The 43,375-nt window shown below is 45.8% G+C and carries 40 protein-coding genes, 2 tRNA genes, 5 pseudogenes and 1 riboswitch; of the genes and pseudogenes, 22 read left to right on the forward strand and 25 right to left on the reverse strand.

The features are described from left to right. Positions 1 to 244 precede the first annotated feature (244 nt). On the forward strand, positions 245 to 1,006 hold the full coding sequence (locus JO375_RS22300; protein WP_229526513.1) for a DeoR/GlpR family DNA-binding transcription regulator: 762 nt from the start codon (positions 245 to 247) through the stop codon (positions 1,004 to 1,006). Between the two features lie 65 nt (positions 1,007 to 1,071). Further along, a complete protein-coding gene (locus JO375_RS22305; protein WP_229526514.1) occupies positions 1,072 to 1,947 on the forward strand; it encodes a Cof-type HAD-IIB family hydrolase in 876 nt (291 codons plus the stop codon). A gap of 180 nt (positions 1,948 to 2,127) precedes the next feature. Here the strand turns inward: JO375_RS22305 and JO375_RS22310 are convergent. The 3 genes from JO375_RS22310 to JO375_RS22320 all read right to left on the reverse strand — a co-directional run bounded on the left by JO375_RS22310 (position 2,128) and on the right by JO375_RS22320 (position 2,850). Continuing rightward, positions 2,128 to 2,216 (reverse strand) — tRNA-Ser (locus JO375_RS22310). Between the two features lies 1 nt (position 2,217). Beyond that, positions 2,218 to 2,293: transfer RNA gene (locus JO375_RS22315), tRNA-Asn, on the reverse strand. A gap of 44 nt (positions 2,294 to 2,337) precedes the next feature. Then, positions 2,338 to 2,850 (reverse strand): SprT family protein, encoded by a 513-nt coding sequence (locus JO375_RS22320; protein ID WP_229526515.1) that lies wholly within the window; start codon positions 2,848 to 2,850, stop codon positions 2,338 to 2,340. Between the two features lie 141 nt (positions 2,851 to 2,991). On the opposite strand from JO375_RS22320, the gene cmpA reads away from it, so the two are divergent. Beyond that, positions 2,992 to 3,126: a cortex morphogenetic protein CmpA gene (gene cmpA, locus JO375_RS22325; RefSeq protein WP_229526516.1), complete on the forward strand. Its 135-nt coding sequence runs from the start codon at positions 2,992 to 2,994 to the stop codon at positions 3,124 to 3,126. A 104-nt stretch (positions 3,127 to 3,230) separates the two neighbouring features. On the opposite strand, the gene JO375_RS22330 is transcribed toward cmpA, so the two are convergent. From JO375_RS22330 to JO375_RS22365, 8 genes and pseudogenes are all read right to left on the reverse strand, one after another. After that, positions 3,231 to 5,453, reverse strand: coding sequence for a Tex family protein (locus JO375_RS22330; protein WP_322098771.1), 2,223 nt, complete (start codon positions 5,451 to 5,453; stop codon positions 3,231 to 3,233). A gap of 182 nt (positions 5,454 to 5,635) precedes the next feature. Continuing rightward, positions 5,636 to 5,986, reverse strand: coding sequence for a type II toxin-antitoxin system PemK/MazF family toxin (locus JO375_RS22335; RefSeq protein WP_007429335.1), 351 nt, complete (start codon positions 5,984 to 5,986; stop codon positions 5,636 to 5,638). Between the two features lie 6 nt (positions 5,987 to 5,992). Continuing rightward, positions 5,993 to 6,274 carry a CopG family ribbon-helix-helix protein gene (locus JO375_RS22340; RefSeq protein ID WP_007429334.1) on the reverse strand — a complete coding sequence of 94 codons (282 nt, stop codon included), beginning with the start codon at positions 6,272 to 6,274 and terminating at the stop codon, positions 5,993 to 5,995. Between the two features lie 294 nt (positions 6,275 to 6,568). Continuing rightward, positions 6,569 to 7,765: an alanine racemase gene (gene alr / locus JO375_RS22345; RefSeq protein ID WP_229526517.1), complete on the reverse strand. Its 1,197-nt coding sequence runs from the start codon at positions 7,763 to 7,765 to the stop codon at positions 6,569 to 6,571. Between the two features lie 259 nt (positions 7,766 to 8,024). Next, positions 8,025 to 9,293: an outer membrane lipoprotein-sorting protein gene (locus JO375_RS22350; protein ID WP_229526518.1), complete on the reverse strand. Its 1,269-nt coding sequence runs from the start codon at positions 9,291 to 9,293 to the stop codon at positions 8,025 to 8,027. A 313-nt stretch (positions 9,294 to 9,606) separates the two neighbouring features. After that, a pseudogene (locus JO375_RS22355) lies at positions 9,607 to 11,239 on the reverse strand (formate--tetrahydrofolate ligase). A 353-nt stretch (positions 11,240 to 11,592) separates the two neighbouring features. Then, positions 11,593 to 11,894 (reverse strand): annotated as a pseudogene (locus JO375_RS22360) (DUF6933 domain-containing protein). A 68-nt stretch (positions 11,895 to 11,962) separates the two neighbouring features. Next, entirely contained in the window at positions 11,963 to 12,115 is a 153-nt protein-coding gene (locus JO375_RS22365) for a hypothetical protein (protein WP_229526520.1), read from the reverse strand. Between the two features lie 110 nt (positions 12,116 to 12,225). Between JO375_RS22365 and JO375_RS22370 the strand changes: the two genes are divergently transcribed. The 6 genes from JO375_RS22370 to JO375_RS22395 all read left to right on the forward strand — a co-directional run bounded on the left by JO375_RS22370 (position 12,226) and on the right by JO375_RS22395 (position 19,282). Continuing rightward, entirely contained in the window at positions 12,226 to 12,933 is a 708-nt protein-coding gene (locus tag JO375_RS22370; protein WP_229526521.1) for a response regulator transcription factor, read from the forward strand. A 1-nt stretch (position 12,934) separates the two neighbouring features. Continuing rightward, complete coding sequence (locus JO375_RS22375) at positions 12,935 to 13,879, forward strand: sensor histidine kinase (RefSeq protein ID WP_229526522.1); 945 nt, start codon at positions 12,935 to 12,937, stop codon at positions 13,877 to 13,879. A gap of 101 nt (positions 13,880 to 13,980) precedes the next feature. Then, positions 13,981 to 14,904, forward strand: a complete 924-nt coding sequence (locus tag JO375_RS22380) for an ABC transporter ATP-binding protein (RefSeq protein WP_229526523.1) — start codon at positions 13,981 to 13,983, stop codon at positions 14,902 to 14,904. Continuing rightward, positions 14,897 to 15,592: an ABC transporter permease gene (locus JO375_RS22385; protein WP_229526524.1), complete on the forward strand. Its 696-nt coding sequence runs from the start codon at positions 14,897 to 14,899 to the stop codon at positions 15,590 to 15,592. The genes JO375_RS22380 and JO375_RS22385 overlap by 8 nt, the downstream gene beginning before the upstream one ends. A 122-nt stretch (positions 15,593 to 15,714) precedes the next feature. Beyond that, positions 15,715 to 15,859, forward strand: a riboswitch (FMN riboswitch). A 170-nt stretch (positions 15,860 to 16,029) separates the two neighbouring features. Then, on the forward strand, positions 16,030 to 16,977 hold the full coding sequence (locus JO375_RS22390) for a DMT family transporter (protein WP_229526525.1): 948 nt from the start codon (positions 16,030 to 16,032) through the stop codon (positions 16,975 to 16,977). A 274-nt stretch (positions 16,978 to 17,251) separates the two neighbouring features. Beyond that, a complete protein-coding gene (locus tag JO375_RS22395) occupies positions 17,252 to 19,282 on the forward strand; it encodes a methyl-accepting chemotaxis protein (RefSeq protein ID WP_229526526.1) in 2,031 nt (676 codons plus the stop codon). A 107-nt stretch (positions 19,283 to 19,389) separates the two neighbouring features. Here JO375_RS22395 and JO375_RS22400 read toward each other — a convergent pair whose 3' ends face one another. Further along, positions 19,390 to 20,871 carry a carboxylesterase/lipase family protein gene (locus tag JO375_RS22400; protein ID WP_229526527.1) on the reverse strand — a complete coding sequence of 494 codons (1,482 nt, stop codon included), beginning with the start codon at positions 20,869 to 20,871 and terminating at the stop codon, positions 19,390 to 19,392. Between the two features lie 198 nt (positions 20,872 to 21,069). Next, positions 21,070 to 21,633, reverse strand: coding sequence for a GbsR/MarR family transcriptional regulator (locus tag JO375_RS22405; RefSeq protein WP_229526528.1), 564 nt, complete (start codon positions 21,631 to 21,633; stop codon positions 21,070 to 21,072). A gap of 512 nt (positions 21,634 to 22,145) precedes the next feature. Here JO375_RS22405 and JO375_RS22410 point away from each other — a divergent pair. Next, on the forward strand, positions 22,146 to 23,369 hold the full coding sequence (locus JO375_RS22410) for a quaternary amine ABC transporter ATP-binding protein (RefSeq protein WP_229526529.1): 1,224 nt from the start codon (positions 22,146 to 22,148) through the stop codon (positions 23,367 to 23,369). Continuing rightward, positions 23,344 to 25,155, forward strand: a complete 1,812-nt coding sequence (locus tag JO375_RS22415) for a glycine betaine ABC transporter substrate-binding protein (protein ID WP_229526530.1) — start codon at positions 23,344 to 23,346, stop codon at positions 25,153 to 25,155. Before JO375_RS22410 ends, JO375_RS22415 begins: the two co-directional genes overlap by 26 nt. A 105-nt stretch (positions 25,156 to 25,260) precedes the next feature. Here the strand turns inward: JO375_RS22415 and JO375_RS22420 are convergent, their stop codons facing one another. The 4 genes and pseudogenes from JO375_RS22420 to JO375_RS22435 all read right to left on the reverse strand — a co-directional run. Further along, the gene (locus JO375_RS22420; RefSeq protein ID WP_229526531.1) at positions 25,261 to 26,484 is read right to left on the reverse strand and encodes an ABC transporter permease; all 1,224 of its coding nucleotides are present in this window, start codon (positions 26,482 to 26,484) and stop codon (positions 25,261 to 25,263) included. Between the two features lie 5 nt (positions 26,485 to 26,489). Then, positions 26,490 to 27,851, reverse strand: a complete 1,362-nt coding sequence (locus tag JO375_RS22425) for an HlyD family secretion protein (RefSeq protein WP_229526532.1) — start codon at positions 27,849 to 27,851, stop codon at positions 26,490 to 26,492. Positions 27,852 to 27,874: 23 nt separating this feature from the next. Then, positions 27,875 to 28,459 carry a TetR/AcrR family transcriptional regulator gene (locus tag JO375_RS22430; RefSeq protein WP_229526533.1) on the reverse strand — a complete coding sequence of 195 codons (585 nt, stop codon included), beginning with the start codon at positions 28,457 to 28,459 and terminating at the stop codon, positions 27,875 to 27,877. Positions 28,460 to 28,651: 192 nt separating this feature from the next. Beyond that, positions 28,652 to 28,900 (reverse strand): annotated as a pseudogene (locus tag JO375_RS22435) (carbohydrate ABC transporter permease); the annotation flags it as partial. Positions 28,901 to 28,957: 57 nt separating this feature from the next. Between JO375_RS22435 and JO375_RS22440 the strand changes: the two are divergent. The 6 genes from JO375_RS22440 to JO375_RS22465 all read left to right on the forward strand — a co-directional run bounded on the left by JO375_RS22440 (position 28,958) and on the right by JO375_RS22465 (position 34,059). Next, positions 28,958 to 29,278 carry a hypothetical protein gene (locus JO375_RS22440; RefSeq protein WP_229526534.1) on the forward strand — a complete coding sequence of 107 codons (321 nt, stop codon included), beginning with the start codon at positions 28,958 to 28,960 and terminating at the stop codon, positions 29,276 to 29,278. A 132-nt stretch (positions 29,279 to 29,410) separates the two neighbouring features. Beyond that, positions 29,411 to 30,187, forward strand: coding sequence for a polysaccharide deacetylase family protein (locus JO375_RS22445; protein ID WP_229526535.1), 777 nt, complete (start codon positions 29,411 to 29,413; stop codon positions 30,185 to 30,187). 120 nt (positions 30,188 to 30,307) lie between these two features. Then, positions 30,308 to 30,610 (forward strand): hypothetical protein, encoded by a 303-nt coding sequence (locus JO375_RS22450; RefSeq protein WP_229526536.1) that lies wholly within the window; start codon positions 30,308 to 30,310, stop codon positions 30,608 to 30,610. 48 nt (positions 30,611 to 30,658) lie between these two features. Then, on the forward strand, positions 30,659 to 31,327 hold the full coding sequence (locus tag JO375_RS22455; protein WP_229526537.1) for a class F sortase: 669 nt from the start codon (positions 30,659 to 30,661) through the stop codon (positions 31,325 to 31,327). 30 nt (positions 31,328 to 31,357) lie between these two features. Then, on the forward strand, positions 31,358 to 32,482 hold the full coding sequence (locus tag JO375_RS22460; protein ID WP_229526538.1) for an amidase domain-containing protein: 1,125 nt from the start codon (positions 31,358 to 31,360) through the stop codon (positions 32,480 to 32,482). Between the two features lie 116 nt (positions 32,483 to 32,598). Continuing rightward, on the forward strand, positions 32,599 to 34,059 hold the full coding sequence (locus JO375_RS22465) for an oligosaccharide flippase family protein (protein WP_229526539.1): 1,461 nt from the start codon (positions 32,599 to 32,601) through the stop codon (positions 34,057 to 34,059). A 329-nt stretch (positions 34,060 to 34,388) separates the two neighbouring features. Here JO375_RS22465 and JO375_RS22470 read toward each other — a convergent pair whose 3' ends face one another. From JO375_RS22470 to JO375_RS24670, 4 genes and pseudogenes are all read right to left on the reverse strand, one after another. Beyond that, positions 34,389 to 34,799, reverse strand: coding sequence for a YmaF family protein (locus JO375_RS22470; RefSeq protein WP_229526540.1), 411 nt, complete (start codon positions 34,797 to 34,799; stop codon positions 34,389 to 34,391). A gap of 214 nt (positions 34,800 to 35,013) precedes the next feature. Next, positions 35,014 to 35,213 (reverse strand): annotated as a pseudogene (locus tag JO375_RS24880) (prolyl oligopeptidase family serine peptidase); the annotation flags it as partial. Between the two features lie 232 nt (positions 35,214 to 35,445). Beyond that, the gene (locus tag JO375_RS22480; protein ID WP_229526542.1) at positions 35,446 to 36,429 is read right to left on the reverse strand and encodes a fibronectin type III domain-containing protein; all 984 of its coding nucleotides are present in this window, start codon (positions 36,427 to 36,429) and stop codon (positions 35,446 to 35,448) included. Positions 36,430 to 36,552: 123 nt separating this feature from the next. Then, entirely contained in the window at positions 36,553 to 36,717 is a 165-nt protein-coding gene (locus tag JO375_RS24670) for a phage holin family protein (protein WP_322098779.1), read from the reverse strand. A 617-nt stretch (positions 36,718 to 37,334) separates the two neighbouring features. On the opposite strand from JO375_RS24670, the gene JO375_RS22485 reads away from it, so the two are divergent. The 4 genes from JO375_RS22485 to JO375_RS22500 are packed head-to-tail and all read left to right on the forward strand — an operon-like array spanning position 37,335 to position 39,134. Beyond that, positions 37,335 to 37,784, forward strand: coding sequence for a hypothetical protein (locus tag JO375_RS22485; protein WP_229526543.1), 450 nt, complete (start codon positions 37,335 to 37,337; stop codon positions 37,782 to 37,784). An 8-nt stretch (positions 37,785 to 37,792) separates the two neighbouring features. Continuing rightward, positions 37,793 to 38,404 (forward strand): hypothetical protein, encoded by a 612-nt coding sequence (locus JO375_RS22490; RefSeq protein ID WP_229526544.1) that lies wholly within the window; start codon positions 37,793 to 37,795, stop codon positions 38,402 to 38,404. Between the two features lie 2 nt (positions 38,405 to 38,406). Then, positions 38,407 to 38,643 (forward strand): hypothetical protein, encoded by a 237-nt coding sequence (locus JO375_RS22495; RefSeq protein ID WP_229526545.1) that lies wholly within the window; start codon positions 38,407 to 38,409, stop codon positions 38,641 to 38,643. Further along, on the forward strand, positions 38,640 to 39,134 hold the full coding sequence (locus tag JO375_RS22500) for a protein kinase domain-containing protein (protein WP_229526546.1): 495 nt from the start codon (positions 38,640 to 38,642) through the stop codon (positions 39,132 to 39,134). Before JO375_RS22495 ends, JO375_RS22500 begins: the two co-directional genes overlap by 4 nt. A 546-nt stretch (positions 39,135 to 39,680) precedes the next feature. On the opposite strand, the gene JO375_RS22505 is transcribed toward JO375_RS22500, so the two are convergent. Both JO375_RS22505 and JO375_RS22510 read right to left on the reverse strand, forming a co-directional pair. Continuing rightward, the gene (locus JO375_RS22505; RefSeq protein WP_229526547.1) at positions 39,681 to 39,794 is read right to left on the reverse strand and encodes a YjcZ family sporulation protein; all 114 of its coding nucleotides are present in this window, start codon (positions 39,792 to 39,794) and stop codon (positions 39,681 to 39,683) included. Positions 39,795 to 40,130: 336 nt separating this feature from the next. Continuing rightward, entirely contained in the window at positions 40,131 to 40,544 is a 414-nt protein-coding gene (locus tag JO375_RS22510) for a DUF1259 domain-containing protein (RefSeq protein WP_322098772.1), read from the reverse strand. 1,393 nt (positions 40,545 to 41,937) lie between these two features. On the opposite strand from JO375_RS22510, the gene JO375_RS22520 reads away from it, so the two are divergent. Continuing rightward, positions 41,938 to 42,297, forward strand: a complete 360-nt coding sequence (locus JO375_RS22520) for a winged helix-turn-helix transcriptional regulator (protein ID WP_229526548.1) — start codon at positions 41,938 to 41,940, stop codon at positions 42,295 to 42,297. Positions 42,298 to 42,357: 60 nt separating this feature from the next. Here the strand turns inward: JO375_RS22520 and JO375_RS22525 are convergent, their stop codons facing one another. Then, on the reverse strand, positions 42,358 to 42,885 hold the full coding sequence (locus tag JO375_RS22525) for an NAD(P)H-dependent oxidoreductase (protein ID WP_229526549.1): 528 nt from the start codon (positions 42,883 to 42,885) through the stop codon (positions 42,358 to 42,360). 134 nt (positions 42,886 to 43,019) lie between these two features. Beyond that, positions 43,020 to 43,375 (reverse strand): annotated as a pseudogene (locus JO375_RS22530) (IS3 family transposase); the annotation flags it as partial.

The raw sequence follows: 43,375 nt of genomic DNA on the forward strand, positions 1-43,375 counted from the left end.
ATTTATGTAGTACCAACTTGGCGACAAGAAAGAGTATATCAAATAGATGATAGAATGGCAATACTTAATTTTAATTTTTTAAAATGAAGCTGTTTGCTGCAATTATAAAACGCATGTTCACTTATGATTTGTAGCTAATGTATTCAAAACCAGAATGTTCATGCATATTTTATTGCAAACTAACTTACATTTACTTATAATAACTTACAAAATCGAAATTACTTTATACCAAGGGAGCTTACTTATGTACCAGGAAGAACGAATGCTACAGATCCTTCATTACTTGCGGCTTCACAAACGCATTTCGGTAGACGATATTTGCGAAATTTTTAATGTATCCCGGGATACGGCTCGTCGGGACTTGGTTAAGCTGGAGGAGCATCAAAAGATTATTCGCACCCGCGGCGGCGCTCTACTCCCTTCACTCGATCACGATTCTATTAGAAGCTATAATGAAAGACTACTCACTCTATCCACGGAAAAGCAAGTGATCGGACAACTGGCCGCCAGCATGATACGAAATAAGGATCGCATCATTTTGGATTCCTCTACTACCGTGCAGGCGTGTGCAGAAAAGCTAAATGTGCAGGAATGCTCGGTCATCACCAATTCTATTAATCAGGCTGACGTACTCTCTGGCAAAGACGGTGTCTCCATTCATCTCTTGGGCGGCCGCCTACAAAAAGAACACCGCTATGTATACGGCTCCTCCGTCATCGCCACCTTGTCCCACTATTTTGTAGACAAAGCTTTTATCGGGGTTGGAGGTATAACAGCCCATGGACTGAGCGTTGTTCATGAAGAGGACGGTATGCTGATGCATCAGATGATGAAGCAGGCCGATCAGGTCATTGTCCTTGCCGACCATTCCAAATTCGGACAAAATTTTCCTTACCGCTTTGCCGACCTGTCCGAAGTCAATATTGTGATCACCGACCGCTTGCCAGACCCGGATATGCTGGAACTTCTCCAGCGTCATGATATTGAAGTTATTGTCCCCTCATAAAACGAAGATCGCCAGTTCTAGTTCAAGCCCCATACAAGAGTATAAAAAAGACAGGAGATGGAGAAATGAAACTGTTTGCAATTGATCTGGATGGAACGCTGCTGAATGAGGAAGGAAAAATAAGCAAAGTGAACGCGAAGGCCATACGCCAGGCACAGCAGCAAGGCGTACAGGTGGCAATTGCTACCGGCAGAGCATCTTATGATGCCTGGGTCAAACTGGAGGAAGCTGGACTCGCAGCCCCCGTCATTGGAGCAAACGGGGCAACTGTGCATGATATACACCGCCGTCAGCTTGCCTCTATCCCTATGGATCGGGAAGAGACCTTTGATGTGCTGAGCTGGCTGCGCGAACATGATTTTTACTATGAGGTCATGACAGATCGGGCTATTTATTCTCCGCAAAACGGACATCAGCTGCTTGCGGTGGAAATGGATCGCCTGTTAAGCACGAATCCCGATATTCCATTGGATACTCTATTGCAGGCAGCCGAAAAGCAATATGACCAGACAGGACTTACTCACATCGCCTCATACGAGGATATTCCACAGGATACGCAGATCTATAACGTACTATGCTTCTCCTTTGATCAGGCCAAGCTGGAGCGGGGACGTGAGCGTTACCGGAATTTCGGCAGCCTGAATATGGTCATTTCTTCTGACCATAACTTTGAAGTCGAGCACAAGGATGCCTCCAAAGGTAACGCTTTGCGTTATCTGGCGAATCACCTGAGCATTCCCATGCAGGAGGCCGTAGCGATCGGAGATAGCTATAACGATATTTCCATGCTGACGATGGCAGGAAAAGGCATCGCCATGGGCAATGCCAAGGACGACATCAAGGCGGCCTGCGCCGAAGTGACCCTGACCAATGCGGAGGATGGTGTCGCTCATGCTCTGTTGAACATACTCAAAACCGTCGAGGCTGACACTGTGAATTAGAAGTCATTGGCTGCGTGCAGCTCAGGCCACATGGTTCCTCATACTGTACGCTGCACGTCGTCTTTTTATATGAACGGGTTCAATCTACCACTATTTTTTCAAAACAGGTATAGAGCAAAAAAAGACGCTCACAAGCATCATTCCGATGCATACAAGCGTCCTTTTTCTGTGTAAAACCAACGGAGAGAGAGGGATTCGAACCCTCGCACCGCTTTCGCAGCCTAACCCCTTAGCAGAGGGTCCCCTTATAGCCACTTGGGTACCTCTCCATGGCTCCCCGAACAGGACTCGAACCTGTGACAACTCGATTAACAGTCGAGTGCTCTACCAACTGAGCTATCAGGGAACATTACTGTAAATGTTCATACAGTATAGTTACTTTACCATGATTCAAAAGGTGCTGTCAAGCGCTAACAAACGAAGCTTATTTCCACATGCACCACATCGGTAACGCTGTGGATTCATTTTACGCTTCCGCAAGTATTCTTGTCCACAGGAGACGCATACCAGCTTGTAACGATAAGGCTGCGGCTTTCGTTCCAATCTTTCCGGCAGAGTCTGGCAATGTCTGCTTCCTCCTACACGGGCCAGCCATGCTTTGAAATCGGCATCCCGATGCCGGTAACCCATTCCACGCAAATGCAAATGATAGTGGCACAGCTCATGCTTAATAATTTTTTCAACCTCAGAACGTCCGTAAGCAGCAAGCTGATGTGGGTTGATTTCAATATGATGACTTTTCATAAAATACCGGCCACCTGTTGAAGACAGGCGCGCATTGAAGCTGGCTTGATGGCGAAACGGCACGCCAAAGCTCTCCAGTGAAATATGCTCCACCCACTCCTGAAGCTCTTGATTGCTCATGGCAGGCTTCATTGAATTGTTCATGGACCTGGACTCCATCCTTCTCCAATCTCCTCCTTTACTCCGTACTGACAAGCATATTACAAAATTACAAGCAAAGTCTAACCCGATCCATAAGCACACTTTAGGTATCCATCCCATATGCTAGACATACAGAAACACACGGAGGGGGAGATTGACTTGCCTCAATGGCTTAGCAACCAGCTCATGCGGGCCTTTTACAAAAAGGACCTTCGCCAAATCAAGCTGCTGAATGACTGTTGGTTTTTTTATCATAAAGCGCCTGGTGTGGAGTTTGATGCCAACAACGGCTAAACGAGAGGAACTTCAACAATGAAAGCCGGAGCCTCCGAAAAAGTTCGGAGATCCCGGCTTTTGTTATTTCCTCATAAGAAGTATATGCGGCTTCTTATAAAATATTATGCCTGAGATTGCACCTCTGCTGGGGGTTTCATCGTCAGACCTACTCTTCCTTTTTTCAAATCGACATTCAGCACCCATACCGTTACATTATCACCGACAGATACGACATCCATCGGATGCTTCACAAAGCCGCTGCGCAGCTGTGAAATATGCACCAGTCCGTCGCTTTTAATACCGATATCGACAAACGCGCCAAAATCAATGACGTTGCGAACGGTTCCCTGAAGCTCCATGCCAGGTGCCAAATCCTCGATCTTCAGCACATCCTTGCGGAATACCGGCAACGGCAGTTCATCACGCGGATCACGTCCCGGACGCTGGAGACTCTCCAAAATATCGCGCAGCGTCGGTACACCGACTTCCAGCTTCGCAGCCAAGGACTCAATATTGGACACGTTCAGGGCTTCGGCCGCAGCCTGGGTACCCAGATCATGAGCATTGATCCCCAGCTCGGCCAACAAGCGGTCTACGACCATATACGATTCAGGGTGAATCGGCGTGCGGTCCAACGGATTTTCGCCACCGGGGATACGGATAAAGCCAACCGATTGCTCGTAGGTTTTGGCACCCAGACGAGGAACCTTTTGCAACTGCCGGCGGTTGGTAAATTTACCGTTTTCCTCACGGTATTTAACGATGTTTTTGGCGATCGTCGCGTTAATTCCTGCTACATAGGACAGAAGCGCCGGAGAAGCGGTGTTCACATCCACACCGACATGGTTCACGGCCGATTCTACAACGTCCTTCAAGCTTTCGTCCAGATGCTTCTGCGACACATCATGCTGGTACTGGCCTACCCCAATGGCTTTGGGTTCAATTTTGACCAGCTCAGCCAGCGGGTCCTGCACGCGGCGCGCGATAGAAGCCGCACTGCGCTCGGCCACGTCCAAATCCGGAAACTCCTCCTGCGCCAGCTTGGAGGCGGAATAGACGCTCGCGCCTGCCTCGTTGACAATCAGATACGCCAAGTTGTTGTCGCCAATCTCCGCGATCACTTCAGCTACGAATTGCTCTGTCTCACGTGAAGCGGTTCCGTTGCCAATAACGATCAATTCAATGCCGTATTGGGCAATCAGCTGCTTGAACTTCTCGGCAGCCTCACGCTTCTTATTGTTCGGCGGTGTCGGATAGGTCACCGCCACTTCCAGCAGCTTGCCCGTGTCGTCGACGACCGCCAGCTTACAGCCTGTCCGATAAGCCGGATCGACACCGAGTACACGGCGGCCTTTGATCGGAGCCTGCAGCAGCAGGCTGCGCAAATTGCCTGCAAAGATGGAGATGGCCTGCTGCTCGCCCTTCTCCGTCATTTCAGCACGCACCTCACGCTCAATCGATGGCGCGATTAATCTTTTATACGCATCCTCAATGACGCTGCGCAGCAGCTCTTCCACAGCGGACGGGCCTTTAATCACTTGGCCTGCCACGTAATTGTAAATCGAATCTGGCGCTACCTCCAGTCCGACTTTCAGGATGCCCTCACGCTCCCCGCGATTAATCGCCAGAATGCGGTGCGGCGGCATTTTCTTCGCCAGCTCACGATAGCTGTAATAGTTTTCATACACAGACTCTTGCTCGGCATCCTTCGCTTCGGAGGTCAACATGCCATGATCGAGCGTATATCGACGCACCCATTGGCGAATCGTCGCATCGTCTGCAATATTTTCCGCTAAAATGTCCAAAGCTCCCTGAATCGCTGCCTCGGCACTTTCGACTCCCAGCTCTGCATTCACATAGCTCTCAGCTTCTTTCAAAGCGTCTCCCTGCTTCGGCTGGCTCCAGATCCAGGCGGACAGCGGTTCAAGTCCCCGTTCCTTCGCCACGCTGGCGCGGGTTTTGCGCTTTTGCCGATACGGACGATACAAATCCTCCACTTCCTGAAGCTTGACCGCAGAGGTGATAGCAGCCTGAAGCTCTTCTGTCAGCTTGCCCTGCTCCTCAATGATGCGGATGACCTCTACCTTGCGATCCTCTAGGTTACGCAAATACAGCGCCCGGTCTTCAATTTCACGCAGTTGGTTTTCGTCCAGCTCTCCTGTCATTTCCTTACGGTATCGTGCGATAAAAGGAATCGTATTCCCTTCATCCAGCAAGCTGATCGTAGTCCGGATTTGCTTGATCGCCAGCGACAGCTCTTTCGCCACTTGTTTGACAATCCGCTCCTGGCGTTCTGCTTCGTTCGGCTCCTGTCCGATTGCCATCTTCGTTTCCTCGTTAGACAAACCTATCCCTTCTTCCTTACAGCTCTTGTCATACACTATGTCTTTCATTATCACAAAAAAAGATTCAAAGCGCCAGCAGGTGACGCGAAAGCCAGGCCCTGCCTGCATTTTTCCCCGAACATGCAAAAAAGGACAGCGCCCAAGCGCTGCCCTTTTCCCGTTTCACTCATCGTTCCAGTATGCTAAAAATCAATCAAGCCAAGACTGATTTGTAGCGAATCGCTCACTTTGCGCATGGTTTCTTCATCCAAATGGGTGATTTTATCGGTAAGCCTTTGCTTGTCAATCGTCCGGATTTGCTCCAGTAGAACGACAGAATCGCGATCAAAGCCATGCGTCGCCGCGTCGATTTCCACGTGTGTGGGCAGCTTCGCCTTCTGAATCTGGGCGGTGATGGCTGCCACGATCACGGTGGGACTAAACCGGTTGCCGATATCATTTTGAATGATCAGCACAGGTCTGACGCCACCTTGCTCGGAACCGACTACGGGTGAAAGATCTGCAAAAAAAACGTCGCCGCGCTTTACGATCAATATGGATTACACCCCGCTAACTGTACGGCCCAAGGTGCTGTTTGCATCTTCCTCCGCGTGAAAGGCTTCGGATGCCATGGTCAAGTTAATTTTAGCCATTTCCATGTATCCACGCTGCATCGCTTCACGAATGTAACGTTTTTTACGTTCGCCTACATACAGCTTCATGGCCTGCCTAATAAATTCACTACGGTTGGAATTTTCCATCGCTACGATCCCGTCCACTTCCTGCAAGAGATGATCTGGCAAGCTGATCATTATTCTTTTGGTGTTCTGCAAATTGGCCAACTTCTCTTCCACCCCCAAAACCTTGTCGCCATTGTACCATTATTACGTTATTCCCGGTAATTTATTCAAACGGAACACAAAAGAATGTATATGACATTTGTATATCAACTATGCTGCATTCCATTATAAACTACGCTGTTCGCTTTCGTACAGGCGTTGGATCCCCGAAATACAAGTGTCAGCGGAGCCTAGTTCGTCTTTTGACAATTATAGCCCTTTTTTCTTTCCTTCTGTACATATTTCGAGATGTTCTGCGAAAACTCCTGCTTATGTCAGGGAATTTGCGTGATGAAATTAATTCCAGCGAGTTGGAAGGAGCGAATTTACTCGACTGACAGGAACATTGTCGCGTGTATATATACGCGGGACCCTGTCTGCGATCATGCAGATCACCTCATAGTGGATCGTACCAAGCTTGGATGCCAGCTCATCCGCCGCAATCGCTTCACCGGACTGCTGGCCGATGAGAACAACCTCTTCGCCGATTTGAATTTCTTCCGCATCCTCTGCGAAAGATTGTAAGGATACCATACACTGGTCCATGCATATTGTGCCGAGTACCGGGACGCGGCTACCGCGTATCAACACTTCAACCTTTCCACTCAGCATACGGGAATATCCGTCTGCATAGCCGATCGGCAGGGTACCAATGTGCTCCTCCGTGGAAGTCACATACCGGGTGCCGTAGCTGACTCCCCAGCCTGAAGGAAGCGTCTTGGTATAAACCAGCGCCGTCTTCAAGGACAACACAGGCAACAGTTGAATAGCTTGCCGGTTCACCTCATCAGACGGATACAGACCGTAAATACCGATGCCAATCCGTACCAGATTAGGGGAAAAGGAAGGGGTATCAATGGTGGTCGCGCTGTTGCCTGTATGTACAATGGGAATGGCAATGCCCTGTTCCCTTAGCGCTTCCACCACGCCCCGAAACCGATCATATTGCAGCAGTGTATAGCTTTTGTCTTCTTCATCCGCACGGGCAAAATGGGTATACAAGCCCTCCAGCAGCACTTGCTCCAACTGCTCAGCCTGCCGGACAAAGGCAACAGCCGTTTCTCCGGGCAGCAGCCCCAGTCTTCCCATGCCGCTGTCTATTTTGATGTGCACCTTCAGCTTGCGCTCGCTTCCTTTGCGGTCCAGTCGGCGGATACCCTCCAGCACATCCTCACTGAACACAGTCAGTGAAATGTCATGCTCCCATGCCGTTTGTACGCCTTCCGGCGAGGTATAGCCGAGTACAAGGATTGGCAGTTCAATCCCCGCATGACGAAGCTCCAAAGCCTCATCCAAAAAAGCGACGCTCAAATAATCCGCACCAAGACGTTCCAATTCCTTTGAAATTTCTACGGCACCGTGTCCGTAGGCGTTAGCCTTGACACAGACCAGCAACAGCTTATCCGCCGGCAACGCCTTGCGAAAAGCTTCATAGTTGGCGCCAAGGTGATCCAGGTTGATTTCGGCCCGGGTCGATCTGTATTGTGCTTGCAAAATCCAGTCACCTTCTTCAATTGTTAACCTGTAACAAAACCTATTATCATTTGGAATGTTGGAAAATCCATACTTCCAAAGGTTAATGGTAATGTTCAGAAACGTGGCTGTCAATAGCTGGGGACGTTTGCCAGCATCCTCTGCCATGAACGGGCTACAAGCGATGCACACCACTTAGACCGCGAATGGGCAAAAGACGGATACGGGCGGTAGCAGAGCTTTTTACACTCTAAACCGTCTGCATCCGTCCTATAGGGTTTTATTTACCCGATTGATCCTGCATAGAAGCGGCAATTTGTATCATTTCGCTCACAGGTAAGTCAGCACTGGTGATTCGGAACTCGATGCCGTCATTCATCCAGGTCAGGGTTTGCTGCTCGCTGCCTGTCAGAACGGCAAAGCTTCCACCAATATCAATCAGCTCACCGGCTGTCAGCGCGACTGCCCGATCTATCGGACGCGCCTCCACAATCGTGTAGTTATACGTTCCGCTATACCGCAGCATTACCGCATGTGTACCGTTATCCTCCAGCTCCGGCGTATCCTTGATCTGCACGCCGGCTGGCGTATAGGACGGTTCGATCAACCCGAATTCACCCGTCATGGCTTCTGCAGCATCCGGGTCCGCCGATGTTCCGGCCGCTGCATCATCTGCTTCCGTATCTTGCTGCTCTGTGTTGGCTGTTGTATCTGGTTTTGAAGTATCGCCTGTGGCAGCTCCGCCCACCTTCGCTTCGCCTGACGGCTGCTGGGCCGCATTTTCTGCTGCTTTCTGCTGCTGTTCGGGCTCACCGGACGTCACACCCGTCACACCATCCATTGTACCGGAATCGAGCTGACTGTTGGAATCCACCACGCCGGAAGATGGCGCCCCCTTGCTGCCCGTATTCTTTTTATCCGAAGCCATATTGCGCTCCATATCAAAAGAGTCCTTGTCGAACTTTGCATCAAAATCAAATTGATCAAATTTCAGGTCGACCACCACCTTGGCGTTCGCATTCGAAACCTGAACTTGAGTGGGGGCATAGTTGCTTTTGGACAGCCATATCTTTTGTCTTACCAGCGCATGACTGTTGTAATTGGCCGCCACATCAAACACATAGGCTTTATCATCGGTTGCCAGTTGACGAGAGGCATCACCGATAATGCTGCGAATCAGCGTTTCATACAAATAAACCTGGCCCTGATTGTTCGGCCAGTCGCTTTTGAAGCGGAAGCTCTTGTTCAGGCTGGGTGTCAGTACAAATACACCCTCATCATTGCGCAGCACGATCTGCGTAATATCTTTTTTCTCGTTCGTCATGGCAATTCGATAATAGGATGGCTTGCGGTAGGAAATATCCACCTTGTACTCCTGCGGCGTGTCGCCGGTATGCAGCGTCATCAAAGCTGTACCGTGGTAGCTGTTCAGGTCGCTCACCACGTCACTCAAATCCTTAACCACATCGTCTGCGCTTTTTTTGCCGCACCCGGCCAGCAGCAGCGTTACACACATGACCATGGCAAGCATCCATGAAATCCGGCGCATGTCATCAACCCCTTCAGCACATGTTTTAAATGAATTAGTACATGTCTATGAAGGACTTGTTCGATTTATGCAGACTGGCATGACAAGCCTGATCATCAAGCCTAAATCATGGATAAAGATGCCAAACAAAATGCCCAAACCAACAATCAAGAACTGACTTGTATTTGACCGATCAAATGAACTTGCCACTGCATTCCCTCACTGAGCTGCGCTTGAATCATACCAAGCGGCGGCGGCTGGAATGCAAACGGCCTTTACACGAAACCGCCCGTCAGGCTGGTTTCTCTTACGAATGAGGACTGATTGTAAAATACTACATCATTCCCCTTATACTTCCATCATCCTCCAGCAACATGTGCTCGGCAGCCGGGGATTTAGGCAGTCCAGGCATCGTCATCGTATTACCCGTCTCTACGACCACAAAGCCTGCGCCTGCGGATAAAGAAACGCGGGACACGTGAATCGTAAAGCCCTCCGGTGAGCCCAGCAAAAGATGGCTGATCTGAAAAGGAGTATGGTGTTTTGGCCATACATACAGGCAACTGCCCGAAACCAAGCTGCTCCATACCGGACAACTCCCGTTTGGCCTCAGGAGCATACACTACATCTGCTGCGCCGTAAAGTTCTTTGGCGATGACGCCAATTTTCGTCTGTAAGTCAAGCGCGTGATCATACAAAGGTGCAAAACGAGCTTTGCCCTCCTGAAGCGTGTGCAGCAGACTTTGAGCCAAGCGTTCTCCCCCGCGGCTACCCTGTGCCCATACCTGGGACAACTCGACAGGTACACCCAGCTTGCGGCATTCGGCCCGAATGAGCTCCAGTTCGGCCTCACGATCTGTTGCAAAATGGTTAATGGCGACCAGTACAGGCACACCAAACTTTTGCAAATTCCGTACATGTCGGTTCATATTAGCCAAACCAAGCTTTAGCTTCTCCAGGTTCTCCGCATCCAGCTCATGTTTAGAGACACCGCCGTTATATTTCAGCGCTTTGGCGGTGACGACCAATATAGCCGCATCCGGCTGCAATCCGGACTGGCGGCACTTAATGTCAAAAAACTTTTCCGCTCCCAGTTCGGCCCCGAATCCGGCCTCTGTGAGAACCACCTCTCCCAGCTTCAAAGCCAGCTTCGTACCGATCAAGCTGCTGCATCCATGAGCAATATTCGCAAAAGGTCCGCCATGTACGATGACCGGCGTCCCCTCCAGCGTTTGTACGAGATTGGGTTTCAAGGCATCCCGAAGCAGCACAGCCATGCCTTCCACCGCGTTCAGTTCCTCGGCGGTTACCGCTTCACCCGCTTCGTTATATCCAATCACCATCCGGCCCAATCGCGCTTTAAGATCGTTCATATTTTCACTTAAACATAATATCGCCATCACTTCCGAGGCTGAGGTGATCAAAAAGCCGCTTTCTCTCACTGTTCCATTACCTGTTCCCAGTCCGGTTACGATACTTCGCAAGCTTCGGTCGTTCATGTCTACAGCCCGTTTCCACACAATCTGTTCCGGCTTCAACCGCAAAGCATTCCCATGAAACAAGTGGTTATCAATCATCGCTGCCAGCAAATTATGCGCGGCCGAAATCGCATGAATATCACCTGTGAAATGCAGGTTAATGTCTTCTGCCGGAACAATCTGGGCCAATCCTCCTCCGGTTGCCCCGCCCTTCATACCAAAGCAAGGACCAAGGGATGGCTCACGCAGCGCAGCAACGGTTTTGTGCCCCAGCGCATTCAGCGCCTGGGCTAGCCCAATGGTCGTTAGCGTTTTCCCTTCACCCGCCGGTGTCGGATTTATTGCCGTAACCAGCACCAGCTTTCCATTCGTGCGATCCTTCAACTGCTCCCATAAGGACGGATTCAGCTTCGCTTTATATTTTCCATACGTCTCCAGATGCTCTTCTTCAATACCTGCTTCTTTGGCTATATCAATAATCCTCTTCATTCTTCGTTGTGTACCCCCCGTTTTTGAACCTGACAATGATGTCAAACACTTCGTATTTCATTTTACCAAAGTACGCCGCCAAATGTGCTATGATTCATTTCATCGGGAGCGTGATCATGTGAGTTATTAAAAAAAGAGCATCCCCTGTCCGCAAGGACTTTTGATGCACACTCTGGCAGTTCTTGTTTAACGCAAACTTTTACATTAACCTGTCGCGTTAGTAGCGAATTTTAATATGTAATTGTATATGAAGCAAAATACAAAGTTGGACGCCCCTACTTATTTTCTCAAACATTTTGTAAGCTATAGTGCTTTTCTAACGCTTCTTTAAAAGTATCAACAGGATACTGGTATTAATCCGTTTTAAACACGATCCGGTTGTTACACTGATTTTTTTCCAGCTCACACCCACGCTCCATATCCAATTCTTTCATTATAAAAATAATCTCATTCAAGGTTTTCATCACACTATAGTTGTTCGTCGTGCTGGCCAGCATCTGCTCGCCCTCGTGCGTGTATGCCTTGATAATCTGTTCATCAAATCCTTCGCTGATCATCAATTTCTTCAAGGCTTGGACAAAAAGAACCGGCAGTTTTTTATACTGCGCTTTCTGATCCTAAACAGCGTAATGCTAAAACGGGTTACATCATGCATAAACACAATACTTTTTCTCCGATTCAGTAAAAACAAGCTGGCATGCCAACTATTTAAAGGCGGATAAACTATAAATGTTCTACTAATTCATTATATTCCAAAACAATTCCTCTACTTTTTATTATCTCTTTTAAATACTCCGCCTTCTTGCCATTAGCTCTTCCATTCTCAACTGCTGCCATGGGATAATCATAGTCCCGTTCTTTATCAGGCAGCAACATCCCCAGGTTATGTGTTGGGATATTTTTATGGAATTCCCCTTCAATTCTCTATATAATTCAGTACAGTTCATCACACGAGCTTAATCCATAATTAGGGGTGTTACACACCTATGTTACAGCATATTTTACTTATTGAAGACGATACAGCTATTGCCGAAATGCTGCTCAAGGCACTTACCAAGGAAGGCTACAAGCTCACCACCGCTTCTGACGGTGAAGAAGGATTGCTTGCCTTTGCTCGTCACACCTACGATCTGGTTCTGGTGGATTTGATGATGCCGAAGGTGGATGGCATGGAGGTCATCCGGCGAATTCGCACCAGCAGCGCTGTGCCGATTTTGATTATGTCTGCCAAAGATAGCGACGTAGATAAAGCGCTCGGATTGGGGTTTGGTGCGGACGATTATGTCGCCAAGCCCTTTTCGATGCTGGAAATGACCGCACGTATTCAATCCGCGATCCGTAGATCCACTACTTATGCCCGTCAACAGCGGCAGGAGGAGCAGCCGAAAGCACAGATTTTGAGCTACGGCAATCTGCATATTGATTTTGATCATTTTACGGTCATACGCAATAAAAATGAAATCCAGCTAACAGCCAAAGAGTCCGATATTCTTAAGCTGTTTGTAACTAATCCGAACCGTGTATTTACGAAAGCTCAACTATACGGATTTATCTGGAAAGAGGACTATATGGGCGACGAGAACGTGATTAACGTCCACATTCGCCGCCTGCGCGAGAAAATTGAAGAAGATCCGTCCCACCCTATCCACATTAAGACGCTATGGGGTATCGGTTACAAATGGGAGAACGGTTGATATGAATATCGGAAACCTTTCTGAATGGATTGTGGTCGTCATCCTGACCGTCATTATTTTATGGCTTTGGCGGGAGCGTATGGCCTATAAGCGCAATATAAAGGATATCCGAACCCTGCTGGAACGGATTGTGACGGTAAACCATGCGGAAAAGCTGCTATATGTCACGAGGGACACTGAGCTGCAAAGGCTCTTGACGGAAATCAACCGTCTGCTGGACTTGAATCTGAGAGTATCTGCGGATTATAACCGAAGCCAAATCGCCATTCGTAAAATGATTTCAAACATTTCACACGATCTCAAAACCCCGCTTACGGTAGTGCTCGGATATGCCGAGATGCTGGATGGTGATCCGACTATTTTACCGGAAGAACGTGCTAAGCTGCTATCCAAAGTTCATCAAAAAACAAGCGAAGCGATTGAACTGATCGGCAGTTTTTTTAGCCTGGCGAAGCTGGAGGCCAATGATACGGACATTCCACTGACACGGCTGGAGGTGGGAGAACTGTGCAGACGCAGCATTTTGGAGTTTTATGATCTGCTGACCGCACAGGGATTTGCTGTGCATATTGATATCCTGGAGCATCCTGTTCATGCCTTGGGGAACGAAGAAGCGATTGGGCGGGTACTGAACAATCTGATTTCTAATGCGATTCGCTACGGGGCTGACGGTCGAACGTTGGGACTGACTCTAACGGAACAGCAGGACACAGTGCGTATAGAAGTATGGGATCGTGGCAAAGGCATACAGGAGCCAGAGCAGGACAAGGTTTTTGAGCGCATGTACACACTTGAGGATTCGCGCAATAAGGCGGTACAAGGCAGTGGACTGGGACTTACGATTGCCAAACGCCTGGTCGAGGCGATGAACGGGGAGATTCAATTGACCAGCAGGCCTTACGAGCAGACGGTCTTCTCTTTTACTTTGAGGAAAATCAGCTATTAACTATTGATTGAACTTAATAAATTTGTAAGAAACACGAAAGAGAAATGAACATTTCCCCCTTTATTCTGGAACTATCAACAGTATACGAAGGGAGAACATCCATGACTTACATATTACGCACACATCAGCTGACCAAAGCCCTGAAGGGCAATGAAATTGTAGCAGGGGTCAGTATGAATGTCCGAAGAGGAGAAATCTATGGCTTTCTCGGTCCCAATGGAGCGGGCAAAACAACGATGATGAAAATGATTACGAACCTGCTCAAGCCGACATCAGGTGAGATTGAATTGTTCGGTGAAAAATTAACGCCAAAATCGTACCATCTGCTCGGACGGATGGGTTCGATTATTGAATACCCGATTTTTTATGACAGGCTGACGGCCCAGCAAAATCTGGAGCTGCATTGTGAATACATGGGTTATTATAACAAGCAGGCTGTTCAGGATGCACTGGAGCTGGTGAACTTGCGAAACGCGGGTGACAAACCGGTAAAGCACTTTTCATTAGGGATGAAGCAGCGTCTCGGGATTGCCCGAGCCATTGCAACCAAACCGGAACTGCTGATACTGGATGAACCGATTAATGGTCTGGACCCGGTGGGAATTAAGGAAATTCGTCAGTTATTCCACATGCTGTGCAAGGAATACGGGATGACCCTGCTCGTATCCAGTCATATTTTAGCGGAAATTGAGCAGATTGCGGATACGGTGGGCGTGATTAATCACGGGCGGCTGATTGAGGAAGTGTCGATGGAACAGGTGCGGGAAGCTAATACCGAATACATCGAATTTATGACCAACGATTGCAAAAAGGCAGTCTACGTCCTCTCCCATCATCTGAATCTGCATAACATTCGGGTACTGAGCGAGCAAAGTGTACGTATTTACGATACAAGTGTATCGCAAAAGCAAATTACGAAAACTCTCATTATAAATGATGTAGAGGTGGATTCCATTCATCAGAAAAACAGTACGCTGGAAGACTACTTTTTGCGTCTGCTAAATGGAGGTGATCTCCATGCTTAAATTAATGCAGCTGGAGCTAAAAAAATTTCATCTGGCAGGATATATCCGTTCAGCCCTGATCGCCAATGTCTGCATTCTTGGGTTTATCTGCCTCATTGCGCTCGACAGCCAAAGTGAAGGAGTACCCGAATTTGTACAGTACACTCAGATTCTGGATCTCATGGACAGTTTGGTCAGGGCCACTTTTATCGTGTTTGCCTCTGTTCTGCTGTGCCGCTTTATTGTAGGCGAATTTAAGACCAAATCAATTACCATCTTGTTCATGTATCCGATTCACCGCAAAAAGCTGATGACTGCCAAACTCCTGGTCGTGTTACTGTTTACATTCCTGTCCATAATTGTATCGGAAATTGTCCTTACGGCTGTCATTCATCTGCTTAACCAGTTTGTCGTTATTGTACCAGATCAACTTACGCTTGCCGTACTGGGCCAGCAATCAGCACGGACACTGATGAATGCCGTTGCCGCCAGCTTTATGGGACTGGTTCCGCTGTATATGGGAATGCGAAAATATTCTGTTCCCACAACCATTGTAACCTCCATCCTGATTGTGGCATTGCTTTTCTCCGATAATAACGGCTTTATGCTTAGCTCTATTGCGCCTGTGCAAATCGGATTTTCTGTGCTGGGAATGCTTGTGGCTTATGCAGCAATCCGCCGTATTGAGTATAAGGACATTACTTCGTAAAGTGTAATGATATAAAACGTTTTCGAAAAATAGATGAAAACCTTTGTTAGAAGTACACATTTTTTTCACTGGACTCCATTCCAAAACAGGTATATCCTATAGGAGAAATTAAAAAACGGAATAAGGATCTTCGGGGTAGGGTGTGATTCCCAACCGGCGGTATGGCTCATGGAGCTAAGCCCGCGACTCTGTATCCGGCAACAGGATACGGACTGATTTGGTGAGAGGCCAAAGCCGACGGTATAGTCCGGATGGAAGAAGATCGAAGCATGAACATGCCGTAAAGTAAATGAGTGCTGCATATTGGGTTTTGCAGCAGCTTTATTTAACTTGCTTTAAGCGGCAAGTTTATTTGATCAACCCCCGTCTTGCATGGCTTTCGCCATGGACGGGGGTTTTTGTGCCACCGGTCCTGTATTCACAAGGAGCAAACAAGTATGAGTCAATCGTCAACAGTATTAACTTCCAAAGGTTTTGAGCGCAGCTCCCACATAAAAAGCGGTTTTTGGCTAGTCGCGATTGGAGCGGCCTTGTGGGGGGCTGACCCGCTGTTTCGCATTATTTTATTAAAATCATTCACTTCAGCACAAATTGTACTGATCGAGCACATACTCCTTTTTATTGCTTTGGCACCGATTCTGTGGAAGCATCGTGAGGAGCTTAAAGCAATACGGATTCGTCAAACTGCTGCTATTTTGTTCGTCTCTTGGGGTGGCTCAGCTTTGGCAAGCGTAATTTTCACCATGGCACTCAGCAACGGTGATCTGAATGCCGTTCTTTTACTCCAAAAGCTGCAACCGCTGGTCGCTATTATTCTGGCGCGTATTATTTTGAAGGAAATGCTGCCGCGTCATTTTGGAATTCTCATTGTTATCGCGTTGTCAGGTACGTATCTTCTTACCTTCGGCTGGTCGCTCCCCTTTGGGCATGTACATGATTTTGTTCATGTCGGCAGTCTGATGGCACTAGGAGCGGCGGCTCTATGGGGCGGGTCCACCGTCATGGGAAGCTATTTGCTTCGCTCGATGAAATATGAGACGGTAACCTCCCTGCGCTTCATGGTGGCACTCCCTCTGCTGATTGTCCTCACCTCTGTAGAGCATGCGCCTTGGAATATGCCTGCAGGCATATGGGCAAGTTCGGCCGTGGTTGTCAATCTGTTATTGCAGGCGCTGCTTCCAGGTCTTCTCAGCCTGCTGCTGTATTACAAGGGATTGAGCACAACCAAAGCGTCCTATGCCACAATGGCGGAATTGAGCTTTCCAATGGTCGGTGTCGTGATTAACTGGATTGCCTTTCACCAAATGGTTACAATCGCGCAATTGACTGGCTTTATGCTCATCTGGATTACACTCTTTATCATTTCGCGTCAGCAAAAAAAATAACAAGCTCATATCCTTTTCATATTTCAGGATTTTTGCAAAATCCTCGCTTACGTAAACCAAATCCCAAGCCAAATCGCGATGAATGCTTATGCATCTCCGATTTGGTTTTTTATGTATAAATATTAAAAAAATATGGTTCTTTAGAACTATTTTAAAAAAAGACGTCTAAACCATCCAGCTATTCCTCGTTTTCCATAAATTACATCTATAAAGTCTACTGCCTTTTGTCGAATAAAACAATGTAGTAATCATCAGACACAGAGGAGTAACAACTATGACTAAACCAAAACAAACAGTTCCGTGGTGGACCAGGTTTCTCAGACAGTTTTATTTAATGAGAACAAGATTGATTGTAGCTTTTTTGGCTGTCTTATTGATTCCAAGCGCGCTTATTGGATACTTTTCTTATCAAAGTGCTACAACGCAACTCAGTCAGCAAATGCGCGGTTCTGTGTACACGAATCTGTATCTGATTCGAAGCAATGTCAACCAATATGTATCACCTATTATGAATGACGTAAACGTGCTAGCCTCTGAAATCAAATCCGATTCCATTGCTTCCAGCGAAGAGGCCCTTCAGAAAAAATTGGATGTCATCGTCAAAGCTCATCCCGAGCTTGATGCCGCGCTCATCGGCAACGCGAAAGGATACTACGTTCGTACGCCGAAAAAAAATGAGTCCGATTATGATCCCAGGGAGAGAAAATGGTACAAAAACGCGATGCTGCAAAAGGGCAAAGTATTCGTCGGTGTTCCAGTTGTCAGCGTCACGACAGGGAATTTGGTAGTTAATTTATCGAAAACGCTGGAGGACGGTGAAGGAGCTGTTTCATTGGCTTTGAATCTGGACAAGCTGAGTCAAAACCTGAAGTCGGTCAAAATTGGCGAACGCGGGGGACTCTTCATTGTTGATTCTAATCGTAAAATTGTCTCTGGAGCTGGAACGGCCTTTAACAATACTGGCAAAAAGCCGGCAGACATCATTAAGGGACTTCCTGAAGTGACAACAAACGCTGAAAATGATACTCCTTCCATAACACAGATTCAATTTATGAATAAAGACATGCTGGCCTTTACAATCAAGGACCCGCTGACCGGATGGACCATTACCGCACTGTCGGATCTGGAGGATTACAGTGATGCAGCCCAACCGATCTTGAAGCAAAGCCTGATTGTGATTGGTATATCCATACTGGCCTCTGCCATTATCATCGTGCTCATGATTCGCTCTTTCCTGATTCCGCTGCGCAAGCTGCAAGCAGGAACACGTATCGTCCGTGATGGAGATCTGACCGAACGTGTAAATCTGTCCAGTAAGGATGAGTTCGGCGAACTGGCACAGAATTTTGACCAGATGACACATGCCTTGCATACGATGGTCTCCGAGGTCAATCAAACGTCCTCCCGACTTGCTTCCTCTTCCCTGATGATCAAGGAAAGCACAGAGCAAACAACAGAATCGGTACAGCACGTAGCGGAAACTGTCATGAAATCCGCCGAGAATGCGGCTACCAGCGCCGAGGCATCCGAGCAAACGGCCAATGCTGTCGAAGAAATGGCAAAAGATGTAAGCGGTATTGCCGAGTCGGCCAGTTCTATCGTGGATTCCGCGGGACAAACTGAGCAAGATGTTGCTCAAGGCAGCAAAACGATCAACAATGTGCGGACCCAGATGGATCGCATTTTGGAAGCCGTAAGCCAAACGGCTAGCCTGATGGATGAGCTCTCACAGCTCTCCGATGATGCGAAGCAGATGAACAGTGCTATTGCTGCCATTTCCAAGCAAACGAACTTGTTGTCCCTGAATGCATCCATTGAGGCTTCCAGAGCAGGCGAAGCCGGACGAGGGTTTGCCGTGGTCGCCATAGAAGTACGCAAGTTGTCGGAGCAATCCAAAGCAAGCGCCGATTCTATCAGTCAAATTATTACTCAGATGCTGGATTTAATTCAACGCTCCACCGCTACAATAAACGGCAATGTTCGTAACCAGGTGGGCGAAGGATTGCGCATTAGCCAAGATGCAGAAGGCGCTTTCGCAAATATTGAACGCTCCACATCCCATATCTTGGAGCAGATTCGAAGCGTGTCTGCTGCCGCTGAAGAAATCTCGGCCAGCACGGAAGAGGTTTCGGCTACCGTGACCCATCTGGCGAGCCTATCCCGCAGTTCAGCCGACAGCTCGCAGACAACCTCCGCCGCTGCTCAGGAGCAGATGGCAGCCATGGAGGAGATCGCTTCTTCGTCCCAGGAGCTGTTCAGAATGGCACAGGACTTGCAGGAACTCGTTAAGCGGTTCAAGATTTAACTAAAAGCCTTCGTCCAAATAAAGGGATTGACTCCTGTCACCAACGGGGTCAGTCTCTCATTACGGGCGAGGGCTTTTTATATGGGTTTGATGAAGTTGTTCCTTGCTTATATGCTCATCTGTCCTGTCAACTTGCGGCGCTTGTCCCCCTCCGGGTCGTCCTTCACCATGATCTCCTCATGAAAAATGGTCGTAGCTCGTTTTTCCCTGTCATACGCTGGCCACTCCCTTTCAGAGAGTACAGGCTTTCCTGTACTCGCAAAAGCCGACCATGCCTGCTGCATATCATGAGCGAGCGCCCGCATCGACGGCTGAATATCTAATCCGAGCTTGCGCAGCGGTTCCAGATTATCGAAAACAAACGCAATTTCTGCGCCATGAACCGCTTCTTTAAAAGTAGGATGCCCCGGCAGGGTCCAGTCAAAACGATACATCCATACCGGCGCATACTCCGACTGTGCAGCCGCAAGAGCCAAGGCAGAGCGCCAGAAGTACAGGTCGGTCATCATTTGCGCCTGCCCCTCAATCGTTACGGGAAAAGGCTCGATCAACTCGGCGAAATCTGACATGCCTGTCATCATTTCCAAGGCGAGGCAAGCGGTCTTTCTATTCATAAGATGGGACTCTTTGCGGATGAAATAGGCCCCTTCATGCAAGTTGGTTCCTATCAGAACACGTACCTGCTTCGCTGATCCTCGTGCAATCGCAGTCAGAGGCACATGAGGCAAAGTCACACCGTCTACCACGGGCTGATACAGCATCGCCATACCTGTTCCAATCGCTTCATGCGTCTTCGCCATCGCGAGCATCAAAGCTTCTGTCGGCAACGTGAACAACCGCTCAGGATGCCGAGCGTCCACTCCTAGCCGCTGCAGATACACAGCTGCTACTTGTTCGGCCTGCGGAGTCGGCAGCACCTGTGAAGCACCGCTCTGTAAGATCGCGCGCTGGAACAAGCCTTTAGCGGCCGGCATTGCCAACAAAGCGGCAATACTCATCGCGCCCGCCGATTCGCCAAACACCGTGACCTCGTCCGGATTGCCGCCAAACGCGGCGATATGGTCCCTGACCCATTCCAGGGCAGCAATTTGATCCAGCAGCCCTGCATTGGAGGCCAAACCGTCTCCCCGCGGAGTCAGATGCAAAAATCCCAACGGTCCCAGTCGATAATTGATCGTAACGACGACAACGTCACCCTTATTTGCCATTCGTGCCCCGTCATATAATGGAATGATGCCAGACCCGGTGACAAAGGCTCCACCGTGAATCCACACCATGACCGGCCGTCCCTCACCAGGAACTTCTGAAGCAGGTGTCCACACGTTCAGGTACAAGCAATCCTCCGACTGCTTAGGCGGTTCTATCAGGTTCCCGGTCATGCTGTCTGCTGATGGCATCGGTTGCGGACAGATCGGGCCAAAGCTTGTCGCAGCCCGCACGCCTTCCCAAGGCTCCAACGGCCGTGGTGCGCGAAAACGTAGTTCTCCAACAGGAGGCTGCGCATACGGAATCCCTTTCCATACACAATATCCATCCCTCGCTTCCCCGCGCAACTGGCCCAGACGGGTATGTACTGTAATACTCTTCATCACGACCCCCCCTTTATCTCGTATGTTCAACACAGCGGTGTAATATCAATCCTTACATATTTCTATTATACCGTGTGCATAGGAGCAAACCAAAAATCAAGCAGAAGCACCCCAGCCTGTATGAGCTGAAACACCAAAAATACCGGAGACGCTTTTTGGCGCTCCGGTTATGTGCAGACAAGATCGGGATATCGACGATTAATCCTGAATTTCTTCCTTCGGAATCAGCTTGTAGATTTCTTCACTCTCCATAGTGTCAATCAATCGGTCTAACCACTTGTAATAGGCTACAGCCTGCTTCATTTTCAGACGGTCTTGCTGAAGAACCGCCTTAAATTCATCATGTTCTCCATCCTGCTTCATCAACCTGTCCAGCTCGTCAATGGCTTTGCGCAGCACTAGCAAATTCGTTTCGACCGCTTTTCTCCATTTAATAGCAAAGAAATCAGTGAACGTTTGATGCCAGTCATATTCGACTTCATACAAGTCCTTGCGCGAACCCTTGCTCCATACCTTGTTCACCATTTTCAGGTCCAATAGCGTCCGGACGCCCGTGCTCATGCTCGTTTTGCTCATTTCCATTTCACGGCCCATCTCGTCCAGCGTCATTGGTTTATCTGCAAAAAAAAGCAAACCGTACAAATGCCCCGCAGACAGAGTGATTCCGTACAAGTCCATATTTTTACCTATTGCTTCTATGACACGTTTGCGAATTTTTTGCAGCGAAGCCAGCTGCTCATCACCTAACTGGTACAAGCTCATGCTTGCAACCTCCTAATTTTAGAGCATTTTGCACAACTAAGTATGAACGAATTCCCTGTTACGATCAGCTTTCACTCAATATATGAAAACTTCCATTAGAAATGAAATGTCTCAAATGCAAAGCTTTAAGTATATTTCAACAGCATGGTCGTTCAAAATCACAATTCGCAAAATTGCTAATGATAGTAAAATTTTAGAGTTTTGGATATACATAAATCTTTTACTCATGGTTATATTTCATTGTCTATTTTAAAAAAAGCCCTATCCATTGTAAAGTTCCGAATGTTTGAGCATTCTAGAGCATAGGTGAGCATATCAAAGAAAATTCTGTACAGTTTTTTCTGTACGTACTTTACGAACAGTTTTTTTATTTGAAAAGTAAACAGCACCTCTGTTACAATTATTTTTGTCATTAACCGTTCAGGATGCTCAGCATTATGATTTTTTATACTCTATCCTTCATGCAACATGGGGTTAATACCAAGCAAAGTATAGAAAGAAGGGGTGTATGTATGACGATTTTGGAAGTCAAAAGTGTCAGCAAGCTCTTTGGTCCTCATGCCGAGCAAGGTGTTCCGCTCCTGGAGCAAGGCTGGGACAAAGAAAGGCTGGCCAAGGAAAAGCAAATTACAGTTGGTGTCAATAGAGCCAACATGCAAATTAAGCAAGGTGAAATTTTTGTGATCATGGGTCTATCAGGCAGTGGCAAGTCCACTTTGGTGCGAATGCTAAATCGCTTGATTGAGCCTACCTCTGGGGAAATACTTGTCCACGGCAAAGATCTCCGCAAGATGAACAAAGAACAGCTCCGCGAAGTTCGCCGTAAAACCATCAGCATGGTTTTTCAAAAATTCGCGCTGTTTCCACATCGGACCGTACTGGAAAATGTAGAATACGGTCTTGAAATTCAAAAGGTAGAAAAAGCACAGCGCCAGAAGAAGGCACAACAAGCACTGGAACTAGTTGGACTGAAAAACTGGGGCGATAAAATGCCGGATGAGCTGAGCGGCGGTATGCAGCAGCGGGTCGGTCTGGCACGAGCGCTGGCTAACGATCCTGAAGTACTCCTGATGGATGAGGCGTTCAGCGCACTGGACCCCCTCATTCGCCGCGACATGCAAGATGAACTGCTGGAGCTTCAGGATAAAATGAAGAAAACGATTGTGTTTATCACCCATGATCTGGATGAAGCGCTGCGGATCGGCGACCGGATTGCATTGATGCGGGACGGGGCCGTTGTACAAATCGGCACACCTGAAGAAATTATGATCCAACCGGCTAACTCCTATGTAGCACGTTTCGTCGAAGATGTGGATCTATCCAAGGTATTGACGGCTGCCCATGTCATGCTGCGACCGGAAACCATTACACTCGATCGCGGTCCACGCGTTGCGCTGGAATTGATGCGGGAGCGCGGGATTTCCAATCTGTTTGTCATTGATCGTGGCAAAAAGCTGCTGGGGGTTATTAGCGCCGAGGATGCCGTTCATGCACTCCGCAACAACTTGAAAATTGAAGATATATTGATTACTGACGGACCGCAGGTTGCTGCCGATACCGTCATTAACGATTTGTTTGAAATTACAAGCTCGTCCAAGGTGCCGCTGGCTGTCGTCGATGACAAGCAGAAGCTGCTGGGAGTTATCGTTCGTGGAGCTTTGCTGGGTGCACTTGGTGGAGATGTAACTACTACGAAGGAGGTGAATGCCCATGATACCGAAGCTGCCAATCGCTGAGTGGATTCAATCCATTGTAGACTGGATGGGTATTCATCTGGCAGGACTTTTTAATATTATTTCTTCCGTTATTGAAGCGGTCGTCGGCTTTTTCTCCGGTCTGTTCATGCTCCCGCACCCTCTGGTGTTCATCGTGATCATCGGGATTATCGCCTTTATGATCGGCCGGATTCAGCTTACGCTGTTTACCGTTATCGGCTTTCTGCTGATCGACAACCTGGGCTACTGGAACGAAACGATGAATACACTCGGGCTTGTTATTACATCTGCACTCATATCCATTATTATCGGGATTCCAATCGGAATCTGGTGCGCATACAGCAAATCGGCGTCACGCATAATTACGCCTTTGCTTGATTTTATGCAGACGATGCCTGCGTTCGTATACTTACTCCCTGCGGTTACCTTTTTCAGCCTGGGCGTTGTACCCGGAGTTATCGCATCGGTCATCTTTGCCATCCCACCGACTATTCGCATGACGAATCTGGGGATTATGCAGGTGTCGGGTGATCTGATTGAAGCCTCTGATGCATTCGGTTCAACATCAGCGCAAAAGTTGTTCAAAGTACAGCTCCCGCTGGCATTGCCTACCCTAATGGCTGGTATTAACCAGACGATTATGCTGTCGCTGTCTATGGTTGTTATTGCTTCCATGATCGGTGCGGAAGGGATCGGTGCTGTTGTGTACCGTGCTGTGACACAGCTGCAAATCGGTAAAGGATTTGAAGCCGGCTTGGCTGTTGTCGTTCTGGCTATTGTGCTTGACCGTTTTACGCAAAATTTGATCAAACCAGCCAAAAGAAACAAAAGCCGTGTATCCGGCAAACCAAAAGTATGGATTGCCTCGGCAGCTACAGTCGTCATTCTAATCGCGGGCGCATCTCAATATTTTGTTGGAGCCGATCATTCCGCACCCGGCAAAGGTAACGGAGCTATCAATCCGGTTGGCGAAGAGGTCGATTACAAAATTATCGGCATTGATGCCGGAGCAGGGATTATGAAATCGACGGCCAAAGCGATAAATGACTACAATTTGTCCGATTGGAAGCTGGTCGAGGGTTCCGGTGCTGCCATGACAGCAACGCTGAACAAAGCGATTAAAGCGAAAAAACCGATCATTGTTACAGGCTGGACTCCTCACTGGATGTTTAACAAATATGATCTCAAATATTTGGAAGACCCCAAAAAATCGTATGGCGAAGCCGAAGCCATTCATACGATTGCCCGTAAAGGGCTGCAAAAGGATGCTCCTGTCGCTTACGAATTCCTAAAACGGTTCAAATGGACTCCGGAAGAAATGGGCGAAATCATGATCGCCATTCAAGCCGGAACCAGTCCTGAACAAGCCGCCAAGGATTGGGCAGAGAAGCATGCCGATAAGGTTCAGGAATGGACACAGGGACTGCAGCCTGTTCATGGAGACACCTTCAAGCTGAGTTATGTGGCTTGGGATTCGGAAATTGCTAGCACGAATTTGCTGAAATATATTTTGGAAAACAAGCTGGGCTACAAGGTAACCGCCCTGCAGGTTGAAGCGGGGCCGATGTGGACAGGTGTAGCCAGCGGTGATGTAGATGCCTCACCGGCTGCATGGCTGCCTTTGACCCATGCGGACTATTGGGAAAAATATAAAGATAAGCTCGACGATGTGGGTGCTAATATGACAGGTGTTAAAACAGGATTGGTCGTTCCGGCTTATATGAACATTAAATCAATTGCTGATTTGCAGGATAAAGGAGCCGCTTCGGCTCCAGCTTCCGCAGCTGCCGGGGATTTCGGCAAGTAGACCGGTTACAGTTAAAAACACAAGAAACGCGTTTCAGGCACTTATATACTAAAAGGCAGATCAGGAGTAGCACCTGATCTGCCTTTTCTATATTTAGAGTTACTTTCAGCCCTTGAGCGTGACTTCTTTTTGAGACGGCAAATCAGCATGCTGGCCTGCCGTTGCCTGCTGTCTAAAGAATAGCGGATAAATAGCGAAAGACACCAGCAGGCTCACACAACCAATGACGCCCAGAGCAATCGTATCTTTGAAAACAAATGTAATATCCAGTCCTTTTAGTGTAATATTGCGTACAGCATCGAGATAATACGTCAGCGGCAATATTTCGGCAATTCCTCGCAAAAAGCCTGGCATGGCTTCCAGCGGCCACGTATAGCCTGATAACATAAAGGAAGGAACCGCAATCAGCATCAGGGTTTGCGTGGCATCCACTCTTGACTTGGAAAAAAGACTGAATAGAAAACCTAAACCGCACAATGCAAAGTTAAAGGCCAGTGATACCAAAATCAGCGGAAGAATCTCCCCCCTGAATGGAATATCAAAGTATAGCGCGCTGATACTGAATACAGTCAGCACATTGAAGGCTCCTGCCGCATAATACGGTGCCAGCTTGGCAATAGCCAGGCGCCACGGGGTGTTTTTCCATGTACCAAATCTCCCCCACGTTCCTGTCTCCTTATCCCGTGTGCAGGATAAAGCAATACCGAGCAGCAAGCACTGCTGAAGAGCTGCCGAAATAACCCCTAACGGCATAAAAAGCTTATAATCATAGACCGGATTAAATAGCACTCTGGAGCGGAACGGAATGGTGCTCAAGGCCGAGGCGGCTTGATCCACGTTCATTCCCTTTTGCTTCATTGAATTGATAGATACCCCGGCGCTCACACTGCTGATGACCTGATTCGCAATCCGGCTGGCGCTATTGGAGTACATCATGTTGCTTCCATCAATCAGGGTCAGCACTGGCGGGTTCTCCCCGTGCTTAAGCCGGGTGGTGAAATTATCGGGAATGACAATCCCGACCTTCGCTTCCCCCGTCTCCACCTGACGGACAACATCTTCCTGATTGGTTACTTGCCTGGTAACGGCAAAGGAGTCCGTCGCATCGAACGCCTGAATGATTTGGCGGCTGAGCTGCGAATTATCTCCGTCATACACCGTGACAGGCATCTCGGTAATCCGCTGATGTGAATACAAGAAGCCGAACAGTATCGTATACATAATCGGCGTAATCAGCAGAATAGCCATAAAGCGGCGATCCCGGAAGATGCTCAGCCATTCCTCGCGAAATACATCGCGGATACGAAGTCTTTCCTGTAGATCCTGCATATTACCTACGCCCCTTTGCCTGTTAACAGAACCGTAGAGCCCGTTGGAACCGAAGCAGCAAGATCCGGCAAAGCTACCTTCACGCCAAAGGAGCGTACATCTTTGTCACCGGAGCTTTGGCTCGGTTTTTGAATGGCAAAATCGGCAGCCGATTCCAGCAGAATCACTTTCCCCTTCAGCTCCTTGCCGCCCGACAGCAGTTTAATCTGGACGGTATCCCCTGCTTGAAGACCATTCAAAGATGTTTCCGGTACATAAAACTTGGCCCAACGCTGTGTCGAAGTTTCAATGGTATAGACCGGGAAACCTGCACTAGCCATTTCCCCCAGGCCAAGCGATTTGGATTTCACGATTCCATCCTCGGGCGCTAGCAGCGTAGTGTAGCTCAGGTAGGTTTGAGCTTCCTGGAGTGCAGCTTCCGCTTGGGCTACCTGTGCATTGGCACCTGCCACCGCAGCTTGTGCCTGCTCCACCGTGGATTGCGCCGCCTTCACAGCGGATTGTGCTTGCTCTACCGAAGCCTGGGCGGCTTTGACATCTTCTTGCTGCAAAGCGACTTTGCCCGCTCCTGCCTGCGCTTCTTTCACCGCAGCCAAGGCTTGGCGGTATTGAGCTTCAGCCGCCGTAATTTCCTCCTTGCGGCTTCCCTCGCGCACCAGATTCAGTTGCTGGGATGCCGAGTTGTACTTGGCTTCAGCCTGTTGATGATCCAGTGTCGCTTGATCCAATGACGCCTGGGTTGCTGCTCCTGCTGCCTGAAGCTTTTTGGCTCGCTCCAGATTTTTGACGGTTAGATCCAGCGTCTCCTTGGCCGCCTTCACAGCCACTTGTGCCTGCTCCAGCTCCTGCGGTCTTGCACCGCTCTTGAGGGCATCCAGCTTCGCCTTGGCGGCGCTCGCAGCCGCCTTCGCCTGTTCAATCTGGCTGGAGGAAGCCTCTGCAGTCACGCTGACCGCTGTCGTGCCCTGGCTCTTCTTGGCCTGAGCGGCGCTCACAGTAGCCTGTGCCTGGCCTACTCCCGCTTGAGCCTGCAATACGCCGGCTTTCGCTTTGGACACATTGCTCTTGGCTGCCTGCAATGCGGCCTGTGCTTGTTTCACCTTATCTTCTAGCTCACGGCTTTCCAATCGGGCTATTGTCTGCCCCTTTTTGACCTTGTCTCCCTCTTTTACGAGCATCTGGTCAATCCGTCCTGCCATTTTAAAGCTGGCATTGAGCGTATCCGATTCTACGTAAGCGGTAGGAATAGTGGAGGATTCATCCGCAGATAAGCTGCTGCTCCCGCGTGGGAAAGCGGTCAAAGCATAAATTCCTACAGCGATTAAAACAATAAGTACGACGTAAATCGTATATTTTTTAGCTTTCATGTTCTCATCACTCCATCTGTCAATTAATGATAAATGCCTAGTGCATTACATACAAATAATTCAATGCTTTCACGGACTTCCTGCAGATTCATCGTTTCGCCCCATACCATCGAACGCATCGGAGTAAAAATGTAAATACCGAACAGGCAATTTGCCGTCGTTTTTGCATCCAGCTTGCTCGAAATTTTCCCGTAGAACTTGCCGGATTCAATCTCTTCCTCCATAAAATCAAAATAGTCAGCCAGCACCTGCCTGATATTAAAATGCTGCTCTTGCGACACCCAGCCTTTGCTGACCAGTAGACGACAAAAGTCCGGCTCTCTCCCGATAAATTCAATATGTACCTGGATCAGCTTGCGAATCCTCAGCTCTACCTGATCCTTGGGCGTTTGAGCCATTGCTTCATGGATATCCTGGACAAAACGTTCCATCCCCATCTTCAGAATGTAGATGTACAGTTCTTGCTTGTTTTTAAAATTATAGTACAGGGTTCCTTTGGCAATACCGCATACCTTAGCGATCTCCTCCATATTCGTTTCATTAAAGCCTCGTTCGGAAAAAGCCTTGAGTGCACCGTAAAAAATAATATCCTTCGTCTGTTGTTTCATGCTTCCTCCTTTTTTTTGAACTGACCGTCCAGTACAAAAATTATGTATTTATTATAAGCCCGTTTTTTGTTATCCAGCAATAGGAAAAATGAAAAAAAAATCATTTTAGACATTTCGTCTAAACAGTCATTCTAAAAAAAACAATGCAAAAAACGGATTAAATCAGTGAGGGGGTCATTCATTCAATCGGTTATTGAAGCCGAGATTCATCCAAATGGTCATAATGGCTACGGAAAACAGCGCCCAATCCGGGCTGGTCAGCCATGGAACGGGATTGATATGCATCAGGGAAAGCACATAGTTGAACATCCCGAGGGTCGGATGAAAAAGAAACTTCCATATGACTGCAGATGAACCGACCGATAGCACCATCGGTAGTGAAAAGGCAAACTGGAAAATACGCATTCCGCGTAATTTGAGATGTATGAGGGCAGCCAGCACACTGACGAAGCAGTCTGCATACGATGGATCATTACATGGTATGGAGGTTAGAGGCGAATGTCCTATAGTACCGTTAGCCCACAAACGTTATATAAAGCCAAACCGGAATTCCAGACAAAGCTAGTCAAGGCTCGCCAGTATCTGCATCAAAGGCTCAAGCCACATCTCAATCAAACCGTCCGGGTCCAAACGATGGATCATCAGGTGTATGAAGGAACGATCGTTCACATGGACGCCGATCATCTGTATATAAAAGTTCCTCAGCCGTATCATCCGCCTTCCCCAGCTAATCCGACCCTTTATCGATCCTCTGTCTGCAACAATGTCATTCTGCCGCTGGTGCTATTCACGCTGCTGGTGGTGATACTGCTGAGCTGACGCATGGCACATTCAAACAAGGATAGATATGTAAAAGAAATCTGCAAGCAGATAATTTCGCAAACGAAGAATGGTATGCACTCCTTCTTGGCAAGCTAATGTGAGAAAACGTCAGATCGGAGAAGATGCCAGATGAAATATAACCGAATACGGTCTGCAAGTATCGCTGTTTCCTTGTTCTGTGCCAGCTTTTACCTTGCGCCAATAGATACTTTACATGCCTCTCCTGCTCCAACAAAGGGAAGAACCTATTACGAAGAACGAGGGGACATTGTATGGGAGGTTCCTACCGAACGCAAGGTTATTGCCCTCACCTTCGACGACGGACCGGATGAGATCAAAACGCCCGCCATTCTGGATTTGCTCAAGCAATATGACGCCAAAGCAACCTTTTTTGTTGTCGGCAGCCGTGTAGAAAAACTCCCGGATATTGTGAAGCGGGAACGAAAAGAAGGACATGATGTTGGCAACCATACCTTTCATCATCCCTCCTTCCATCGTATTTCCCGTAACAAAGCCCAGTCTGAAGTAGATCTGGGCCAAGCGAGCATCGTTAAAGCCACCGGTTCGGAAACCTATCTCTTTCGTCCGCCGGGTGGTACCTATACAGATTCTCTCGTCAAACTATCCAAAGAAAAAGGGCTTAAAATCATTTTATGGTCATGGCATCAGGACACCCGGGACTGGCGAAGACCCGGTGTAAATCGGATTGCCAATAAGGTAATTCGCAATGCCCGTAACGGTGATATTGTCCTCATGCATGATTATGTATATAAAAGTACACAAACCGTTGAAGCCCTCAAAATTATTTTGCCTGAGCTGAAAAAAAGAGGATTTACTTTTGTCACCGTATCCGAGCTGCTTGCCAAACGCAAGACGCCAGAAGGGCTGATTGAGGTGAACAAATAAAGGATGACGTCATTTCCATTTCCAATCCAAAACTTTCTTATGAAATCATTGGCTACATAAAATGCTTTTCGTACGGAAAATATATTCTTGAGTTACCCACTATCTCAAGGAGGCCATAACATGAAGAAAGCAATATTGACTGTAGCGTCCCTGGCTGTACTTTTGTCCGCAGGATCGATGGTATCTGCTGCTCCTCCAACAGAAAAGCAAGAGCACAAAATGCATCAGCATAAGGTTCACGCAAAACATGAGCACAAGCTGCACGCTAAGAGCAAGCATGAAAAAGCTCATAAGCTTCATGCACGTGAAGCTGCACCTGGCAAAATCATTAGTGGAAAAAGCATTCATGCGAAAAGCTTGAAAGCTAAAGCTACTAAATTGCCAAAAACCGGTTTTGGCGGCGCTAGTGAGCAAATGAATTAGGGAGGTAAAAAGGAGAGGGTTCACTTATAAACCCTCTCTGTTTTTTCTATGAATAATAAGTGGATTATTCGTATCATCGTGCTATTGGTTTTACTGTGTAGTGCGAGCTGTTCATCTTCAACTGAAGATCATCGCAGCTCCAATCCCGTCGAAGCTGGACCTGAAATTCAACAAACGAAAACGGTGAAGCCTGTACAGGTTAAAAATAAACCTTTTCGCGGGATCATCCCACATACCATTGATATTCCTGCGGTTCGTATTCATTCGATTGTAGAACCGGTAACTTACTTGGCAAATGGTCAAATGGGTGTTCCGGGTAACACAGATCGAGTAGGTTATTTATCTCCGGGGATATTGCCGGGGGCCGCTGGTAATTCAATTATGGACGGGCATGTTGATACATACACGGGCCCGGCTGTTTTTTATCCGCTTAAAAAACTGAAAAGGGGAGACTTTGTGTATGTAACTGGCAAGAACGGCTGCAAGCTTCAATTTGTGGTCGAGTCCGTAAAATTTTACCTAACCTCCGAAGCACCGGTTCAAACCATTTTCGGCCCTACAGATGAGCACCGTTTGAACTTGATTACCTGCGCAGGCCGCTACAGTCGAAGCAAAAAAGAGCATGAGGGAAGATTAGTAGTCTACACCAAATTAGCTCATATGAATTCAGCCTGTGAGCAACCTGCTGTTCAACACAAACATGAAATGCAAAAATAAAACAATCATTTTCAAGGAGAATGAGTGAATGTGCTTAGGAAAGGAAAATTGCAATTACTGTGCATGATCTTAATATTAATTCCCGTTTACAACTTCTCTTTATTTCGTGCACAAGCCGAGCCTGCTCAGCAAGATAATGTTACTCCATTTTTACAAGATTTGTTCGAGGACCGTACCCGGCTGTTGATGGATCAGGATAAAAGACATATCGAGAAACACTATTTGCCAAAGGATAAGCACAGCAACTACGCATACCTTCATGAAATCAACAGAGCTGAATATATTCAGGAATGGGCCAAGCAGCGAAAAATAAAATTATTGAATGCCGAAAGTTCAATTCGAATAGCCCGTGCTCAAGTATTGGGCGATACGGCAAAAGTGTCTCTCGTTCAGTCTTTAAAGCTGAGTTATGAGTATATCGACAGCTATCCAGGTCAGCATGATTTTGGAATTGGAACACGTCATGGCATTACGCTGAGAAAAAAGGATAAACGTTGGTATGTGGAACGGGAATGGTATTCAGATCCATTTGAGGAAAATCCAAAAAAAATCGAAAAAACCGATTCATTTTTTACTCCTCATAAAGATCCGGTAACACCAGAGAGGGTTGTCCATAAATATAACCGAGCCCGCGCCGTTGACTATGCTAACAAGTATGCAGGAACAACTTGGGGAGCAGGCAATCGTCAACGCTATAATCAAAAATATCTGGATTATAATTCCAAAGGGGGCGACTGCACCAACTTCGCCTCTCAAGTGATCGGAGATGCGAAGGAAGGCGGAGGACTGCCTATGAAATCAGGCTGGCATTACTTGTATGGCCGCGGTGGCAGCCAAGCCTGGGTTCAAACCGATGCCTTTAAACATTTTCTGATACGCTCCGGCTATGGCAAAATTATCGGACAAGGAAGCTTCTCCGATATCATCCAATCAGTCAATAAACGCCAGCAGGATCTTGACCAACCCCAACTACAGCCGGGTGATTTAATTGCTTACGTGTTAAAAGGAGATGTGGACCACTTCTCTGTAGTGGTTGGATTTGATCAAAGCGGTTATCCTTTAGTCAACTCCCATACTGCAGACCGTTACAGAGTTCCCTTTGACTTGGGATGGGATAAAACCACCAAGTATTTGTTAATTCATATACAAGATTAAGCATTATGACCTGTCACACTTGTTCATATCCCGGAGGATGCTGTCATAGGAATAATATGGACAGCTTCTAATGGGGTGAGGATGTTTTGAAATTACCTCTTTTATTAAAACAAACCATGGTCAGAGCTAATGCGATGATTGTCGTAAAAACCATTGGCTTGGTCGGAAAAGTATTCATGACGCGACTTGTTGGTGCAGAAGGGATGGGGCTTTATCAGCTAGCCTATTCCTTCTATAGCTTAATATTGATGATTATTTCGGGAGGATTGCCGACAGCTTTGGCAATGTTTACAGCTAAGCATGCGGCAAGAGGCTGGCGGCTGTTCAAAATCTTTTCGATATTCATGATTCTCGCGGGATTCGTATGCAGTCTTTTCACCTTTTGGTTCTCAAAGCCGATCGCCTATTTGCTTGCCTATCCGCAGCTTGATTTTGTGATTCGATGTCTCTCGCCTGCTATATTGGCAGTTCCCTTGTTAAGCCTGCTGCGCGGATATTTGCAAGGACTTGAAAACTACACCGTAATTGCCCTTTCGGAAATCATAGAGCAGACCGCCAGAATCGGTACTTTAATGTTGCTGGTGCCCATATTTATTCAAACCGGTATCGAATTTGCTGTAGGGGGAGCGGTGCTAGGAACCTTTACAGGCGCATTGTTATCCTTTGCTATGCTATCTGCTTTTTTGATGTACCATCGTTCCTCTGCAGCTTTATCACCCCCAGCAAACCGTGCAGATTTACCTTTGGTGGTACAGGCTTCACTTGCTATTGCACTTACACGCCTGCTGATGCCTGTTTCCGACTTTGTGGACGCCATCATCATTCCGCAGCGACTACAGGTTGCCGGGGTTTCGTCCAAAGAAGCAGCGGAGATGTTCGGTATTGTCACTGGCATTGCTCTTGTCGTCGCGTATATGCCTACCTTGATTACAGGCTCATTAACACATACGCTCACGATGAAAATAACGGCAGATTGGCAAAATAAGCAATATAACGTCTTTTACCAGAAAAGCCATTCTGCTATACAGATCGCGTGGGTATGGGGATTAGCCTCGGGTTTTTTCATTTTTGAATATGCCTCCGAAATCTCCTTGTTTATTTTTGGCATCCCTCATGCCGAGATGTCCATTAAATCGTTGGCAATGTTACCGTTACTCGTCGGATTGCGGGAAATCACAACAAGCATCTTATGGGCACAAAATCGGAAGAAAACTCCCTTTATTGGCCTTGGCACAGGAGTCCTTGTTAACTTCATTATTCTTTATTTCCTCGTTGCCGTTCCGGGGCTTGGATATGCTGGCATGTCTCTGGGAATCATTATGCTCGAATGGATCGCGATGTCCTGGAATTTCAAAGCCCTGCAGCTTTTCCAACGAATCAATTCCCGCATAATCATTATGCTGCTGGTGGACATTCTGGTTTTTGAAGCCATTCTTATTATGGGCACGCTGTGTTCCAGATCCTTATCCTTTTTGAATTGGCCGGAGACTGCCCGAATAATTGTCGGACTCCTTCTTTACTGTTTTTGGAGTGCCCTGTATTTCAAAATACGATTAAAGCGCGTTTTCGCAGACTAGGGAAGGCCTCTCATTAGCTATTTGCCATCATTCTTTTGTCGAGCTGCTCAAGGTATAAACGGCCATGCCTGCTCATGCTGGTTCCCTAAATTCTCATCTGGAGAACCTGCATGCGTCAAACGAAGCAACGTGCCATTTTCGCTCATATGCAGCTCAACGGTAAGCACTGTTTCATGTCCCCTGGTGCCTCTCTCCCCAATTACTGACTCTGGGCAAAGAAAAAGAGGCTGCTTAAAAGTTCAACGAACTCATGAGAGCCTCAAAAGGTTTTGGCATTTTCACATCTTGCCGTCCATGTTGTGCGGTTTGTATATTGGAGGATCGGCTTTTCAATACGGTTGAGGTGGGCACTCTTCCTCATTTCCAGTATTTCCACAGTACTTGTGAACGTGAGGAATTTTACCACTTACTGTGGTACATCCTTCAAAACGGTGGTAATGGCCACCTCTTGGCAAGGGAATGGCTGGTCCTGTTGTTCCTTTAATAAGGTGCTTATGTTGTTCGTTAAATGATGTTTCTGCATAATAATGATGAACATGCGGAACACCACTTGGAGCCGGCTTTGTTACTCCACAGTAATGGTGGCAGTGCCCTACATCAAATGATGTAGTCCCTTTAAAAGGATGCACGTGAACCTTACTAACTGGTTTACCGTCCCATGAAGTAATAAAAAGCCTATGCGAATGATCAGAGTCGGAATCACCGGAATGTACAACATAACCTGTTACTGGTATTTCCATCAGCAACCTCCTCTCTTCACCAACTGCTACATACTATGAAAGAGGTAGTGTAAATGTTCAGTCAATACATGATCCAGACGGAATATCGGCATATACCTAATTTTTGTAAAATAAGGCTTACTAAAGTTAGGCTGGTTCCTACTATAATGAAAATTTTCCATTCAAATGTACCTATGAAGCATGCCGGACACGATGATCTGGAAGCTACTACTTTTCAGTCTAATGTTTTAGAGGCCAGCCATTGCATCATCGTTGTTTTCTTTCCGTTCATCACCTTTGATACTTCGTTGTTATACACGTAAATCCAGGACCAGTGGCCATTGTATTCATACGGTAGGTCGGAATCATATAATCGTTAGACGGTACTATGGTGTCGGTTTTGGCAGCCACAAACCAGATCGGCATGTCCTTCAAATAATGACTATAAGCAGCAAGGATGGATGTGTTAGAGTACACTTATAAAATTACAAGAAGAAACGTAACAATTAATCAATTAGGTGTTGTAAAAACCTACTCGGCGACAGTCGCGAATATTAATGTTTATGATAAAAAAGGCCATTTGATAATTATGTACGCCATTACAGTAAAATAGATTGCCGCATTAAAAAGCTCTGCCGACCGATTAAGGTTAGCGGAGCTTTCCAATTTATCTAGAATATTCACTTACTTCAAACGTAAGAATACGATCAAACAGCATGTAATTCTTTCGGGTGCTGAATGGTCCTTTATTGTTGTCGTGCTTATTGATGGCATAGGAAGCTGATCCATTTCCGGCCTGCTTTCCCTCATACCAAGCGATGAAGTCGTTGACCTCTTTCAGGCTTAGGTCGAATTCTTTTTCAAGACCGGTTGTCATAGTGACTATCAATATGGCACGGTTTCCTGAAGGTTGCTCTCCTGCTTGTGGAGTTGCTGACGCTTCATTGGAGTATTCAGATTCCATACCATTCACCTTAGCACTCACAACAAAGTAGTATTTCGTTCCGTTGGTTAGCCCTGGAATAACGAAGTTGCCATAGGAATCTTTTGTTGCTGTTACTGTTTCGACGTATTTACCTGATTCTGTTCCGTATTTTACAGTATAGCTTTCTGCATTCTCAACTTGATCCCATTTTAAAGTAACCTGACTGTCTCCAGAAGTGGCTGTCAATTCTTGAGTTTGAAATTTTCCAAGAGTGATCTCGTTTATGGCAATCCATGTATCAGAAGATTGAGCAACAATCTTTATACCACTATACTTACCTGGTGTTACATCAAAAGAGGGTAAAATACACGCTTGATTAAGCTTCTGTTCAACTTTAACTTTTTTGGCACTACTAATGGGAACCCATGTTCCATTTACTTGACCATAAATTGTATAGTTAACATTAGATGGGTTGGGAGTTACCACAACAGCTAATTGGACGTTTTTGAGAGTAACCGGCGCCGGGAAAATTAATTGCAAATACTCTAAGTAACCGTTACTATTCCAATATGTTTTTAGATTATTATCAAATGCATATTCTCCTGACCTAGCATTGCTAATACTACTGACTTGTACAGTTGTTCCTTCAGGAGGTCTAACTCCTAGCATTCCATCAACAGTTCTATTTTCATTGCTGCATATACCATTGAACCACCGAATAAACATAATAAACTGAACATGATTACTGCTTTTATAATATTATCCTTCACATTATTTTCCTCCTAGTTTCAATTGAACAGATTTTAAAATTAAATATTCCTTATGATAGTCGCTTCTCAGATTTCCTCTTTACTTGCTCAAAATGTCAGCATCCTTTCCATCTCCCTTCTCATTCAGTTGATGCAGAAACTGCTTCAGCTCAAACGGTAAAGGCGCACCCATTGTACCCAGATTCTCAGCCAATAATAATCCTTTACGACCAGCATAAAAATAGATTGCTATCGTCCGGAAAATCGGTCCCCCTTGGTTGTAGTCAGTCGTCCACTTGTGTGGACAATCCCACGACCATCAGAACCGTAGCCTTACGGGTACCGCCCCAAATCACTACACCACTGTCCACCTTCTTATTTTTAATAGCTCCTGCAACACTAGAATATAATCTAACGCCATCAATATAAGCAGAACCTGCAGTGTTTTATCCCATCCGCCCAAAAATATAATTATCAGTCTGACAAGCGCAGCTCCCGACCATCACCATATTCAAAACTACAGAAAAATCAAAAAGGCCGGCACATTGGCCGACCTAATCACCGGGGCATTAGGACCTCGATGTATTCCTCATTTGATTTTCCATGATACAAATTTACCACAGCAAAAGTCCAGTGGCGGGTCATAAAGCGGTCATTTTCCGATCAAAAAACGTCCATTGTTATGGGAATGGATCATTGTATAGCTCCTCTTCCGTAACCTAGAAACCAATAAAAAGAAGATTCAGTGAGAACTTGGGCCTCTTTTTTTCTTTTTATAGGACAAAGTCTGATGCTTTTACGCTTGGTTTTCATATTATAGTTATTGTAAGCATGATTAAAAGGAAAAATAAAAATTCCCGTGTGAAAGGAGGAGTTCAACATATGAATCCCGAACTGCATTTATTTATCATCTGGGAACATGCAACATATTGCGCACAACAAATCATCGAAGACCTTAAAGTGAAATTCACAATAAAAAGAGTTTATCAAATATATTGGAACAATTCCAACTTCTCTAAAAATCTTTCAAGACTATACGGACAAAGTCTTCCACCCGGTTGTGAAAAGCAAATTCATTGTGGTATGGGACCTTTTATACTTGTTATTGTACAAGACGAAAATCCGGTTTATGCCATACGATCTACTTCAAAGGGAATGTGCAATGTCAACATTAACACTTTTGATGCTAAAAGCTTATACCGGACTTGGACTGGTGGAGGTCATCGAATCCATGGAACGAACACGCAGAATGAATGTGACCACGACCTAACTTTATTAGCTGTAATGCAAAAACGTTTTTATCTTATTTTCCGGGAAACTGGGATGGCGTGATTCATCCCTTGTATCAAGATCTTCTAGGAACGAATGGATGGCAAGACATTCAACAGCTTTTTACTGTATTAAACTGGACGACGGAATATGTCGTTTTGCGGAATTTCGAGTGTTTACCAAATCAGTATCATTTGGAACTCCATGGGGATATTGACCTGCTTGTCAAGGATGCTGTAGAGGTTTCGTTTATTACGAACGCAACAAAAGTATTTTTGGAAGAATATCGAGTTCATTATCAGATCAATATAGCTGGTAAAACGGTATTTTTTGATTTTCGTTATATTGGAGATAATTATTATTGCAATGATTGGGAAATGTCAATATTAAGGAATAAGGAATTATCCCATAAAGGCTTCTTTATACCGAATCAAGAAGATTATTTTTTTAGTCTTATTTATCATGCATTCATTCATAAACCAACGATTGCTCAAGACTATATTGAAAGGCTTATCGCTATGGCGAGTAAATTGAATATAGAACATTTTTCGTATCAAACCTTAACGAATAATAAGGAACTGAAACTTTTCTTGGATGCCTATATGAGTAAGAAGGGATACCACTATTCCGTTCCTAATGACTTATCCGTCTTTTTTAATAGTGCTGCTTTGGGAGGAGGATAACATTGGAACAAAATCAATTTATCTACTACCTTCAGAATCGTTATGGCTTTAGTCATCTTTCTGAATATTACCCCAAAAAATCTAGTATAGGTTTCCATTATTTTAATGGAATGGATGTATCAGGATCAAAGCCTATTTTCGTAAAAATGGATGGAACTCTAGGTCAAGCCTCCCAGCGTGAAGCGATCCTGCTCCAATTATTAAATTCATCAACTCAAACCAAGTATTTCCCCAATTGATTGCATTTGAGATGGAAGGTCCTTATCCCTTTGTTGCTATGGAGCTTTTACAGGGTATAACGTTGGAACAACTATTAATGCAGGGGCCAAGCTTAACCTACAATCAGAAATGGGAATTACTGAGGCAAATGCTTGAAATTTTAACGATCTTGCATAAAACAAATGTAATTCATCGAGATGTTAGACCCGGCAATATGTTAATTCAAATTGATGGAGTTGGTAATTCAGTAAAGTTATTTTTAATTGACTTTGCTTTTTCAGTGGGATTATGGCCGAACCATTTGCCAGATCTCCCCTATCTTCTTACACATCCACAATACTTAGTAGACTTAGGAGGGGCAAACTATAAGCCCGATCAACTCAAATGGGATGATGCGTATTCCTTTTATCGAAGCGCGCTAATGATTGATTCTAATTATGAGAATCTTTTTCCAGAGTTGTGGAATCAACTTTTTTCCTCTATAAATAAGATCATTTATTCTCATCAATAATTAACCACAGAGGATGTGAATGAAGAAAAGGAAATAAATAGGAGTAAAACTAACCCTGATAGTGTTGTTTATGATCCGTGACGGCAAGCCGTGAAGAACAAGAAAAAGATGAATAAAGAAGAAACCCCGCGTCTGTAAAGACCGGGGTTTCTCGACAATCTGAGGCTCTCTTCCGAGATCCTTTTAAAGGTTTTTAGCCTTTCATTTACATCATGCCGCCCATATTTTCCGAAGCTGTCGCACCTGATAAAATCGCTTTAGCTATAAACGATCAACGAAAAAACATTGCCGACCATAAGGCTAGCAGAGTTTTTTATGTGGAGCCTATTAAAAAAATAATCCTCTGAAGGTGAATCATTTTCTAATCTAACACGTTTGCAGTTGCAAATAGTTCAACATCCGATTTCAACACTTTATATGTACGGTTCATGTTGATCAACTCAATAATTCATTGGGTGAACGGTGTGGTAATTCCTTCAACGGAAAAGCTCTGCCGACCAATTAAAGGTTAGCAGAGCTTTTGTTATAATAACTCTTTTCACAAAATTAAACCCAAAATGCTTTAGTGATTATAACCAACAGGATAAAGAGCACCAATATTGCCGCTGTAGATGTCCACATACCGCCGCCGCATGAACCTGCACCTGCATATGCACCCATGGCTTTAACCTCCTTTATTTGTTGTACATTTTAATATATGTATAAATACGTTCTGTGATAGGGCATTCAGGTAAGAAAATAAAGGCTCACACGTAACACCTCCTTTATCTACTCCACAGGCTACGCGAGGTATTGTTTAGGAAATGGACTTCTAGGTAAACAAATTAGACTCACCCTAAAATTGAAACAGCGGCAGCCAGGGGGGGATAAAGACCCAGACTGCCACTATTTATTGAACTATCGTGTCCCGTTACTTTAACGATGTAATAGAACTGAAGCCAAATGCACTAGATCCAAACATTTATATAGGACAGATGTTTCAAGGTGTACCTGTAATTAAAGAATACCCACTTTTTTAGCCGCATCAGTACTGTTTCGTGCAAACGTGACAGGGTCCCCTACATTTTCCCAGTGAATATATTTGAAGCACACATTCTGGAATAGCCAGTGGTTGTGAATAGCAGTAACAATGATCCCATGTTTCCGGAGCTGCGATACAAAAGGATTAATCTCACGCTCTAGGATTACGGTTTCTCCCAAATTCAAAGTTCGCCCTCTGCTGTCTTTGGATTCAAAAGAAAGTAGGAATGGTATGGTCAAAGGTGATTTACTTCGGCGTCCTAAAATTCTTAAATTGAGGTTATTCCGCAGACGCTGCACCACACATGCCCCATTCACCACCATACCAGTGCCTCCGACGATTTTGGCCAAACGGTCACATAAAGATTTCTTAATCATTTTCATAATCATCCCCTTTCCTCTCCCATAATATGCCTAGAGAGGAGCTTTGAAAGGGCGAATGCCATATAAAATTGAAAATATTTATTAACAGCCGTTCCAGGAAAATGGAACCAGGGATTTCTTTAACTTAAGCAAACCATCTCAGAATATAGACCACACCAAATAAGCCTTAAACGCAAAAGCCTATGTATCATAGCGAGTCGCCAAGCGACGATAATTTTTGCAAATCGCATGGAAATCCTTTCAATGAAATATATTTCCTCGCAGATAAAACCCATAAGCGCAACAACTATTATGGCAGGAATCCAACAAGTATACGCCAAAAGAGAAGCGAATACTGTGGCTTTTGCCAAATAGCTTATGCGCTCATTGGGTTCAACTTTTTACCATCCTTGAGTGGAGTGGTATTATCCAACAATTCTTTTCACGAAATTAAATCCAACACGCTTTAGTAATTATGACTAACAGGATAAAGAGCACCAAAATTGCACCCGTCGATGTGAAAGGGCAAAAATGTTTGGCCTTATGCTCATGTCCACATTCACTCATATTAACTCCTCCTTTTTTTTAGATACGGTATAGAATATGTGTCTTTAAAGAAATTGGCAGGGCTAAACGTCAATTCGCAAAAAAACACCCTGCCAGCGTATGCCAGCAGGGTGCTACCGATACTTTCGGATTGCACAACGGTGCTTCCGTATGTGCTACTACCTCTATTAAATTATAATACCTATCTTGTTATAAGCACTCCTAATAAGACTTCATAAATAAAAGACACCACACGAACTTGAGTCAGTAAAGCGCCCCTATGGGTTTGGATTGCACAACGTACATCATGCCGCCCATCTTTGATTGATCCTCGCCGATAAACGCTTCTGAACTTACCTCTTATTTTATAGCATGTTTTGTTCCTATTCAGAAAATTCCATTCGCTTATATTTGTGGTTAAAACCAAGCAACTTGGGTTCTCACACAACTCAGTCTTTCCAACACTTATTCCACAATTGTGTACCAAGGTGCACAGAGTAGCAATGACGCCCTATCGAGCTTTAATATTCTCTATCGTTCCTCCATTTCCCATCGCATAATAACCTTCGGTTCCTGCCTCATCCTCAGATAATGACTATAAGCAACAAATACAAATTTATTGTCATGAATAAAACGAATCAAAAAGGGCGCCCGCTACCTCAAAGCGTTCATGCTTCAGAGCGACTGCACCCTCAATCCATTCTTGTTTGGTCGTTTATTCAAATTTTCGTTGAGATCTGCATCAATACTCAAAGGCTTTTGTACACTCATACAATTTCCTCCTTCATTGAAACATTCAGTTTTTTTACTGTGTATTATTATGGAGTGTATAATAATTAAAGTAGTATACTATAAAAAAGGAGAGCATTTAACAGTGAAAGAAACTTGTGTTCCCACAGGTATTAGCGTAAAAGCAACTGGCTTTGGTCATACATTATCCTTAATCGGTGGCAAATATAAGATGATCATTTTGTATTGGCTGTCTGAAAATAAAATAATGAGACATAACGAATTGAAACGAAGCATTGGTACTATTCCCTTTAAAACTTTAAGTATCATGCTGAAGGAACTTGAACAAGACGGTTTAATTGTTCGCAAAGAATATCCCCAGGTACCTCCTAAAGTTGAATATTCATTATCAGATCGCGGGCATTCACTAATTCCCATTCTAGACATGATGTGTGAATGGGGCGAACAAAACGCAGACCTTGATTTATGCACGACAGAAGAATGAATAATAATTTCAACAAAAATAAGGAAGCACCCTATACGGATGCCTCCTTATTTTTGTTATCTACATTTGATCGATGAAGTTTAAATAGTCTTGTGCACTTTTTTCAATTGTTTCAGCCGCGGGTTCAAATTCAGCACCGTATGAAGCAAAGAACGAACGGTAGTCTGCTTTACAATAAATAGCGGTTGTTTTGAAAGGTACTAAAATTTCCTCCAAGGTATGCTTGTATCTACCGTTCTCGCTGTAATCTTCACTTTTTATACCAGCTGATACAGCCAAAGCAATCTTACGATTTTTTAGTTTATCTCCTTTCGATCCGTAAGCCCATCCGTAAGTAAATACATCATCTAACCACTTTTTAAGGAGTGGAGGACAGTTAAACCAAAAAACAGGAAACTGCAAAACAAGTTTATCATGACTCTCAATCAATTTTTGTTCTCTTTCCACATCAATATTTCCATCCGGATAAACTTTAGATAACTCATGCACTGTATACTTCTCAGGTTGTTTTTTAAGTTCCTCAACCCATCTTTTATTAAAAACCGAAGTTTCAATGTTAGGATGTGTTACTATAATTAAAGTTCTCAAGACTTCTTCCTCCTAGAATATAATAATGTTCAGCTACATTCATTAGTATATTCGCCTTGTCGCTCTATTGTAAGTATGCACTTTTATTACATGTACTTACCTAAAGGTTAGTACTATGGATTGTCAACAGTAAATCAGACAGCTTTTTTAAGGGCCTCTTGGCGGTACTGAACAGGTGTCATGTATCCCAGTGTTCCGTGAATGCGATGCTTATTAAACCAGTTGACGTAATCATATAGTTCGATCTCCAAATGATGAAGGCTCTGAAATCCATCTGGTTTACGAACTCGGTTTTCATGACCTTGTAGGTGGCTTCCGCTACGGCATTGTCATAGGGGCAGCCTTTCATGCTCAGTGAAGGACCGATCTTAAAGGTTTCCAGAAGCCAAATGTAGTGCCACTGGTGCTGAACCTTACATGGGTCAGGTCGCTGACAACGAAGCGCCTGGTTTCGGTTTGGTCAAATTTACGATTCAGGATGTTGGCTGTA

The organism is Paenibacillus farraposensis (genome assembly GCF_020736845.1).
GTDB lineage: Bacteria > Bacillota > Bacilli > Paenibacillales > Paenibacillaceae > Paenibacillus > Paenibacillus farraposensis.

Excerpts from the sequence above, each read along its gene's own strand:
- JO375_RS22300 (WP_229526513.1), top strand. The coding sequence starts at position 245 with ATGTACCAGGAAGAACGAATGCTACAGATCCTTCATTACTTGCGGCTT.
- JO375_RS22305 (WP_229526514.1), top strand. The coding sequence starts at position 1,072 with ATGAAACTGTTTGCAATTGATCTGGATGGAACGCTGCTGAATGAGGAA.
- JO375_RS22320 (WP_229526515.1), bottom strand. The coding sequence starts at position 2,850 with ATGGAGTCCAGGTCCATGAACAATTCAATGAAGCCTGCCATGAGCAAT.
- JO375_RS22350 (WP_229526518.1), bottom strand. The coding sequence starts at position 9,293 with ATGCGCCGGATTTCATGGATGCTTGCCATGGTCATGTGTGTAACGCTG.
- JO375_RS22365 (WP_229526520.1), bottom strand. The coding sequence starts at position 12,115 with ATGTTGCTGCCTGATAAAGAACGGGACTATGATTATCCCATGGCAGCA.
- JO375_RS22370 (WP_229526521.1), top strand. The coding sequence starts at position 12,226 with ATGTTACAGCATATTTTACTTATTGAAGACGATACAGCTATTGCCGAA.
- JO375_RS22375 (WP_229526522.1), top strand. The coding sequence starts at position 12,935 with ATGAATATCGGAAACCTTTCTGAATGGATTGTGGTCGTCATCCTGACC.
- JO375_RS22380 (WP_229526523.1), top strand. The coding sequence starts at position 13,981 with ATGACTTACATATTACGCACACATCAGCTGACCAAAGCCCTGAAGGGC.
- JO375_RS22385 (WP_229526524.1), top strand. The coding sequence starts at position 14,897 with ATGCTTAAATTAATGCAGCTGGAGCTAAAAAAATTTCATCTGGCAGGA.
- JO375_RS22390 (WP_229526525.1), top strand. The coding sequence starts at position 16,030 with ATGAGTCAATCGTCAACAGTATTAACTTCCAAAGGTTTTGAGCGCAGC.
- JO375_RS22395 (WP_229526526.1), top strand. The coding sequence starts at position 17,252 with ATGACTAAACCAAAACAAACAGTTCCGTGGTGGACCAGGTTTCTCAGA.
- JO375_RS22400 (WP_229526527.1), bottom strand. The coding sequence starts at position 20,871 with ATGAAGAGTATTACAGTACATACCCGTCTGGGCCAGTTGCGCGGGGAA.
- JO375_RS22405 (WP_229526528.1), bottom strand. The coding sequence starts at position 21,633 with ATGAGCTTGTACCAGTTAGGTGATGAGCAGCTGGCTTCGCTGCAAAAA.
- JO375_RS22410 (WP_229526529.1), top strand. The coding sequence starts at position 22,146 with ATGACGATTTTGGAAGTCAAAAGTGTCAGCAAGCTCTTTGGTCCTCAT.
- JO375_RS22415 (WP_229526530.1), top strand. The coding sequence starts at position 23,344 with ATGATACCGAAGCTGCCAATCGCTGAGTGGATTCAATCCATTGTAGAC.
- JO375_RS22420 (WP_229526531.1), bottom strand. The coding sequence starts at position 26,484 with ATGCAGGATCTACAGGAAAGACTTCGTATCCGCGATGTATTTCGCGAG.
- JO375_RS22425 (WP_229526532.1), bottom strand. The coding sequence starts at position 27,851 with ATGAAAGCTAAAAAATATACGATTTACGTCGTACTTATTGTTTTAATC.
- JO375_RS22430 (WP_229526533.1), bottom strand. The coding sequence starts at position 28,459 with ATGAAACAACAGACGAAGGATATTATTTTTTACGGTGCACTCAAGGCT.
- JO375_RS22440 (WP_229526534.1), top strand. The coding sequence starts at position 28,958 with ATGTCCTATAGTACCGTTAGCCCACAAACGTTATATAAAGCCAAACCG.
- JO375_RS22445 (WP_229526535.1), top strand. The coding sequence starts at position 29,411 with ATGAAATATAACCGAATACGGTCTGCAAGTATCGCTGTTTCCTTGTTC.
- JO375_RS22450 (WP_229526536.1), top strand. The coding sequence starts at position 30,308 with ATGAAGAAAGCAATATTGACTGTAGCGTCCCTGGCTGTACTTTTGTCC.
- JO375_RS22455 (WP_229526537.1), top strand. The coding sequence starts at position 30,659 with ATGAATAATAAGTGGATTATTCGTATCATCGTGCTATTGGTTTTACTG.
- JO375_RS22465 (WP_229526539.1), top strand. The coding sequence starts at position 32,599 with ATGGTCAGAGCTAATGCGATGATTGTCGTAAAAACCATTGGCTTGGTC.
- JO375_RS22470 (WP_229526540.1), bottom strand. The coding sequence starts at position 34,799 with ATGGAAATACCAGTAACAGGTTATGTTGTACATTCCGGTGATTCCGAC.
- JO375_RS22480 (WP_229526542.1), bottom strand. The coding sequence starts at position 36,429 with ATGTTTATTCGGTGGTTCAATGGTATATGCAGCAATGAAAATAGAACT.
- JO375_RS22485 (WP_229526543.1), top strand. The coding sequence starts at position 37,335 with ATGAATCCCGAACTGCATTTATTTATCATCTGGGAACATGCAACATAT.
- JO375_RS22505 (WP_229526547.1), bottom strand. The coding sequence starts at position 39,794 with ATGGGTGCATATGCAGGTGCAGGTTCATGCGGCGGCGGTATGTGGACA.
- JO375_RS22510 (WP_322098772.1), bottom strand. The coding sequence starts at position 40,544 with ATGATTATGAAAATGATTAAGAAATCTTTATGTGACCGTTTGGCCAAA.